This is a genomic window from Pseudomonas sp. SbOxS1, assembly GCF_013416725.1.
Classification (GTDB): Bacteria; Pseudomonadota; Gammaproteobacteria; order Pseudomonadales; family Pseudomonadaceae; genus Aquipseudomonas.
On the sequence record NZ_JAAVXC010000026.1, the window covers coordinates 1 to 56,214 of the forward strand.

Sequence of the window (56,214 nt, forward strand, 5' to 3'; positions counted from 1 at the left end):
ATGATCCCGGTGACCTGGGCCGAATTCGGCGCCCTGCACCCGTTCGCCCCGGCCGAGCAGAGCGCCGGCTACCAGCAACTGACCGATGAACTGGAAGCGATGCTCTGCGCCGCCACCGGTTACGACTCGATCTCGCTGCAGCCGAACGCCGGTTCCCAAGGTGAATACGCCGGCCTGCTGGCGATCCGCGCCTACCACCAGAGCCGTGGCGAAGACCGTCGCGACATCTGCCTGATCCCGTCCTCGGCCCACGGCACCAACCCGGCCACCGCCCAGATGGCCGGCATGCGCGTGGTGGTCACCGCGTGCGACGCCCGCGGCAACGTCGATATCGAAGACCTGCGCGCCAAGGCCATCGAGCACCGCGAACACCTCGCCGCGCTGATGATCACCTACCCGTCGACCCACGGTGTGTTCGAGGAAGGCATCCGCGAAATCTGCGGCATCATCCACGACCACGGCGGCCAGGTGTACATCGACGGCGCCAACATGAACGCCATGGTCGGCCTCTGCGCCCCGGGCAAGTTCGGCGGCGACGTGTCGCACCTGAACCTGCACAAGACCTTCTGCATTCCCCACGGCGGTGGCGGCCCGGGTGTCGGCCCGATCGGCGTCAAGTCGCACCTGGCGCCGTTCCTGCCAGGCCACGCGCACATGGCCCGCAAGGAAGGCGCAGTCTGCGCCGCGCCGTTCGGCAGCGCGAGCATCCTGCCGATCACCTGGATGTACATCCGCATGATGGGCGGCGCCGGTCTCAAGCGCGCTTCGCAGCTGGCGATCCTCAACGCCAACTACATTTCCCGTCGCCTCGAAGAGCACTATCCAGTGCTGTACACCGGCAGCAACGGCCTGGTGGCGCACGAGTGCATCCTCGACCTGCGCCCGCTGAAAGACAGCAGCGGCATCAGCGTCGATGACGTGGCCAAGCGCCTGATCGACTTCGGCTTCCACGCCCCGACCATGTCTTTCCCGGTGGCCGGCACCTTGATGATCGAGCCGACCGAAAGCGAATCCAAGGAAGAGCTGGACCGCTTCTGCGACGCCATGATCCGCATCCGCGAGGAAATCCGCGCGGTGGAAAACGGCACCCTGGACAAGGACGACAACCCGCTGAAAAACGCCCCGCATACCGCGGCGGAATTGGTCGGTGAATGGTCGCATCCGTACAGCCGTGAGCAGGCGGTTTATCCGGTTGCCTCGCTGATCGAAGGCAAGTACTGGCCGCCGGTCGGCCGTGTCGACAACGTCTTCGGCGATCGCAACCTGGTCTGCGCCTGCCCGTCGATCGAAAGCTACGCTTAAACCAATGAGGGCGGCTAATCCCGCCCCCACTTCCACGAACACCGCCCCCCCTGTAGGAGCTGGCTTGCCAGCGAAGACGGAAGACCAGCCGACACAAATGTTGCCTGACACACCGCCTTCGCTGGCAAGCCAGCTCCTACAAAATCGAGTTTCAGCCAGGGTTGATGCTAACCCTCTATAACAAGAAACCGGAGAACAACCATGTCGTTAAGCGTGTTCGACCTGTTCAAGATTGGCATCGGCCCCTCCAGCTCCCACACCGTCGGCCCGATGCGTGCTGCCGCACGTTTCGCCGAAGGTTTGCGCCGTGAAGGGCTGCTCGCAGCGACCGCTTGCGTCAAAGTCGAGCTGTACGGCTCACTCGGCGCCACCGGTAAAGGCCACGGCAGCGACAAGGCTGTGTTGCTCGGCCTGGAAGGCGAACACCCGGACACCGTGGACACCGAAACCGTCGCCTCCCGCCTGCACGACATTCGCGGCAATGGTCGTTTGAACCTGCTCGGCGAGCACAGCATCGCGTTCAATGAGAAAGAACACCTGGCGATGATTCGCAAGCCCTTGGCCTATCACCCCAACGGCATGATCTTTCGCGCCTTCGATGCAGCGGGCCTGCAAATCCGCAGCCGCGAGTACTACTCGGTCGGCGGTGGTTTTGTCGTCGATGAAGACGCCGCCGGCGCCGACCGCATCGTCGAAGACGCTACCCCCCTGACCTTCCCGTTCAAAAGCGCCAAGGACCTGCTTGCTCACTGCGCCACCTACGGCTTGTCCATCAGCCAGGTGATGCTGACCAACGAAAGTGCCTGGCGCCCGGAAGCGGAAACCCGCGCCGGCCTGTTGAAAATCTGGCAGGTGATGCAGGACTGCGTCGCCGCCGGTTGCCGCAACGAAGGCATCCTGCCCGGTGGTTTGAAGGTCAAGCGCCGGGCAGCCGCGCTGCACCGGCAACTGTGCAAGAACCCCGAATCTTCACTGCGCGATCCACTGTCGGTTCTGGACTGGGTCAACCTGTACGCCCTGGCGGTCAACGAAGAAAACGCCAATGGCGGACGCGTGGTGACAGCCCCGACCAACGGCGCGGCCGGGATCATCCCGGCGGTCCTGCATTACTACATGCGCTTCATTCCCGGCGCGAACGATGACGGGGTGGTGCGCTTTCTGCTGACCGCCGCGGCCATTGGCATTCTGTACAAGGAAAACGCTTCGATCTCGGGCGCCGAAGTCGGCTGCCAGGGCGAAGTCGGCGTGGCCTGTTCAATGGCGGCGGGCGCCCTGTGCGAGGTGCTTGGCGGCACCGTGCAGCAAGTGGAAAACGCTGCGGAAATCGGCATGGAACACAACCTCGGGCTGACCTGCGACCCGATTGGCGGCCTGGTGCAAGTACCTTGCATCGAGCGCAACGCCATGGGTTCGGTGAAGGCCATCAATGCCGTGCGCATGGCCATGCGCGGCGACGGGCAGCACTTCGTGTCCCTCGACAAGGTCATCCGCACCATGCGCCAGACCGGCGCCGACATGAAAAGCAAATACAAGGAAACCGCCCGTGGCGGTTTGGCGGTCAACATTATCGAGTGCTGATGCGCGCTCATCTTCACACTTCTCCAGGAGCTGAATATGTCCACCGAACAACTGTTGAAAACGCCGTTGCACGCCCTGCACATCGAACTGGGTGCGCGCATGGTGCCGTTCGCCGGCTATGACATGCCGGTACAGTACCCGCTGGGTGTGATGAAAGAACACCAGCACACCCGCGAGCAGGCTGGCCTGTTCGATGTCTCGCACATGGGCCAGATCCGCCTGACCGGTGCCAATGCCGCCAAGGCCCTGGAAACCCTGGTGCCGGTGGACATCGTCGACTTGCCGGTGGGCATGCAGCGCTACGCAATGTTCACCAACGAGACCGGTGGCATCCTTGACGACCTGATGGTCGCCAACCTGGGCAACGACGAACTGTTCCTGGTGGTCAACGCCGCCTGCAAGGACCAGGACCTGGCACACCTGCGCAAACACATTGGCGAGCAGTGCACCATCGAGCCCCTGTTCGAAGAACGCGCCCTGCTCGCCCTGCAAGGTCCGGCCGCAGTGACCGTACTGGCACGTCTGGCGCCAGAAGTGGCCAAGATGACCTTCATGCAGTTCGCCCCCGTGAAACTGCTGGGCGTGGACTGCTTTGTCAGCCGCTCGGGTTACACCGGTGAAGACGGTTTCGAAATCTCGGTACCGGCCACCAGCGCCGAAGCCCTGGCCCGCGCCCTGCTGGCCGAGCCTGAAGTGGCGGCCATTGGCCTCGGTGCACGCGACTCCCTGCGCCTGGAAGCCGGCCTGTGCCTTTACGGCCATGACATGAACACCGACACCACCCCGATCGAAGCCAGCCTGTTGTGGGCCATCTCCAAGCCACGTCGTGCCGACGGCGCGCGTGCCGGCGGCTTCCCTGGCGCAGAGAGCGTGTTCGCCCAACAACAAGCCGGTGTTACCCGCAAGCGCGTCGGCCTGCTACCGCAGGAACGCACCCCGGTTCGCGAAGGCGCGGAAATCGTCAACGAAGCCGGCGAAATCATCGGCAGCGTTTGCAGCGGCGGCTTCGGACCGACCCTGGGTGGCCCGTTGGCCATGGGTTACCTGGACAGCGCCTACATCGCCATCGATACGCCAGTATGGGCAATTGTTCGTGGGAAAAAGGTGCCTTTGCTTGTAAGCAAAATGCCATTTGTTCCACAACGCTACTATCGCGGCTGATTGACTGTTCCTATAAGTAACGCGGTTGCGCTTACACTGCACTAATGTGTAACGTAACCGCCATAAAATAGTGCATCGTTTGGCTCTAAGCTTCGATTATGAACTTTGCTTATAACGATCGAAAACATTTGAACACCGCCAGCGCATAAGCCCGTGCTAGTTGTCGGGGTGCCAGCAACCTGAGCAAATCCGGGCCTTTCACAGGGCTTGTTTTTTCTCCCATAGTTGGCGTAGAGTTTGTTCACTGTGTTTGCATGGGTCGCTTGGAATCGTGACCTGGGCAGTAGCCTACAAGTTAGCTACATCCCGTTCGACGTCTTCTTACTCTCCTGCAACCAGCCCCAGTACTCTTTCATGAGAAAGAGACTGTCATTAATTTTTTTGCGTCAAAGGAAATAAGAAATGTCCCAACGTCAGAGCGGTACCGTCAAGTGGTTTAACGACGAGAAAGGTTTTGGTTTTATCACTCCTGAAAGCGGTCCGGATCTGTTCGTGCATTTCCGCGCCATCCAGGGCAACGGTTTCAAGAGCCTGAAAGAAGGCCAGAAAGTGACCTTCATCGCTGTGCAGGGCCAGAAAGGCATGCAGGCTGACGAAGTACAAGCAGAAGGTTAATCTTCTGTAACGAAAAAGCCCCTGATGCTGACATCAGGGGCTTTTTTGTGCGCGTAAATCCGTAAAATGGCTTCTTTTTCGCCCAGAGGCTGCCATGTCGAAACACCTGCTCAAACCCCAGGGCGACTTTCCCGCCGTCGGCCTGGGTCGTCGCCTGGCAGCGATGTTCTATGACTTCCTGCTGTGCACCGCCCTGCTGATCGTCACCAGCGGCGTCTACAAGATGATCCAGATGGCGATCATCGGCGAAGAGAAGATGCGCACCCTCACCGAAGCGGGCGCGCTGGACGGCGATCCACTGCTTTCCACGGTGCTGCTGTTCGTGTTGTTCGGCTTCTTCGCCAAGTTCTGGACCTACTCGGGCCAGACCCTGGGCATGCAGGTCTGGTGCGTACGCGTACAGAACGCCGATGGCTCGTCCATCAGCCTGTGGCAGGCGCTGTTGCGCTTTGTGGTCTCGATCGCGTCCTTGCTGTGCGTGGGCCTGGGGTTCTTCTGGTCGCTGTTCGACAAGCAGAAGCGCAGCTGGCATGACATCTACTCCAATACCCAGTTGGTTCGAATCCCCAAGAAGACCAAATAATTCCGCCATCCACAAACCACTGTAGGAGCGGGCTTGCCCGCGAAAGCGGCGTAACAGTCAACAATGATAGTGACTGACACACCACCTTCGCGGGCAAGCCCGCTCCTACAGGTTTTTTTGTTGAATGAGAGGCTTTAGGCGTTACCGGCCAACTTCATCCGCGCAGCCTGGGTGAAATCCAGCATGCGCTTGAGCGGCCGAATCGCCTGCGGAATCAACGCGGGATCAACAAAGATCTCGTTCGTACCCTCCTTCAAGCTCTTGAGCGTGCGCTCAAGGGTGTTCATCGCCATCCAGGGGCAATGCGCGCAGCTGCGGCATGCCGCGCCGTTACCGGCCGTAGGCGCTTCGATAAAGACCTTGTCCGGGCACAGCTGCTGCATCTTGTAGAAGATGCCGCGGTCGGTAGCGACGATCAGGGTCTTGTTCGGCAGGCTCTGTGCCGCCGCGATCAACTGGCTGGTGGAGCCAACGGCATCCGCCAGTTCGATCACCGAGGTCGGCGACTCCGGGTGCACCAGGATCGCTGCATCCGGATACAGCGCCTTCATGTCTTCGAGCTGCTTGGACTTGAATTCTTCGTGAACGATGCAGGCACCGTCCCACAGCAGCATGTCGGCACCGGTCTGACGCTGAATGTAGGTACCCAGGTGCTTGTCCGGCCCCCAGATGATGGTTTCACCGTTATCCATCAGGCTTTCGACGATTTCCAGCGCGCAGCTCGACGTCACCACCCAGTCCGCGCGGGCTTTGACCGCCGCCGAGGTATTGGCGTAAACCACCACCGTACGCTCCGGATGCTGGTCACAGAACGCGGAGAACTCATCGACGGGGCACCCAAGGTCCAGCGAGCACGTCGCTTCCAGGGTCGGCATCAGGATGCGTTTTTCCGGGTTGAGGATCTTGGCCGTCTCGCCCATGAATTTCACACCGGCAACCACCACCGTCTTCGCCGGATGGGCATTGCCGAAGCGGGCCATCTCCAGCGAGTCGGAGACACAGCCTCCGGTCTCTTCGGCCAGGGCCTGAATCACCGGATCGCAATAGAAGTGCGCCACCAGCACCGCGTCCTGAGCCTTGAGCTCGGCAGCGATGGCGGCACGATAATAAGCTTCCTCATCGGCAGTCAGCGGCTTGGGCTGCTTGGCGTCGAGGTGGGCTTGAACCAGAAGGCGTTCGGAAATCTGCGTCATGTTCGCAAGACCTGCAGGCGCATTCGCGCGAAAGTCGAGTATACACCCGGCTCCGGACCCATCAGGGTACCGCCGGGAAAGTGAGTATTGATCAGGCACGGACAGCGTTGAAGCTGCGCAAGGCTACAGAATATCGGGAGGATGCAAAAGATGATTCTGACCTGCGCCCTGCTGCGCAGCCCATCAATGGGGCGGTGTTAAATCGAAGGCAAAAAAAAACCCGGAAATCCTCACTTGCGTGGGCCTTCCGGATTTTCTAAACCGCCAAAAATGGTGGGTCGTGTGGGATTCGAACCTACGACCAATTGGTTAAAAGCCAACTGCTCTACCAACTGAGCTAACGACCCGCTGTGTGGTGGCGCGTATAATACTGATTTTTAAGGACTATTCAACACCTATTTTAAAATAATTCAAAAATAAGGTGTTGGGTCGCTGATTCCGGCCGCCGCAAAGCCTTCTGCACGCAGTCGGCAGCTGTCGCACTTGCCGCAGGCACGGCCGTCATCGTCGGCCTGATAGCAGGAAACGGTCAGGCCGTAGTTCACGCCAAGCTTTACACCTGCCTGGACAATCTGTGCCTTGCTGAGGTTTTGCAGCGGTGCCTGAATGCGAAAGCCATTGCCTTCCACGCCAGCCTTGGTCGCCAGATTGGCCATGCGCTCGAACGACTCGATGAACTCGGGACGGCAATCCGGGTAACCGGAGTAATCCACCGCATTGACGCCGATGAAGATGTCCCGTGCGCCGAGCACCTCTGCCCAGCCCAAAGCCAGGGACAGGAACACCGTGTTACGTGCAGGCACGTAAGTCACCGGAATGCCCTCGCCCAACTCTTCCGGGATATCGATGCTGCTGTCAGTCAACGCCGAGCCACCCATGCCGTTCAGGTTGAGACCGATGACCTTGTGCTCGACCACACCCAGGTCGTGGGCGACGCGTTCGGCGGCGTACAGCTCAGCGTGAGAGCGCTGGCCATAGTCGAAGCTCATGGTGTAGCAGCTGTAGCCTTCGGCACGCGCCATGGCAACGACGGTTGCCGAATCAAGGCCGCCGGACAACAGGATGACCGCGCGTTTTTCAGCAGTGTTCAGTGGTTCAGTCATTTCAGCGCCCCGGCTCGTCGTTCCAAAGATATTTATGCAGCTGCAATTGCAAACGCACTGGCAGGTTGTCCGCCACCACCCAGTCCGCCAGATCACGAGCATTGAGATCGTGGTGGCTGGGCGAGAACAGGACTTCACCGGCGCGCTGGTCCAGACCGTACTGGATCAGCTTGGACACGGACCAGTCGTAGTCTTCCCGCGAGCAGATGACAAACTTCACCTGATCGTTGGGCGTCAGCAGCTCGATGTTTTCGTAGCGGTTGCGGTGCGCTTCCTTCGAACCCGGGGTTTTCAGGTCGACAACGCGACTGACCCGGGAATCTACCGCCGAGATATCGATAGAGCCACTGGTTTCCAGTGACACTTCGTAACCGGCATCGCACAAGCGCTTGAGCAATGGAATGGCATTGGGCTGGGCCAGGGGCTCGCCACCGGTGACACAGACGTAACGCGGCCGAAAGCCGGCTACCTGCTCGAGGATATCGTCGAGGGTGCGAATCGTCCCACCGGTGAATGCGTAGGCGCTGTCGCAGTATTGGCAACGCAGAGGGCAACCGGTCAGGCGCACAAATACAGTGGGCAGGCCAGCAGTCCGCGTTTCACCCTGCAACGAGTAAAAAACTTCGGTAATTCTCAATGTGTCTTGCATAGTCGCCACGGGCGTAACAGCTAAACAGGCTGTCCGCCTCCGTCAGGCACTTCAAGGAACCCCGGCAATGCGCAGGCTCCAAAAAGCGTGTTTCATAAAATGGGCGTGAATTCTAACGAAAAAACCCGCGACAAGCGCGGGTTTCTTCAAAGCGGGTCAAGCAGCCCTTACATTTTCTGCAGGTCACGCTGGGCCAACTGAGCGGCGGAAGTGCCCGGATACTGGGCCACCACCTGTTGCAGAATGCCTTTTACCTTGTCGGGATGACCCAGGCGGCGCTCTACATCAGCGAGCTTGTACAGCGAGTCAGGCACTTTGGCGTGCTTGGGGTACAGTTGCGAAACCTTGGCAAATGCCTGACCTGCACCTTGCAGATCGCCTTTGGCCAGGTTCACTTCGCCCAACCAGTACTGGGCATTGCCCGCGTACTGGCTGTTCGGGTATTTGCGCAGGAAAGCGGCAAAAGCCTGGCTGGCCTTGTCGAAATCCTTGGCCTTGATCAGGTCGAAGGCAGCATCGTAATAGAGCTTTTCCTTCGCCGGATCCGCCGGCTCGCTACCCGCGGCGGGTGCTTGAGCGGCAGCCGCTCCTGCACCTGCAGCTGCGCCAGCTGCTGCACCGGGGGCATTCAAATCACCACCGGTGGAAGAATTTTCAGGCGTCGCGGCAGGTGCAACACCGCTACCTATGCGCCGATCAAGATCCTGGTATCGCTCCAGGCTTTCCTGCTTCATGCGCGCTACATCATTTTGCAGAACCTCGATCGCACCTTGCTGGCGCTCGATCTGTTGCTGCATGGATTGCAGTTGGTTGAACAGCTCGCCCTGTGCCGAGACAGGGGCCGAAACCCCTCCCCCGGCATAGGCGCCGTTCGTACCGTAACCTGCAGGCGGATAACTGGTCCCGCTATTGTTATAGCCGGAGTCGTTTTCGACCACAGGAACCGCAGCCCACGCCGCAAGCGGCGCAAGGCTGAGAGCCAGAACAGTTACAGCACGACGGCACGTTCGCATGACGAATTACTTACGCAGTTCGACGCGACGGTTTTGAGCCCAGGACTGCTCGTCGTTGCCGGTAGCAACTGGACGCTCTTCGCCGTAGGAAACCAGTTCCAGCTGAGCTGGGGAAACACCTTGCAGTACCAGGTAGCGCTGAACGGCTTTCGCACGACGCTCGCCCAGTGCCATGTTGTACTCACGAGTACCACGTTCGTCGGTGTTGCCTTCCAGAACAACGCGAGCGCCGTTTGCTTTCAGGTCTTTGGCGTGAACGTCCAGAGCGCGCATGGCTTCTGGCTTCAGGTCCGAACTGTCGTATTCGAAGTAGAAAGTGGTGATAGCGCGCAGTGCAGCTTCTTCGCTCAGGGAGCCGTCAACTGCACCAGTGTTTGCGCCGTAACCAGCGTTTGGATCTACCGCGCCTTCACCGGCATTGTCGCCGCCTTTGGACGAGCAACCTACAGCTACAGCCATGGCCAGTGCCAGCGCAGCAAATTTACCAAACTTCAGCATTTCCATCGTGAAACTCCTAATGAACCCCAGTGTGTTAAGTACAACGTATAGCGCCGCGTCAGTTCAGGTAAGGGGACCAGGAAGGTTCTCTGACTTCGCCTTGAGCGGTAGGAAGCGGGAGCCTTACGCGTCCATTGATAGACACGAGCATCAAGACTCCCCGGCCCTGCTGGCGGGTGGCGTAGATTACCATGGTGCCGTTGGGCGCGACAGTGGGCGACTCGTCCAGAGTGCTATCAGTGAGGATTTTTACGCTACCGCGTTGCAAATCCTGGGCCGCCACCTTGAAATTGGTGAAACCTTCCTGACGATGGATCATCACCAGGGTCTTTTCATCGGCCGACAGTTTTGGGTTGGCGTTGTAGTTACCCACGAAAGTCACGCGCTCCGCACCACCGCCACCCGCACTGGTCTTGTAGATCTGTGGTTTGCCGCCACGGTCGGACGTGAAGTAGATGGTCGAACCATCCTTGCCCCAGAACGGTTCGGTGTTGATGCCCTGACCGTTGGTGACGCGGCTGATCTGGCGCGAACCCAGGTTCATCACGTAGATGTCCGGGTTACCGTCTTTCGACAATACGAATGCCAGGCGATTGCCATCCGGCGACCAGGCTGGCGCGCCGTTCAGGCCTTCGAAGTTGGTGATCTGCTCACGGCGACCGGTGTCGATGTTCTGCATGAAAATGCGCGGACGCTTCTGCTCGAACGAGACGTAGGCGATACGCTTGCCATCGGGAGCGAAACGCGGCGACAGGATCGGCTCGCGCGATTGCAGCAGGGTCACGGCACGGGCACCGTCATAGTCCGAACGTTGCAGCGTGTAACGCGTGTTCTTTTCAGAGAAGCGCTCGGCCGTCACGTACAGCAGGCGCGTCGAGAACGCACCCTTGATGCCGGTGAGTTTTTCGAACGACTGGTCGGCGATGTAGTGCGACATGTCGCGCAACTGATCGACGCTGCCCGACACGCTGCCGGTGAGCACTTGTTGCTCGGTGGCGACGTTGAACAGGGCGTATTGAACCTGCAGGCGACCGCCCGCTGGCGCAATGCTGCCAACCATGACGTACTGGGCGCCCAGCGCCTTGAAGTCACGGAAGATGATTTCGCTCGCCTGGCTTGGCTGGCTGATCATGTTCTGCTTTGGAATCGGCGAGTAGTAACCCGAGTTGCGCAGGTCGTTACCGATAATTTCCGCCATGTCGTCCGGCAGCACGCTGCCGCCCTGGTTGCCGAACGGCACGACGGCGATCGGGGTAGCCCGATCGGTGCCGCTGGTGACCAGAATGTTTTTCTCATCTGCCATCGCGATCCCTGCCATGCAGCAGATCACGACGAGCATTCCTCGAAGGAGGTTTCTCACGGGGCTAGATCCTCAGGTGTGAATGTCATCTTGAATGAACGATACGGAGCAAAATCGCTCGGCTTCATTCCCTGCATTTCTGTCAAACGTCCAATATTCTTCACTGCCGCTACGGCTGAAGCGTCAAACGGACCGTCGCCACTGGACTTGAGCACCTTGACCGAAGTCACCGTACCGTCCGGCAACATGCCGATTTGCAACTGAACCGTCATGCCTTTGCGGGCCGAAGGTGGACGAGCCCAGCCTTCCGCTGCACGCAATCGAATCAGGTCATCGAAGCTGCCGGCGACTTCGTCACCCTGCTCATCGGCCAAGGCCTGCTGACGCTGCGGCGTGTCGGAAAGCAAATCTGCCAAGGCCTGGGCCTTCTTGTCTTCGGCGGATTTACGCGCCGCATCCTGCGATTTCTTCTTCGCAGCATCGGCAGCAGCTTTCTTCTTCGCTTCTTCGGCGACTTTCTTCTTCGCCTCTTCAGCTTCAGCTTTCTTCTTGGCGTCTTCGGCGGCTTTCTTCTTCGCGTCTTCGACGATCTTTTTCTTCGCTTCTTCAGCGGCCGCTTTCTTGGCCTCTTCTTCAGCAGCCTTCTTGGCTTCTTCTTCCGCTTTCTTCTTGGCTATATCAGCCAATTGTTTCTCTTCTGCCTTCTTGGCTTCGGCGGTCTTCTTCGCTTCATCGGCTTTCTTGGCTTCGTCGGCCTTCTTGGCCTCGTCAGCCTTTTTCGCCTCTTCCGCTTTCTTCGACTCGTCGGCCTTCTTGGCTTCCTCGGCCTTTTGAGCCGCTTCTTCTTTCTTTTGTTCCGCAGCCTTCACCGCTTCCTGCTCGACCTTCTTCTGTTCCAGCTGCTCGACTTCGGTCTGGCGCGCGGCGGATTTCTTCGCCTCACCCGCAATCTTCTGATTGGTCTGGGTGGTTGCCTGACTTTTCGATTTCAGCTGGTACAGGGTCGCCTGGACAATCGGCTTGGCCGGCGGCAACTCCGGAGTGAAGGCAAAACTGACGAACAGCATGCCGAACACCAGCACGTGCAAGCCAATCGCCCAGACACTAGGCCAGAAGTAGCTTTCCGAGGCGGACGGCTCTCGCTGTTGCTGCATCAGGGCGCCTCGGTAATCAAGCCAACATTACCGACGCCGGCCTTCTGCAACCCGCCCATCGCGCCCATGACAGACCCGTAGTCGACGCTCTTGTCGCCACGAATGAAGACTTGGGTACGCTTGCCGCCTTCGTTGCCGACGCGAATGATCTTGGTCACCGCGTCAGTCATCTGTGGCAGGGTCATGGCGCGGTCTTGTTGCTTCTCTGTGTCGACTTCGCTGCCAAGGTTCCAGTAGTAGGTCTTGTCAGCCTTGATCGAAATGGTCAGGACCTGGGTGTTGTTGTCCTGCGGCAAGGCTTCGCTGGAAACCTTCGGCAGATCAACTTTCACGCCCTGATTGAGCATTGGCGCGGTCACCATGAAGATGACCAGCAGCACCAACATCACGTCGATGTAGGGCACCACGTTCATCTCGGCGACCGGCTTGCGCTTTTTGCGAGCTCGAGCGATTAAAGCCATTGGAAATTACCTGCTTATTCTTCGCTGGTGTGCACTTTGCGGTGCAGGATCGCCTGGAATTCGTCGGCGAAGGTGTAGTAACGGCCCAGCAAGGTTTCGCTGCGGGCAGCAAAACGGTTGTAAGCGATAACGGCTGGAATGGCGGCGAACAGACCGATCGCGGTGGCGATCAGGGCTTCGGCGATACCGGGTGCCACGGTGGCCAGTGTGGCTTGCTGGGCAGTCGCCAGGCCACGGAAGGAGTTCATGATGCCCCAGACGGTACCGAACAGACCGATGTACGGGCTCACGGAGCCGACGGTGGCAAGGAACGGCAGGCTCTGCTCGAGCTTTTCTTCTTCGCGGGAAATGGCAACGCGCATGGCACGGGCCACGCCTTCCATGACCGCTTCCGGGTCAACGCCTGGCTGCTGGCGCAGACGGGAGAATTCCTTGAAGCCGGCACGGAAGATCTGCTCGACACCGGAATCCGGGTCCGGGTTGCTACCCGCCTGACGGTAGAGTTTGGACAGGTCGATACCCGACCAGAAGCGCTCTTCGAAGCTCTCCAGGGCGCGTCGACCGGCGCGCAGCAGGTTGCTGCGCTGAAAGATCATGATCCATGAGGTCACCGATGCGGCTACCAGGGTCAGCATTACCAGTTGCACCACGATACTGGCATTGCTGACCAGGCTCCACATGGAGGAATGGTCGACGACGTTAGCTTCCACGCTTTATCTCCTGCTTTGAGTGTGTACCCGCGCCGCTCACGGCGGCAAAGGCCGCTCGCAGAGCTTCGGGAATGGCCCGGGGTTTTAAACTTTCAGTGCGCACACAGGCCACCAGAAACTGCCCTTCACAGAGCAGTACATCATCCATGGCCCGCCTGACCTGCTGCTTGAAGCGCAAGCTGGCACGGTTCAATTCGACTACTTCAGCGCTTACCAGCAGCTCGTCATCCAGTCGCGCCGGCGCGTGATAACGCGCTTCGCTGGAATGCACGACGAACAACAGGTCCTCTCCGGCCAGCTGCGATTGGGCAAAGCCCAGCTCTCGTAGCCGCTCGGTTCGAGCCCGTTCCATAAACTTGAGGTAATTGACGTAATACACGATGCCGCCCGCATCGGTGTCCTCGTAATAAACGCGACAACGATGTGCGAAAGGCTCAAGCCCGTTTTGCGCGCGCATACTCTAGTGCTTACTCCTCGGGTTGCCAATCCGGCCAGGCAACTGTTTTTCAATGTTCTGCGGCTTTCGCGCAAAAGTACGGTGCTGGGACCACACTTTGCCCGAAAAAATCAGCTCGCAATGTTAATTAATCGTCCACGGCATCAAGGAACTCGTCTACCACGGGCATTTCGCCCAATCGTGACGGAATGTTTAAGCCGAAGTGCAGGTACGCATGCCGGGTCACCACCCGCCCCCGCGGTGTACGCATGATGTAGCCCTGCTGAATCAGGTAGGGTTCCAGCACGTCTTCAATGGTGTGACGCTCTTCGCTGATGGCCGCCGCCAGGCTGTCCACCCCGACCGGCCCGCCATCGAACTTCTCGATCATGGTCAGCAACAGGCGTCGATCCTGGTGATCGAAGCCACGTTCATCGACGTCCAGCAGGTTCAGGGCCAGGTCGGCGATCGGCTTGGTGATATGGCCCTTGGCACGCACTTGCGCAAAGTCCCGTACCCGGCGCAGCAAGCGGTTGGCGATCCGCGGCGTACCGCGGGCCCGCCGGGCGATTTCGAAGGCGCCTTCCGGGTCCAGTGGCAAGCCGAGGATGCTCGCCGAACGGCTGACAATCGTCGACAGGTCGGCGTTGCTGTAGAACTCCAGGCGCTGGACGATGCCGAAACGGTCGCGCAACGGGTTGGTCAGCATCCCCGCACGCGTGGTCGCACCGACCAGGGTGAACGGCGGCAGATCAAGCTTGATCGACCGCGCGGCCGGCCCTTCGCCGATCATGATGTCGAGCTGGAAGTCCTCCATGGCCGGGTACAGCACTTCCTCGACAATCGGCGACAAGCGATGGATTTCATCGATGAACAGTACGTCGTGGGGCTCGAGGTTGGTCAGCAGCGCCGCCAGGTCGCCCGGGCGCTCAAGGACCGGCCCCGATGTGCTCTTGATCGACACGCCCATTTCCTGGGCAATGATATTGGCCAGGGTAGTCTTGCCCAGACCCGGCGGGCCGAAGATCAAGGTGTGGTCCAGGGACTCGCTACGCCCGCGGGCAGCCTGGATGAACAGCTCCATTTGCTCGCGAACGGTCGGCTGGCCAATGTACTCGGCCAGGCTGACGGGGCGAATCGCCCGGTCCTGGATTTCCTCGCGATCACGGGGGGCACCCGTGGCGGCGATCAGACGATCAGCTTCAATCACTTAGATCATTCCCTTCAGGGCACGACGAATCAGGTCTTCGCTGCTCAAGCCTTTCTCCTTGATCGCGGAAATCGCCTTGCTGGCTTCCTGCGGCTTGTAGCCCAGGGAGATCAGCGCGCTGACCGCGTCGTTTTCGGCGGTATTGACCGGCGCAGGGGCATCCGGCTGGTTGGGTACCAAGGCAAACATGGCCGGTACGGTTTCCCAGGCCTTGAAGCGATCCTTGAGCTCCACCAGCAGGCGTTCGGCGGTTTTCTTGCCCACGCCCGGCACCTTGGTCAGGGCCGAGGTGTCCTGGGACTGCACGCAACGCACCAGCTCGTCGACTTCCAGGCTCGACATCAAGGCCAGGGCCAGTTTCGGCCCTACACCATTGAGACGGATCAACTCGCGAAAAAAGTCTCGCTCACGCTTGCCGACGAAGCCATAGAGTAACTGCGCGTCTTCGCGTACGACCAGATGGGTGTGCAGCGTCAGCGGTTCACCGACCGGCGGCAGGCGATACAGCGTGGTCATGGGCACTTCAAGCTCATACCCCAGGCCATTTACATCCAGAATCAGGTGCGGCGGCTGTTTCTCAGCCAGTGTGCCGCGCAAGCGTCCAATCACGTTACAGATCCTTGAGCGTTGGCCAGCCCTGGGCCAGCGACTGACAGAACAAGGGTTTTGCGCCGACAACCCAGGCGCATGCCCCTCATTCCAGAAAAATGATTGCTGATGCTATCAGAGACGCAGGCGCCCGCCACGACTGCGTGCCGCACCCAGGCCATGGGGCAACAGGCTGGAGCGGGTGTGCGCATGGCAAATGGCAATGGCCAGGGCATCGGAGGCGTCGATTTGCGGCTTGCTGGTCAGCTTCAGCATGTGCATGACCATCATCTGGACCTGCTCTTTATTGGCCGCGCCGGTGCCGACCACCGCCTGCTTGACCTGGGTGGCCGTGTATTCGGCGATTTCCAGGTTTTCTTCCGCACCAGCGACGATGGCTGCTCCTCGGGCCTGCCCCAGCTTCAGGGCGGAATCGGCATTACGGGCCATGAACACTTTTTCGATGCCCATGGTCACGGGGCCGTAGGTCTGGATGATTTCCCGTACGCCGCGATAGACGATCTGCAGACGCTCATGCAGCTCGCCGGCACCGGTACGGATGCAACCGGAGGCCACGTACTCACAGCCGCGACCGGTATCGCGCACCACGCCATAACCGGTAATGCGCGAACCGGGGTCGATACCAAGAATTAAAGTCATAACGCCTGCAACGCTGTTGCGAATATCCAAATGAACTGTAGGAGCTGGCTTGCCAGCGAAGGGGCCCCTAAGACTTGCACAAGTTCAAGGGCCTCTTCGCTGGCAAGCCAGCTCCTACAATGAGGGCGTAGCAATCAGGTTAGCTGTGCGGCCACAGACTCCGGGATATCCGCGTTGGAGTAGACGTTCTGCACGTCATCCAGGTCTTCGAGCATATCGATCAGCTTGAGGACTTTTTCCGCCCCTTCCAGGTCCAGTTCGGCACTGGTGGTCGGCAGCATGACGATTTCTGCGTCATCGCCCTTGAAACCGGCCGCTTCAAGCGCGTTACGCACGGCATAGAACCCGGCAAACGAGGTGAAGACATCGATGGAACCGTCTTCGTTGGTCACCACGTCATCAGCATCGGCTTCCATGGCCGCTTCCATCAGCGCGTCTTCGTCAACGCCCTGAGCGAAGGAAATCTGCCCCTTGCGCTCGAACAGATAGGCCACCGAACCGTCGGTGCCGAGGTTGCCGCCGCACTTGCTGAACGCGTGACGAACCGCAGCCGCGGTGCGATTGCGGTTGTCGGTCATGCACTCGACCATCACCGCCACGCCACCCGGGCCGTAGCCTTCGTAGGTCAGCTCGACCATATCGTCGGTATCGGCAGCACCGGCACCACGGGCTACCGCCCGGTCGATGATGTCGCGACTCATGTTCGCCCCAAGGGCCTTGTCCAGCGCCAGGCGCAGGCGCGGGTTGGAGCCTGGATCGCCACCACCTTGACGGGCCGCGACGGTCAGCTCACGAATCCACTTGGTGAATATCTTGCCCTTTTTGGCATCCTGACGTTCTTTGCGGTGCTTGATGTTCGCCCACTTGGAATGACCTGCCATAACTCGCTCCGAATTCTCTTTGACACATTGCCCGCCACGCTGCATCGCGCCGGCCGACAAACAAAAAATCTTGAGGTGCTCTACGTATACAGAAAGGGCGCATCCGAAGATGCGCCCTTCAGGTGAGCCTTACTCTGCCTTGGGCGTTTCGCGCAGACGAATGTGCAGTTCGCGCAATGCCTTGGCATCGACCTGACCCGGCGCCTGAGTCATGACGTCCGCCGCGCTCTGGGTTTTCGGGAAGGCGATCACTTCACGGATCGACTGGGCGCCGGTCATCAACATCACCAGACGATCCAGACCGAAGGCCAGGCCACCGTGCGGCGGCGCGCCGTATTTCAGGGCGTCGAGCAGGAAGCCGAACTTCTCTTCCTGTTCCGCTTCGTTGATACCCAGCAGACGGAACACCGACTGTTGCATCTCTTTACGGTGGATACGGATCGAACCGCCACCCAGCTCGGTACCGTTCAATACCATGTCGTAGGCACGGGACAGGGCGCCAGCCGGGTTGGCTTCCAGCTCTGCCGGGGTGCATTTCGGCGCGGTGAACGGGTGGTGCAACGCGGTGAAGCTGCCGTCGTCGTTCTCTTCGAACATCGGGAAGTCGACGACCCACATCGGCGCCCACTTGCAGGTCAGCAGGTCCAGGTCGTGGCCGAGCTTGATCCGCAGCGCGCCCAGGGCTTCGCTGACGATCTTGGCTTTATCGGCACCGAAGAACACGATATCGCCATCGACCGCACCGACGCGATCGAGGATCACGTTGAGGTTGGCTTCAGGAATGTTCTTCACGATTGGCGATTGCAGGCCTTCGACGCCTTTGGCGCGCTCGTTGACCTTGATGTACGCCAGGCCCTTGGCACCGTAGATACCGACAAACTTGGTGTAATCGTCGATCTGCTTACGCGGCATGCTTGCCCCGCCTGGAACGCGCAGAGCGGCAATGCGGCATTTAGGGTCGTTGGCCGGGCCGCTGAACACCTTGAAATCGACTTCCTTGAGCTGGTCGGCAACGTCCACCAGTTCCAGCGGGTTACGCAGGTCTGGCTTGTCGGAACCGTAGCGGCGCATGGCTTCTTCGAAAGTCATGTGCGGGAATTCGCCGAATTCCAGACCCAGCACTTCCTTGAACAGGTTGCGGATCATTTGTTCGGTCAGGCCCATGATCTCTTTTTCATCGAGGAAGCTGGTCTCGATGTCGATCTGGGTGAATTCCGGCTGGCGGTCGGCACGCAGGTCTTCGTCACGGAAGCACTTGGCGATCTGGTAGTAGCGGTCGAAGCCGGCCACCATCAGCAATTGCTTGAACAGCTGCGGCGATTGCGGCAGGGCGAAGAACGAACCGGCGTGGGTACGGCTTGGCACCAGGTAATCACGCGCGCCTTCAGGGGTGGCGCGAGTCAGGATCGGCGTTTCGACGTCGAGGAAGCCGTTCTCGTCGAGGAAGCGGCGGATGCTGGTGGTCATGCGCGAACGCAGACGCAGCTTCTCGGCCATTTCCGGACGACGCAGATCCAGGAAGCGATAGCGCAGGCGGGTTTCTTCGCCGACGTCGGAGAACTCGTTCAGCGGGAACGGCGGGGTTTCCGACTCGTTCAGCACTTCCAGCTCATAGCCCAGGATTTCGATCATGCCCGACGCCATGTTGGCGTTGGTGGCACCGGCCGGACGCAGGCGAACCTTGCCGGTGATCTTCACGACGTACTCGCTGCGCACGCGATCGGCAGCGGCGAAGGATTCAGCGCGGTCCGGGTCGAACACCACCTGGGCCAGACCGTCACGATCACGGATATCGAGGAAAATCACCCCACCGTGGTCACGGCGACGGTGGACCCATCCGCAAAGGGTAACTTCCTGGCCTTCCAGGCTTTCGTTCAGTTGGCCGCAATAATGGCTGCGCATCATGGTAGTGGTTTCACTTCTCGTAATTCGACATTCGGTTGCAGACCTTGCGTCGATCCGCTGACGGATGACGCAAGAGCTCGCGCGTGTGGTTCAACTCAGGTCCCGGACCCTAGTCAGCTTTGTCGCCGCCGGCCAGGTTCTTCTTGGAACCGGTCTTGAAATCGGTCTCGTACCAGCCGGTGCCGCTGAGGCGGAAGCCTGGCATGGACAGCATCTTCTTAAGCTCTGGCGCCTGGCATGCAGGGCAGTCGACCAACGGTGCATCGCTGATCTTTTGAATGGCTTCCAACTGATGACCACAGGAAGCACATTGGTAATCGTACATCGGCATGGGGGTTGTCTCGGCGATCAGATTGCTACCGCGCACGCTGGGTTTTGCGGCAAAGAGCGGGATTATATCCATTAAATGCAGCCTGTGCAGCCGTAAGACTGCACAGATCGACACACTGCCCTTTGATTCATCGGGTTCAAGCCACCACCTGGCAACGCCCCTCCTTGAGACTGTGGACAACACAGACCACCCGCACCAACCCGCTGAAATTTCTCACCCCGCCATGGCGCAAATGCACCTGGCGATCGACATGGGACAGCAACGCGCTGACCGAACAGCTATTGACCCTGGCCATGTCGGCTAAAATATCCCAGTACACCTGCTCAAGCCGCAAACAGGTGGCAAAACCATTCAATCGCACCGATCGGGACAACGGCCGGGCCAGCCCCATATCGAACTCGCTGACGAATGGATCGACCCTTATGTCCCTGGCCAGCCCACCCCGCCCCTCATCGCTCCTGCCTTCATATTCCATATCGCTGACACTCCTTTGCCATTTGCGGTTTCTATAAAAGCCATTTGAATGCTTATAAAAACGCCAGGGCAAAGTTATAGCCAGATGACTTTATGACCATCCGCGTAGGATAAGCCAACAACGGAGGGCAGATCAGGGAGAGCGTCCTAGTCCGGTACTTTTCCCACAGCAACAAGCGAAGATTCGCTCAAGCAACAGGTCGCCTTTCTGAAGCAAAGGAGCGCGCGAACAACAGTGCCATCCACGCGCCAGCATCTTATTGATCCAGCAGAGCGCGCAGCATCCACGCGGTTTTCTCGTGGACCTGCATGCGTTGGGTCAGCAGGTCAGCCGTAGGCTCGTCACTGACCTTATCGAGCAACGGGAAAATCCCCCGGGCGGTGCGCGTGACAGCCTCCTGCCCCGCCACCAACTGCCTGATCATGTCTTCGGCAGCCGGCACACCTTCTTCTTCCTTGATGGAGGACAGGCGCGCATAAACAGAATAGGCGCCGGGCGCCGGGAATCCGAGCGCGCGAATTCGCTCGGCTATCGAATCGACCGCCAAGGCCAACTCGTTGTATTGCTCCTCGAACATCAAATGCAGGGTGCGGAACATCGGGCCGGTGACGTTCCAATGGAAGTTATGGGTTTTCAGGTAGAGCACGTAGGTGTCCGACAGCAGGCGCGAAAGTCCGTCGACGATGGACTTGCGATCCTCTTCACTGATACCGATATCGATTGCCATGTTTTTTCCCCTAAAGGTGATGAAGTTCATCCAACAGGTGCAGGACCACTCTAGCAAGCCTGCAGCCAGGCTGCAGCCCGGGCGCCCCGCCGGGCGCTCGCAAGACCGCTGGACTCCTTGATTTGAGTAGGCTGCAGCTTTGCTGTTAAATAGGCAGCGTGTCGTCAGTGCCTATTTTTTCGGGCGCTGCGCATAGGCTGATACCGGGCACGTGTCCAACGCCTCTATTTATTCCGAAGCGAACCGTGCGCCATCAGCTCTTCCTTGTGAGCTGTCTTAACGTGAGTTAATCAAAATGTTGAAAATCGTCCACCTGCTGATAGGCGCAGCGGCCTTGCTGCTGTCCTTCATCCCTAGCCTGCGATCCGAAGCCCTGCCTTACCTGCAACAACCCGATGCCCTGTACCTGGCCTTTTTCGGCCTGCTCAACCTGACGCTTGCCCCGGTTATCCCTTACTGGAACAAAGGCCCGCGCCATCAATTGCAGAATCTGGTCAGCGCACTTCTGGTGCTGGCTGTCGTCCTGCAAACCCTGACACTGATCGCGCCAATGCCGGTCATTGCCGGCCAGCCTGCCGTGCTGTTCAGCCTGGTTGCAGCCCTGGTCGCTGTTGCCCTGCACCTGGCCATCAGCTTTTACAAATCGTCACCGGCCGCCGCCTCGCCTAGCTACGACATGAGCAACCGCGATACCGGGACCGTCAAGTGGTTCAACACCTCCAAAGGCTTCGGCTTTATTTCCCGAGACTCCGGCGACGATATTTTCGTGCACTTCCGGGCCATTCGCGGCGAAGGCCATCGCGTCCTGGTCGAAGGCCAGCGCGTCGAGTTCTCCGTCATGAATCGTGACAAAGGCCTGCAAGCCGAAGACGTCATCGCCGCCCTGCCGCGACGCTGATCAAAGGCAATAAAAAAACCGCGAACATGTTCGCGGTTTTTTTTGCCTGCACTTCTTCTACTAGTAATGCGGTGGCGGCGCTTCTTCTTCGAAAGACTCGAACTGGCCGACCATTTCCTCTTGCCGCTTGAGCAGCGCGGCCATTTGCAGCTGCAGGCGCTCGACGACCCGCTGCTGCACCACCAGGACATCGTTCAACGCCTGGATGGTGTCATCCTGAAACGCCAGTCGGCTTTCAAGATCGGTTACGCGCTCTTCGAGGCTCATGGCTCAACCCTCCACAAACTTGAAATCATCGGTCAACACCAGGCGCAGCCGTTCGCGAATTGCCGCGACCTGCTCTGCAGTGTACGGCTTGGCCGGATGCTTGCCCCAGACCGGTGCTGGCCAGGCCGCGTCTTCATGCTTACGTACGATCACATGCATGTGCAACTGACTGACCACGTTGCCCAGGGCAGCGACGTTCAGCTTGTCGGCATCGAACGAGTCCTTGAGCAACTCTGCCAACGAGGTCGTTTCCTGCCATAGCTGCTGCTGATCGGCGCCACTTAACTGAAATATCTCGCTGATATCGTCCCTGCGTGGCACGAGGATGAACCACGGATAGTTCGAATCATTGGACAGCAGCAACCGACAAAGCGGGAAATCGCCGATCGGTAGGGTGTCTTGTTGAAGTCGTGGATCTAAAGCGAACACTGCGCATACTCCCGCCAGGTCATCATTTTTCAGCTTAGCGCCCATCCAGAAAGGTCGTACGCCAGGCCACTGAACGGCAGCATACCCTGCAAGCTTCACAGCAAACCACTGCCGACGCCGCTCGAGGATCTACAAATGGCACCAGCGCGCCCCGAGATGAGACAGCTCCTGCGAAAACGCACCAATACCGAACCAATGCACGGTAAAAAACGCCGAAATGACCAGAAAACCACGGCCTGTTCACGCTACGCAAAAACGCCCGACTGTTTGAATTCAGTACAGCTATTGAAATTTTTTGCACCAAAACCGCACAGTACGTCTACGCTGAGTGCTTCGCATATCCGCCAATTACTCACTGGCGGGGTGAACCGGTAACGCTTTTGTATGTCACGCGACCAAACAGGAGGCTGAAACACGATGCCAGCCACGGCGTCAAGCCCAAAGTAAAGAAGCATGAACCCCCCGGTTTCATGAGGTTTTTACCGCATCAGGCAGCCAGACAGAAAAAAACATCGATGGAGTTCTGGTTTGTGCACGCTTGTTGCATTGATACCCACATCGTCTATAAGGCACCGCGGGAAGCGGGCAGCCTTAAGACCAAGAAAAACAGTGGCAGGTAAGCCCGATGGAGATTCAAACGTTTCACCAGGGACTCTTTTTATCGATGCGCCAGCCCAAAAAAACAGCATTAAAGTTGTCAGTCCGGTTGCATCGGGGCTGTAAATTTGCGACATCTAGCTAGCCGTTTACGACAGGGTCGTAAAGAAGCTGAAAGGATAGATGCGCAAGTATCGCCAACATTGTCGGCGTGATATAAGTTTGCGCCGACACAAAAAGAAAGAGCCGCCCAGATAATAAAACAGGTGGGACGGCAGTACTCTTCTAAAAACCAAAGGAGCAAATCACGATGCGCGTGATGAAGTGGAGCATGATCGCACTGGCTGTTGCAGCTGGTACCTCGCAGTTCGCAGTGGCGTCGTCCCAGGACGAGTCCAAGGGTTTCATCGACGATTCGAGCCTGAAACTCAAAACCCGTTTTGAGTACATGAACCGCGATTACAAAAACGGTGCAAGCAACCCATCCAGCGGCACCGCCGGCTATCGTCAGGACTCCGGTCTGAGCCAGTTGCTCACTTACGAGTCGGGCTTCACTCAAGGTACTGTTGGTTTCGGCCTCGACGCCATGGCAATGGGCGCAGTCAAACTGGACGGCGGTTCGGGCAAGCGTGGTAACGGCCTGTTCGCTAACGACAGCGATGGCAACCCGGAAAAATCCCAGGGCAAGGTTGGCGGTGCAGTGAAACTGCGTCTGTCCGACACCGTCCTGAAATACGGCCAGCAATTCGTTGCCAGCCCGGTTTTCGCCACTGACGACAGCCGTATGCTGCCAGAAGTTGCCACCGGCACCCTGCTGACTTCCAAGGAAATCAAAGGCCTGGAAGTGAGCGCTGGTCGCTTCACCGCGCTGAGCAAGCAAACCGGCATGGCCCGTGACAGCATCGGCGGCCTGCCAGATGAAGACGGTTTCCACTCCAAAGGCCTGAGCGACGGCATCAACATCTTCGGTGCCAGCTACGCCTTCACCGACAACTTCACCGGCGCCATCGCTGCATCGGATGCTGAAGAGTACTTCAAGAAGTACTACGTCAACCTGAACCTGACCGTGCCGATCAATGACGATCAGTCGTTGAACTTCGACCTGAACGGTTACAAAACCTCGGGCGACAAACGCGGCGACCTGGTTGACGCCATCGGCGACGGCACCCTGGGCGTGGACAACAAACTGTGGTCCCTGGCAGCTGCCTATAGCCTGGGCGCGCACAAGTTCACCCTGGCTTACCAGCAGTCGAGCGGCGACAACGCTTACTACTACGGCGTTGACGGCAACAGCACCATCTTCGTATCCAACTCCATTCAGATCTCCGACTTCGTGGGCCGCGAGGAGAAATCCTACCAAGCTCGCTACGACCTGAACATGGCGTCCTACGGCGTTCCTGGCCTGAGCTTCATGACCCGTTACGTAATGGGTGACAACATCAAGACCAACGGTCTGGGTGAAGGTAAGGAAAACGAGTGGAACCTGGAGTCCAAGTACGTCGTACAGGAAGGTCCGGCAAAAGACCTGTCGTTCCGTGCACGTTTCGCCAACTACCGCTCGAACGGCGCGTACAGCGGCTACTCGTCTGACGTATACGACACCCGCCTGATCATCGAGTACCCACTGAGCATCCTGTAATCAGGGTGTAGGTCGGCAACTCTGTAGATCAAAAGAAAACCGCCCACCTCTTCAGGTGGGCGGTTTTTTTATGCCTGCCATATGGCAAACACTTCGGCAAGCAACTTGCGCGCATAACGTTAATACTTTTTTTCAACTCTCGATCAATAGTCACAAAAAAACCCAAGAGACTATTCACCTCTTGGGTTTATGTAACAACTAACAAACAGGCTTACTGCACTGCCGCTTCCTGAACCACGCGAACTACACGTTGAGGAAATGGAATGTCAATACCCGCCGTTTTCAATCGATCACGGGACTGTTCGTTAAACATGAACATCACGTCCCAGTAATCCGCTGTCTTCACCCAGACACGCAGGGAAACAGTGATCGAACTGTCACCCAAGGTCGAAATGACTGCCTGCGGCGCCGGGTCGACCAATACGCGCGGATCCTTGGCCAGCTCCAACAATACTTCACGGGCCTTTTGCAAGTCCGCTTCGTAATCGACACCCACATCGAACACCACCTTGCGGGTCGGTTGACGGTTGGTGTTGGTGATGATGCCGTTCGACAGGTTGCCGTTAGGCACGATGATGGTTTTGTTGTCGCCGGTGCGCAGCACCGTGTGGAAAATCTGGATGCTGTCGACAGTACCCGCCACACCCTGGGCTTCGATCCAGTCACCGATACGGAACGGACGGAACAACAGAATCAGCACGCCGCCGGCGAAGTTCGCCAGGCTGCCCTGCAAGGCCAGGCCGATGGCCAGGCCTGCCGCACCGATCGCCGCCACGAACGACGTGGTTTCCACACCGATCATCGACGCCACGCTGACGACCAGCAGGATCTTGAGAATGATGTTCGCCAGGCTGCTGATAAAGCCTTGCAGCGCCAGGTCGGCGTTACGCAGGGCGATCAGGCCACCGAGCTTGTGCGTGACCTTGTTGATCAACCACCAGCCGATAGCCAGGGTGATGACCGCCAACAGCACACGGCTGCCATATTCCATGATCATCGGGATCCAGGATTGGGACACCCTGACCAGGTTGTCTACTTCAGCATTTAAGTCCATCTGCTTTCTCCTGCATTTTTCCGGCTACCCGGCACGCGAAAAATAAAGCGGCAGAAAGACCAACCCTGTCCGGATCGATCGTTTCTGCCGTTGCTTGGGCCTCGGACGCCGAAAACGCCGAGAGGTTCCCGCTTTGTACGTTAATCGCGGAAGTTGTTGAACTGCAGCGGCATGCCGAATTCCTTGGCGCGCAGCACTGCAATGGCTTCCTGCAGGTCGTCACGTTTCTTGCCAGTGATGCGTACTTGCTCACCCTGGATGGCGGCCTGCACCTTGAGCTTGGCATCCTTGACGTGAGCGACGATTTTCTTCGCCAGCTCTTTGTCGATGCCTTCCTTGAGGACGGCTTCCTGCTTCATCAGCTTGCCCGATGCGAACGCGTCCTTGACCTCAAGGCACTGCACATCGATCTTGCGCTTGACCAGGGCCAGCTTGAGGATCTCGATCATCGCCTCGAGCTGGAAATCCGCTTCAGCGGTCAGGTTGACGGTCAGGTCCTTTTCCTTGAACTCGAAGCTGCCTTTGCCTTTCAGGTCATAACGACGATCGAGCTCCTTGACGGCGTTCTCGACCGCGTTGGTGACTTCGTGTTTGTCCAGTTCGGATACCACGTCGAACGACGGCATGTAATCTCTCCAATAAATAGGGCGCGCTCGATCACGATGGAGCACGCCTGGCTTGCGGTTAAAATCCGCGCTGATTATAACGGGTCTTTCCGATCATTCACTGCGAGCCTCCCATGCGCGCCTTAAACAGAGCAAAAAGCTGATGTCCACCACCTGGCATGTTCTCGGCGCCGGCAGCCTCGGCACGTTGTGGGCCACGCGCCTGGCGCGGGCCGCCGTGCCGGTGCGGCTGATCGTGCGCGATTCCACGCGACTGCAGGCCTATCAGGCGGCTGGCGGTCTGACGCTGGTCGAACACGGTGCAGAGCTGCGTTTTCCGGTACCCGCCGAAACACCCGACAGCCAAGCACCCATCCATCGCCTGTTGGTTGCCTGCAAGGCCTACGACGCGGAACAGGCCGTGGCACAGCTCGCGCCCCGACTGGCACCCGACGCCGAGGTGATCCTGCTGCAGAACGGCCTGGGCAGCCAGGACGCCGTGGCGGCACAGGTGCCGCAGGCGCGCTGCATTTATGCGTCAAGCACTGAAGGCGCCTTTCGCGACGGTGACTGGCGTGTCGTCTTTGCCGGGCACGGGTTTACCTGGCTGGGAGATGCCAGCCACCCCGTCGCACCGATCTGGCTGGACGACCTCGACGCTGCAGGCATTCCCCATGAGTGGAGCACCGACATCCTCACCCGGTTGTGGCGCAAACTGGCGCTCAACTGTGCGATCAATCCGTTGACGGTGCTGCACGATTGCCGCAATGGCGGGCTGCAGGCGCACCACTGTGAGGTCGCCACCCTGTGCGGTGAACTGATCGAGCTGCTTGAGCGTTGCGGCCAGCCGGCTGCTGCGGAAAACCTGCAACAGGAGGTTGAACGGGTGATCCACGCCACCGCTGCCAACTATTCCTCGATGTACCAGGACGTCAACAACCGGCGCCGCACCGAAATCAGTTACCTGTTGGGTCATGCCTGTAAAGTCGCCGCACGGCATCAACTGAACCTGCCGCACCTCAATCAGCTTGAGTCGAGGTTGATCTCGCGCCTGCACAGCCTTGGATTGCCCAGCGACTGAGCAGCGGCTACGCTGGCCACTTGTTCCTCTGCAGCGATAAACCTGATGCCATTGCGCCAGCGTCTTGAAAACCTCCCTGTCGGCCAGAAACTGCTGGCCGCCCTGTTGGTGCTGTTGACCACTGTACTGCTGGTTGCCAACCTGACCTTTATCAGCGCCGCCTACTACATTTCCCAGGAAAGCATGGCGCCCCAGGCCCTGCAGACCATCGGCCGACTGGTCTCCAACCCGAGCCTGGTGTCCGAGGCACTGGAGTCGCCGCAAAGCGCCCAACGCCTGCTCGATGAGCTCGACAGCTATTCACCGCTGCGCGCTGCCGCACTGTATGACGGCAAGGGCGAGCGCCTGGCGCAGCTGCAACATGGTGATCACCTGAGCCTGCCCAAGCGCTACCGGCACATCGAATCCTGGCAAGTCACCGAATTTCGCAGCAACCAGGTCATCACCCTGCCCCGCCCCGGCACCGCTCCCGGCCACCTTTTGTTGGTGGCGAGCAGCGAGCTGCCCATGGCGTTCTATACCGGGACCCTGACTGCCAGCCTGGGGATCCTGATTTTCAGCGTGCTGCTGTGGCTGGTCATCGCGCGGCAGATCAAACGCCTGATTACCCGGCCGATTCATCAGCTGGAGGAACTGTCCCGGCAAGTGACCCGGGAAGAGAACTACGCCCTGCGCGCCTCCCGGGGCAATCACGATGAAATCGGCAGCCTGGCTGAAGCGTTCAACACCATGCTCTCGCGGATCGAAGCCCGGGAGCAGCAACTCAAGCGCGCCCGTGATGACTCCCAGGCCGCGTATGCCCAGGCCCAGGGCCTGGCCGAAGAAACCCGTCACACCAATCGCAAGCTGGAACTCGAAGTCCAGGTGCGGAGCAAGATCGAGAAAAAGCTCACGGGCTTTCAGAATTACCTCAACAGCATCATCGACTCCATGCCATCGGCGCTGATCGCCCTCGACGAACAGCTTTACGTAACGCAGTGGAACCAGGAAGCCAGCGCCCTTTCCGGGACGCGCCTGGACGAAGCCTTGAACCAGCCGATCTTCCTCGCCTTCGAACCACTCAAGCCCTTTCTGCCGCAGCTCAAGCAAACCGTGGAGCAGCACACGGTGGCCAAGATCGAGCGCGTGACCTGGGTCAAGGACGATGAACCCCGCCACTACGCCCTGACCTTCTATCCGCTGATGGGCGGCGCCGGGCGCGGCGTGGTGATCCGCATCGACGACATCACCCAGCGCCTGTCCCTTGAAGAAATGATGGTGCAGTCGGAGAAAATGCTCTCCGTCGGTGGCCTCGCCGCGGGCATGGCCCACGAAATCAACAACCCCCTCGGCGCGATCCTGCACAACGTGCAGAATATCCGCCGCCGGCTGTCCCCCGATCTGCCCAAGAACCTGGAACAGGCCGAGCAGATCGGCATCGAGCTGTCGACCGTCAACCAATACCTGCAAGCGCGTGAAGTGCCACAACTGCTTGATGGCATCCAGCAGGCCGGCGCCCGGGCGGCGAAGATCGTTACGCACATGCTCAGTTTCAGTCGCCGCAGCACCCGCCAGATGGCCCCGTGCGATCTGCCTGCGCTGATCGACCAGGCCGTGGAAATCGCCGGGAACGACTTCGACCTGGCGATCGGTTTCGACTTCAAGGGCCAGGCAATCATTCGCCAGTTCGACCCGGCCCTGGGGCCGGTACCCGGCACCGCCAACGAACTGGAACAGGTGCTGCTCAACCTGCTGAAAAACGCCGCGCAAGCCATTCACCAGCGTGAAGACGACAGCGAACCAGGGCGGATAATTCTGCGTACCAGGCTCAATCCGCCGTGGGCGGAGATCCAGGTCGAAGACAACGGCATCGGCATGAGCGAAAGCGTGCGCAAGCGTACCTTCGAACCGTTTTTCACCACCAAGGAAATCGGTCAGGGTACCGGCCTTGGCCTGTCGGTCTCATACTTCATCATTACCAACAACCACAAGGGCCAGATGGAAGTGCAATCGACCCTGGGCCAAGGCACCTGCTTTACCCTGCGCCTGCCATTGGCGAGCACCCCGCTCGTCTCTCAAGAACTCAACCAGCTATCGAGGTAACCATGGGCTTTCGCCTGTCGAAGATTTACACACGTACCGGCGACAAGGGCGAAACCGGCCTGGGCGACGGGCGCCGTGTGCCCAAGGACCATCCGCGGATTGAGGCCATTGGCGAAGTGGATACGCTGAACAGTCAGGTCGGCGTTTTACTGGCAGGACTGGCGGCAGAAAGTGCCCGGAATTCGGGTTTGAATGAGGTGATCAAGGTATTGGCACCGTGTCAGCACAGGCTGTTCGACCTGGGCGGTGAACTGGCGATGCCGGAGTATCAGGCGTTGAATGCCGCAGAGATTGAACGCCTGGAAGCGGCAATCGATGTGTGGAATGAAGAGCTGGGGCCGCTGGAGAATTTCATTCTGCCGGGCGGTTCGGCGTTGATTGCCCAGGCCCATGTCTGCCGTAGCCTGGCCCGCAGTGCGGAGCGCCGGTGTCAGCATTTGAATGCTGTGGAGCCGTTGGCCGGGGTGGGGTTGGCTTATATCAATCGGCTGTCGGATTTGTTGTTTGTGGTGGCGAGGTTGATTGCCCGGCGTCAGGGTGTTGCCGAGATTTTGTGGCAGCCGGCGGCGAAACCAGAGGCTTAGTCAGCGCATTCACTGGCCCCATCGCGAGCAGGCTCGCTCCCACAGTTGATTTTTAGTGTTCACAAATATTGTGTTCACAGAAATCCATTGTGGGAGCGAGCCTGCTCGCGATTAGGCCAGCAGCCTCACCGCAGAATCATGCCTCAGGCCAGAACGCCCGAATCCCCGCCACACCTTGGGCACCAGCAGCCCAAGCCTTCTGAACTTCCGCAGGACCAACCCCACCCAGCAGGAACACCGGCCTGCTGAAACCCTCGATCAAGGTCGACGCCTGCTCCCAACCCAGCGGCTCAGCCCCCGGATGCGTCAAGGTCGGCTGCACCGGCGACAAGGTCACGAAGTCCACGCCCATCTCTTCGGCCAACGCCAGTTCCTCGGCGTTATGGCAAGACGCCGCCAACCAGCGCGATGCCGGCAACGGCCGACCGGCAGCCGCGTACTTGCGCAACTGTGCCGAGGTGATGTGCCAACCAGCGGAAGGAAAATCCCCCAGCCACTCGAAAGGCCCCTTGATCATCAACTGCGCCTTGCCGGCACACAGACCCACTGCGTCCACCGCCAGATCGCGGTACTTGGGGTCGTAACCGTTTGGCGCGCGCAGCTGGATCAGCTTGATGCCGCCCGCGATGGCTTTCTGGATCCCTCGCAACAGGGCTGGGGTTTCCAGGTCTTCAGGCGTGATCAGGTACTGCTCGGGCAAACGCGCGGCCGCCACGATTGGCCGGTTGGCCTCGGGGAACTCGTAACCCGACAGCTCACGCGCCGTCACCCAGGCCAATGGCTGGCCTTCGGCGCCGTGAGGCTCGCCGGTAAACGTCGAGACTTCCCAGACATCCAGCAAAACCTGCTTGTCCGGGTAGTCGTGGCGGACCTTGATCAACGGGCGCGCCGCGCCGACCACGATACCCAGCTCTTCCTGCAGCTCACGGGCCAAGGCGCTTTCGACCGACTCGTCGGCCTCGACCTTGCCACCGGGAAACTCCCAGAGACCGCCCTGGTGCTGAGTGTCGGCACGGCGGGCGATAAGGATCTTGCCACTGCTGTCACGGATGACGGCAGCCGCTACGTGTACTCGTTTCACCGCTCGATCTCCTCCAGGCCGGCCTTCTGCCAGGCCTTGAACGCGGGCCATTGGTAGAGGGTTTCAACATAGGCTTCGTCGGCTGCCGACAGCTTGACCTGATAGGTCCGCAGGCGCACGGCGATGGGTGCGAAAAACACATCGGCAAGGCTTATGTGACCGAAAAGGTACGGGCCAGGCTCGGCCGCGACAGCGCGGCATTCAGCCCACAACGCCGACATGCGCTCGATGTCTGCCTGCACATCCGCCGGGAGTGGCGACAGCGGCGCGTCATGGCTCAGATCGAATGGCATGTTGCCGCGCATGGCGAAGAATCCGCTGTGCATTTGCGCGCACGCCGAACGCGCCTGGGCACGGGCAGCGATGTCTTTAGGCCACAGGCCCGCTTGGGGGAACTGTTCCGCCAGGTACTCGGCAATCGCCAGGGAGTCGGCGATGGTGCCGTGCCCGGTCTTGAGCAATGGGACTTTGCCGGTTGGCGAATGCTTGAGCAGACGCTCGCGGGTGTCCGGCTGGTTCAGCTTGATCAGTTCTTCGGTGTAGGAGGCGCCGGTCAGATCGAGGGCCAGGGCGCCGCGCAGGGACCAGGAGGAAAGCAGTTTGTCGCCGATGATCAGGTGCAGGCTCATGTTCAAGAGTCCTCAAGCATAAAGGAATCCTGTAGGAGCTGGCTTGCCAGCGAAAACGGTAGCGGCCTCGGCACATCTATCACGGCAGAGGACGCCTTCGCCGGCAAGCCGGCTCCTACAGGTTTTGCACCGTTACGTACGGTACTCGGCGTTGATCTTCACGTACTCGTGGGACAGGTCGGTGGTCCAGATGGTTTCGCTGCAATTGCCGCGACCCAGTTCGATACGGATGGTGATTTCTTCCTGCTGCATCACCGCCGCGCCCTGGGCTTCGGTGTAGGTTGCAGCGCGGGCGCCACGGCTGGCGATGCACACTTCACCGAGGAACACATCGATCTTGCTCACGTCCAGGTCCGGTACGCCGGCACGGCCGACAGCCGCGAGGATGCGGCCCCAGTTCGGGTCGGAAGCGAACAGTGCAGTCTTGATCAATGGCGAGTGGGCCACGGTGTAGCCGACGTCCAGGCACTCCTGGTGGTTGCCGCCGCCGTTGACTTCAACGGTAACGAATTTGGTCGCGCCTTCGCCATCGCGCACGATCGCCTGGGCCACTTCCATGCATACTTCGAACACCGCTTGCTTGAGCTTGGCGAACAACTCGCCTTCGGCACGGGTGATTTCCGGCAGCGCCGCCTGACCGGTGGCGATCAGCATGCAGCAGTCGTTGGTCGAGGTGTCGCCGTCGATGGTGATGCGGTTGAAGGACTTGTTGGCGCCGTCCAGCATCAGGTTTTGCAGCACATCGCGGGCAACCTTGGCGTCGGTGGCGATATAACCCAGCATGGTCGCCATGTTCGGGCGAATCATGCCCGCGCCTTTGCTGATACCGGTGACGGTGATGGTCACGCCGTCGTGCTGGAACTGGCGGCTGGCACCCTTTGGCAGGGTGTCGGTGGTCATGATGCCGGTGGCGGCAGCTTCCCAGTTGTTCTCTGACAGATCGTCGAGGGCGGCTTGCAGTGCGCCTTCGATTTTCTCGACCGGCAGTGGCTCGCCGATCACGCCAGTGGAGTACGGCAGCACCAGGCTGGCATCGACACCGGTCAACTCCGCCAGCTTGGCGCAAGTACGCTCGGCCGCGGCCAGGCCTGGTTCACCGGTACCGGCGTTGGCATTGCCGGTATTGGTCAGCAGGTAACGCACAGGACCTTGCACGCGTTGCTTGGCCAGGATCACCGGGGCGGCGCAAAAGGCGTTCAAGGTGAACACACCCGCCACCGTCGAGCCTTCGGCACAACGCATGACCACAACATCCTTGCGCCCCGGGCGCTTGATACCGGCCGAGGCGATACCGAGTTCAAAACCGGCAACCGGGTGCAACGTTGGCAAAGGACCAAGACCAACAGCCATGAATGCGCTCCTTTATAGATAGATGATGTCTGCACCGCTTCAGCAAAAGCGGTGGTAAAAATGGCAAAACGCCGCGACGGCATGAGCCGGTCGCGGCGCGGGTATTTCAGCGTATGAAACGGGGGTTACTGGATCTGCCCGTGGCAATGCTTGAACTTCTTGCCCGAACCGCAGTAGCACAGCTCGTTGCGGCCCAGCTTCTGCTCGTTGCGAACCGGGGCGGTGGCGAGGGCCACATCGACCTCTTCACCCAACGGCTCCGGTTGCTCAAGGCCAGGGGCTTCTTCATGCAGGAACTGCATGCGCGCCGCCAGTGCCTCGGCTTCCTGGCGCAGGCGCGCCTCTTCCTCGGCCGGATCTTCGCGACGCACCTGAACGTGCGACAACACACGGATCGAGTCGCGCTTGATCGAATCCAGCAGCTCGGAGAACAGCGTGAACGACTCGCGCTTGTACTCTTGCTTCGGGTTCTTCTGTGCATAACCACGCAGGTGGATACCGTGACGCAGGTGGTCCATGGTCGACAGGTGGTCTTTCCACAGGTCATCCAGCACGCGCAGGACGATTTGCTTCTCGAAGGTGCGCAACGCTTCGGCGCCCGCCTGGTCTTCTTTCTCGTTGTACGCGGCGATCAGCTCCTGCATCAGCTTCTCGCGCAGGGTTTCCTCGTACAGGTGATCGTCTTCGTCGAGCCACTGCTGGATCGGCAGCTTCACGCCGAAATCGCTTTCCAGGGCCGCTTCCAGACCCGCCACGTCCCACTGCTCTGGCAGCGATTGCGGTGGAATGTGCGCGCTGACGGTCGCGTTGAGTACGTCCTGACGGAAATCAGCGATGGTTTCGCCGATGTTGTCAGCGGCCAGCAACGTGTTACGCATGTGATAGATCACTTTACGCTGTTCGTTGTTGACGTCGTCGAACTCGAGCAGTTGCTTGCGAATATCGAAGTTGCGGCCTTCAACCTTGCGCTGGGCCTTTTCGATGGCGTTGGTCACCATGCGGTGCTCGATCGCTTCGCCAGGCTGCATGCCCAGGGCCTTCATGAAGTTCTTCACCCGGTCAGAGGCGAAGATGCGCATCAGGCTGTCTTCCAGCGACAGGTAGAAACGGCTGGAACCGGCGTCGCCCTGGCGACCGGCACGACCACGCAACTGGTTGTCGATACGGCGCGATTCGTGACGCTCGGACGCGATCACCTGCAAACCGCCCGACTCGAGCACTTGCTGGTGACGTTTCTGCCAGTCGGCCTTGATCTGGGCAATCTGCTCAGGGGTCGGGTTTTCCAGCGAGGCCACTTCTACTTCCCAGTTGCCGCCCAACAGGATGTCGGTACCGCGACCGGCCATGTTGGTGGCGATGGTCAGTGCACCCGGGCGACCGGCCTGGGCGATGATCTCGGCTTCTTTTTCGTGGAACTTGGCGTTCAGGACCTTGTGCTCGATGCCTTCCTTGTTCAGCAGGTCGGACATGCGCTCGGAGGTCTCGATGGTCGCCGTACCTACCAGTACCGGACGGCCCGCGGCCATGCTTTCCTTGATGTCAGTGACAATTGCCGCGTATTTCTCGTCGGCGGTCAGGAACACCAGGTCGTTGTAGTCTTTACGGGCCAGCGGCTTGTTCGTCGGAATGACGATGACCTGCAGGCCATAGATCTGATGGAACTCGAACGCTTCGGTGTCGGCCGTACCGGTCATGCCGGACAGTTTGTTGTACAGACGGAAGTAGTTCTGGAACGTGGTCGACGCCAGGGTCTGGCTTTCGGCCTGGATGTTCAGGTTTTCCTTGGCTTCGATGGCCTGGTGCAGGCCTTCGGACAAGCGACGACCCGGCATGGTACGACCGGTGTGTTCGTCGACCAGCACGACCTGACCGTCCTGCACGATGTATTCAACGTTGCGATGGAACAGCTTGTGCGCGCGCAGACCGGCATAAACGTGAGTCAGCAGGGCCAGGTTGTGTGCCGAGTACAGGCTCTCGCCTTCAGCCAGCAGGCCGAGACGGGTCAGCGCGTCTTCGACGAACTGGTGACCGGCTTCGTTGAGTTCGACCTGGCGGGTCTTCTCGTCGACGGTGTAGTGGCCGGCCTTGGTGACTTCGCCTTCGACTTCTTCGACGTGCAATTCCAGCTGCGGGATCAGTTTGTTGATCTCGATGTACAGCTTGGAGCTGTCCTCGGCCTGACCGGAAATGATCAGCGGGGTACGGGCTTCGTCGATGAGGATGGAGTCGACTTCGTCGATCACGGCAAAATTGAGTTCGCGCTGGAATTTTTCTTCCATGCTGAACGCCATGTTGTCGCGCAGGTAGTCGAAACCGAATTCGTTGTTGGTGCCGTAGGTGATGTCGGCGGCATAGGCCAGGCGCTTCTCTTCCGGCGGCTGGAATGGCGTGACCACGCCGACCGTCAGTCCGAGGAATTCGTAGAGCGGACGCATCCAGTTGGCGTCACGACGGGCCAGGTAGTCGTTCACCGTCACAACGTGCACGCCCTTGCCGGACAATGCGTTGAGGTAAACGCCCAGTGTTGCCACCAGGGTCTTGCCTTCACCGGTACGCATCTCGGCGATCTTGCCTTCATGCAAGGTCATGCCGCCGATCAGCTGAACGTCGAAGTGGCGCATGCCCATGACGCGCTTGCCGGCTTCACGGGCGACCGCGAAGGCTTCCGGCAACAGCTTGTCGAGGGTTTCCCCTTTGGCGAAGCGGGCCTTGAACTCATCCGTCTTGGCACGCAATTGATCGTCCGAAAGGGCCACCATTTGCTCTTCGAAGGCATTGACGAATTGCACCGTCTTGAGCATGCGTTTGACTTCACGCTCATTCTTGCTTCCAAAAAGTTTCTTTAACAAAGGCGCAAACATATCGGCAGGATCTTCCACACTAAAGGGATGGAGGGCGGCCCCGTGAGTCGCCCGAGCAGCCCTCATGGCCGCATGCGAACGAGCATTCTACCCGGAAACGGTGGTGAGGAAAGTGGCGTTATTCCACGATGCTGGCACAGCGTTGTAACGGGGCTCACTTAAAATAAGGGCAAATAGCTGAACTTCAAGCCATTCACGGCAGAAGTTACTTGTTGATTTAATGGGTAAAGCGCGCGCAAAGCAATGGGTCGGGCGCATCCGGTGCTTTCTGCTACCATGGCGGCTCTGTTACTTCAGGTGTCTGATCATGGCATTTCGCCCTCTTACGGCCAGAGCACCCGCCGTTCTGCTTCGCGAAGCCAAGCCGCTCAAGGCCATACTCGGTCACGCTCAACGCCTGGGTCATTTGCAGCGTTTGCTCGAAAGCCAGTTGCAGCCCGCCGCGCGCGCGCATTGCCACGTGGCGTCCTGGCGCGAAGGCAGTTTGTTGCTGATTGTCACCGACGGTCATTGGGCCACCCGCCTGCGCTACCAGCAAAAACGCCTGCAACGGCAACTGCAGATGTTCGACGAGTTCGCCAACCTCACGCGAATCCTGTTCAAGGTGCAACCTCCTACCGTTCAGCAAGGCGCGGCGGGGCATACCATGGATTTATCCAATGATGCGGCCGCGACCATCCAGGCCACGGCCGACGGGATCAGCGATCCGAATCTGCGGGCGGCGCTGGAGCGCCTGGCGGCGCACGCCAAGTCCAAGGCCTGATTCCCGTACTTGTAGGAGCGAGCGGGCGGCGATCCGACTTGCCCGCGAACCAGACGCTGCAGTACATCTGTCACACCGCGTTTTCGTTCTTCGCGGGCAAGCCTCGCTCCTACAGAAATTACGTCCATCCGAATGTTTTTAGCGGCGTTTGCTGCCGCCCAGCAAGGACCCCATCAACCCGCGCACCAATTGCCGTCCCAGCTGGTTGGCCGCCTGTCGCATCGCCGACTTCAGTGCCTGGCCCGCCGCCGTGCCGAGAAACTCTCCGGCCTGCTCGGTGAAGCTCGGCTCCTGCGCCGCCGGTTTTGCCGGCGCCGCTTCAGGCTCGGGAGCCAGTCCCTTGCGCCCCATCAGCACTTCATAGGCCGATTCGCGATCGATCGGTTTGTCATACCGCCCCTTGCACGGCGAACCGGCTATCAGCAGCGTGCGCTCCGTTTCGCTCAACGGGCCGATGCGTGATTGCGGTGGAGCCACCAACACGCGCTGGACCATTTCCGGTGTGCCTTTTTCCTGCAAGGTACCTACCAGCGCCTCGCCAATGCCCAGCTCGGTCAGCACCGACAGGGCGTCGAACGCCGGGTTCGGTCGGAAGCCGTCGGCCACCGCCCGCAGGGATTTCTGCTCTTTGGCGGTGAACGCGCGCAAGCCGTGCTGGATGCGCAGGCCCAGCTGTGCCAGCACATCGTCGGGCAAGTCGCCCGGTGACTGGGTGACGAAATACACACCCACGCCCTTGGAGCGAATCAGTCGCACCACTTGTTCCAGTCGATCCTGCAGCGCCTTGGGCGTGCCGGCGAACAACAGATGCGCCTCGTCGAAAAACAGCGCCAGCAGCGGTTTGTCCGCATCGCCGCGTTCAGGCAGTTGCTCGAACAGTTCGGCCAGCAGCCACAACAGGAAAGTCGCGTAGACCTTCGGCGCCTCATGCACCAGACGACTGGCATCAAGCAGGTGAATGCGCCCGCGGCCATCGGCGGTCGGTTGCAGGATGTCCTCCAGTTGCAGCGCCGGTTCGCCAAACAGCGCTTCCGCGCCCTGCTGTTCGAGGGTTGCCAGGCGTCGTAGCAAGGCCTGACTGGAGCCGGTGGTCATCAGCGCCGCGTCATCACCCAGCAGTTCGGGGTTGTCCTTGAGGTGATTGAGCAGTGCCTTGAGGTCCTTCAGATCCAGCAGCAACAGGCCTTCGCGATCGGCCACCTTGAACGCGGCATACAGCGCCGACTGCTGGCTGTCGGTCAATTCCAGCAGGCTGCCCAGGAGTAACGGCCCCATTTCGCTCAATGTCGTGCGCAACGGATGACCGGACTGACCGTGAATATCCCACAAGGTCACCGGATACGCCGCAGGCTTGTAGTTGAGCCACGGCATGCCGGCAATCCGCTCGGCGACCTTGCCCTGGGGGTTGCCGGCAGCGCCCAGGCCGCACAGGTCACCCTTGATGTCGGCAGCAAACACCGCCACCCCGGCATCGCTGAAGGCTTCGGCCAGACGTTGCAACGTGACGGTCTTGCCGGTCCCGGTAGCGCCCGCGATCAATCCGTGGCGGTTCGCCAGGCGCATGGCCTGGGCGATCGGCTGCCCCGCGAGATCGGCGCCGATAACAAGTTGCAATGAATCAGGCATTTGGTCACCCATGGTTAATCTTTGGTCCTACACGGCCGATAGAAATATCGACAAAGCAGACAGACACAAATTTGTCGGACATTTCCCTTAAGGAGCGTCGGAAATATCTCTTGCTTTCAACATTGCCCATCGTGCGTTCCTTTATAAAAGCACGCACTGGGCATTAAGACCTTAGCGGAACCCCAAGCCATGAACAAAAATCTGCGTTTCAGCCATAAAATCCTGCTTGCCGCCGCCCTCATCGTCATTGCCACTTTCGCCTCATTCACCCTGTATAACGACTATTTACAGCGCAATGCCATCCGCGAAGACCTGGACAACTATCTCAACGAGATGGGCGACGTCACCGCCAACAACATCCAGACCTGGCTGACCGGCCGTATCCTGCTGATCGAGAACCTCTCGCAAAACATTGCCATCAACCCGGAACAGGCCAACGTCGCCGCCCTGCTGGAACAGAAAGCCCTGACGTCGACGTTCATGGCGTCCTACCTGGGCGACGCTACCGGACACTTCACCATTCGTCCGGATGCGAAGATGCCAGACGGTTTCGACCCACGGGTTCGCCCTTGGTACAAGGGTGCGCAAAACAGCAGCACGCCGACCCTGACCGAACCCTATGTCGACGCAGCGACCGGGCAAACGATCATTTCCCTGGCCATGGCCTCGACGAAAGCCGGGCAAGGCGTTGGCGTGGTGGGCGGCGACCTCAGCCTGCAAACCTTGATCGACACCCTCAGCGCCCGGGATTTCGACGGCATGGGCTATGCCTTCCTGGTCAGCGCCGACGGCAAGATCCTGGTCCACCCGGACAAAGCCCTGGTCATGAAATCCCTGGGCGAGGCGTATCCGCAAAATACCCCGCGCATCAGCCGCGACTTCAGTGAGATCGTGGTCGACGGCAAGACCCGCATCGTCACCTTTACCCCGATCAAAGGCCTGCCGTCGGTCAATTGGTACATAGGCCTGTCGGTGGACAAGGACAAAGCCTTCTCGATGCTCAGCGAGTTCCGCGCCTCGGCAGTGATTGCCACGGTGATCGCCGTCGCCATCATCATCGCCCTGCTGGGCATGTTGATCCGCCTGCTGATTCAGCCACTGCACGTCATGACCCGGGCCATGGCCGACATCGCCGACGGTGAAGGCGACCTGACCAAGCGCCTGGTGATCCAGAACAACGACGAGTTCGGCAGCCTCGGCACCGCGTTCAACCGTTTCGTGGAGCGTATCCACGGTTCCATCCGTGAAGTGTCCTCGGCCACGGGCCAGGTCAACGAAGTGGCATTGCGCGTGGTCGCCGCCTCGAACTCGTCGATGTACAACTCCGACCAGCAAGCGTCGCGCACCAGCAGCGTGGCAGCGGCGATCAACCAACTCGGTGCCGCCGCACAGGAGATCGCCCGCAATGCCGCGCAAGCGTCGAGCCAGGCCAGCGATGCCCGCAGCCTGGCCGAAGATGGCCAGCAAGTGGTGGACCGCAGCATTGCCGCCATGAATCAACTGTCGAACATGCTCAGCGCCTCGAGCAGCAACATCGAATCGCTCAACAGCAAAACCGTGAACATCGGACAGATTCTTGAGGTGATCACCAGCATTTCCCAGCAGACCAACCTTCTGGCGCTCAACGCCGCCATCGAAGCGGCGCGGGCCGGTGAAGCCGGGCGTGGATTTGCCGTGGTAGCCGATGAAGTGCGCAACCTGGCACACCGCACCCAGGAATCGGCGCAGCAGGTACAGACCATGATCGAAGAGCTGCAGGTCGGCGCCCGCGAGTCGGTCAGCACCATGAGCGACAGTCAGCGCCACAGTCAGGACAGCGTGGAAATCGCCAACCTGGCCGGCGAGCGCCTGAGCAGCGTGACGCAACGCATCGGCGAAATCGATGGCATGAACCAGTCGGTGGCAACCGCCACCGAGGAACAGACCGCGGTGGTCGAGTCGATCAACGTCGACATCACCGAAATCAACACCCTGAACCAGGAAGGTGTGGAAAACCTGCAATCGACATTGCGCGCCTGTACGGACCTTGAGCAACAGGCGGCGCGGTTGAAGCAGCTGGTGGGCAGCTTCCGCATCTAGCCTTTTTTATCCGGCCTTCGCGGGCGGCACTTGCCCGCGAAGACGAAATACCCAGACACCAATCACTCAAACACCACCCCCCCCTCCAAACCCCAACCGAACATCTATTCTTCATATAGGTCAATCAAGGAGAACAACGGACCGGAGGGATGTTCATCGTGCATATCGCTGACATAACCATGTTCTACGCCCCTGCCAGCGGTGGCGTGCGCACTTATCTGGATGCCAAGCATCATCGCCTGTGCACCAGGCCCGGTATTCGCCACAGCCTGCTGATACCGGGGGCCGTTCTCAGCGAACAGGATGGCATCTACACGGTTCCGGCTCCTGCCCTGCCCTTCGGCAAAGGTTATCGCTTCCCTCTGCGCCTGGCGCCCTGGCGCAATGTCCTGCAGGATCTGCAACCGGAGCTGATCGAAGTCGGCGACCCCTACCTCACCGCCTGGGCGGCTTTGGACGCCCGTCGCCAACTGGATGTGCCGGTCATCGGCTTTTATCACTCCGACCTGCCACTGCTGGCTAGCAATCGAATGGGCAACTGGGTCACCCCAAACGTCGAGGCCTATGTCAGCAAGCTCTACGGCAACTTCGACCGGGTACTGGCGCCGAGCCGGGTCATGGCCGACAAACTGATTGGCCTTGGGGTGAAGAACGTTTTCGTGCAGCCACTGGGGGTCGATCTCCAGGTGTTTCATCCCGATGCACGGGATACCGGCCTTCGGGCTGAACTGGGCCTCGACGAAAACACGCATCTATTGATCTTCGCCGGACGCGGTTCCAAAGAGAAGAACCTGCCGGTGCTACTCGAATGCATGAAGCGTTTGGGCCGACGCTATCACCTGCTGCTGGTCGGTTCGTCGATGCCGACCACTGTGCCGGGCAACGTCACGGTCATCGACGGGTTCTGCCCTGCCCCCCAGGTCGCCCGCCTGATGGCCAGTGCCGACGCCTTGCTGCATGCCGGCGACCAGGAAACCTTTGGCCTGGTGACCCTCGAAGCCATGGCCTGCGGCATCCCGGTGGTGGCAGTGGCCGCTGGCGCCTTCGAGGAAATCATCACCGATCAATGTGGCCTGTTGTGTACCCCCAACGATTCGTTGGCCATGGCCAACGCCGTGCGCGAACTGTTCAGCCGGGGCAGCGCAGCCCTCGGCCAGCAAGCCCGACGCCATGTCGAGCGGTATTACGCCTGGGACGCGGTGGTCAACAGCCTGCTCGGCCACTATCACGCCGTCCTCGGCAGCCAATGGCCGCGAGCCGCCAATGCTTGAACCCACGGATGCCCCCGGCCTGCTGCTGGTACTGCACGATGTCGCGCCACCCACCTGGGCCGATTACCAGCCCTTTGTCGAGGCCGTCGACGCGCTTGGCAGCGTGCCAATCACCTGGCTGGTAGTGCCCGATTTCCACAAACACTACAACCTGCGAGCCCATCCGCAATTTCGTCGTCAGCTCAGCGCACGGCTCGAGCGTGGCGATGAACTGGTGCTGCACGGTTATTTTCACTGCGATGACGCGCCGAAGGCGAGGACTCCCCGCGACTGGTTCATGCGCCGGATCTACACCCACGAAGGCGAGTTCTACAGCTTGTCTCGCGAGGCCGCCCTCACCCGCCTGCACGCCGGCATTGAATTGTTCCAGCGCTACGATTGGCCGTTGCAGGGTTTCGTCGCGCCGGCCTGGTTGATGAGCGAAGGCACGCGCCAGGCCTTGCGCCAATTACCGCTGAATTACACCAGCGACGCCCGACATCTTTATCGCCTCCCCGAATTCACGGCTATCGATGCACCCGCATTGGTCTGGAGTGCGCGCAGTGCCTGGCGACGTGGTTTATCGAAGGTGGTCAGCCAGCAACTTGAACAGCGCTGGCGAACGGCGCCGGTGCTTCGATTGGGCCTGCACCCGGTGGACATGCGCCATGAGTTCTCGCGCACATACTGGCTGCAAACCCTCAAGCGCCTGCTCGATGAGGGCCGCGTGCCCATGACCAAGTCCCATTGGCTGGCGTTACACAACGAGCGCATGGGGCGTGCGGCATGAGTCGCTCGATTTTGCTGTGCATCGGCCTGCTCGCCGCAGTGCTCATTCCCTGGCTGCTGGGTGGCAGCGAAACCTGGTCGCGGCTCAAAGACTTTCCATTGAGCAGCTTGATGGTCATGTTCGGCATGATCTTGCTGTGTTGGGTAGTCAATACCCTGCGATTGCGCCTGTTGCTGGGGGATCAGCGCAACAAGGTCAGCCCGATCAAGAGCCTGGGCGTGGTGATGGCCGCCGAATTTGCCTATTGCGCCACGCCGGGTGGCAGCGGCGGGCCACTGACCATCATGGCTTTGCTGGCGCGCAATGGCGTGCGACCGGCCCGGGGCAGTGCCGTGTTTGCCATGGACCAACTGAGCGATCTGTTGTTTTTCCTCTGCGCATTGACCGGGATTCTGATTTACGCGCTATTCCAGCATCTCAGCCAGCACATGGCGTGGTTGCTGATCGTCAGCGCCCTCTCGATGTTCGGTGGCTTGGTCAGTTGCGTGCTGGTGGCGCGTTATCACCGCCTGGTGATCCGTCTGGGAGGCCGACTACTGGCACGCCTCAACGTCGAGCCCTCGACCCGCATGCGTTGGGCACGCAAACTCCTGCACTTCCTGGCGGCGTTTACCGACACCCTCAAGTTGCCCCCGCAGACGCTGATCACAGTGTTCGGCTTGACGTGCGTGCATTGGATCTTGCGTTACAGCGTCCTGTACCTGGCGCTGCGCGGGCTCGGCGCCGACTTGCAGTGGGCCTGGAGCTTTCTGATCCAGATGGTTTCATTGAGTGCGGGGCAGTTCAGCCTGTTGCCAGGCGGCGCGGGGGCGGCTGAATTGACTTCAGCGGCATTGTTGGCGCCCATGGTGGGTAAATCCACGGCGGCGGCCGCCATTCTGATCTGGCGGGCAGTGACCTATTACTTCTATTTGCTGGTGGGTGGGCCGGTGTTTTTGCTGATGCTGGGCCGGCCATTGCTCAAGAAGCTTATGAAGAATGTGTACCTGTAGGAGCCCGGCTTGCCGGCGAAGGCGCCTTCAAGCATCGCGCTGGTCATTCGGGCGCCTTCGCTGGCGAGCCAGCTCCTACAGGGGCGGAACTTTCTTGCTGCAACTCTTCCCACAACTCGGCAGCCCCCGGAAACTCCGTGCCGTCGTCAGGGCTCAGTTCATCGGGATCGTAACGGCTCAAACAACCCTCGCCCAAGGTGGCGGGCGCCTTGGAGGTGGCTTTGTCCAGCGGATCGGCCATGGTGATTTCCTCGGTGCAGAAACGGCGAAGGGCCTGCAGCGATTGAACGCCCAGGCCCTTCGAATTTCAACCGTGCCGTGCAGCGATCAGAACACCACGGTTTTGTTGCCGTGTACCAGCACCCGGTCTTCCAGGTGGTAACGCAGACCACGGGCCAATACCATTTTCTCGACATCACGGCCGAAGCGCACCATGTCTTCGATGCTGTCGCTGTGGCTGACGCGCACCACGTCCTGCTCGATGATCGGGCCGGCGTCCAGTTCTTCGGTCACATAGTGGCAAGTAGCGCCGATCAGCTTCACCCCACGCAGGGAAGCCTGGTGGTACGGCTTGGCGCCGACGAACGACGGCAGGAAGCTGTGGTGGATGTTGATGACCTTGTGCGCATATTCACGGCACAGCTCAGGCGGCAGAATCTGCATGTAGCGGGCCAGTACGACCACTTCGGCATCATGCTGCTTGACCAGGCGCGAGACCTCGGCGAATGCCGGCTCCTTGTCCTGGGGATTGACCGGAACGTGGTAGTAGGGAATGCCGTGCCATTCGACCATGCTGCGCAAGTCGTCGTGGTTGGAAATCACGCAGGCGATTTCACAATCCAGTTCATCGCTGTGCCAGCGATGCAGCAGGTCGGCGAGGCAGTGAGACTCGCGGCTGGCCATCAGCACTACGCGCTTCTTCTGCTCGGTATCGGTGATACGCCAGTCCATCGAGAACTCTTCGGCAATCGGCGCAAAGGCTTCGCGCAAGGCGTCGATCCCGAAAGGCAGCGAATCGGCACGAATTTCGTGACGCATGAAGAACCAGCCACTGAGATTGTCCGAGTGGTGGCTCGCTTCAGTGATCCAGCCGTTATGTGACGCCAGAAAGTTACTGACTTTGGCAACGATGCCGACGCGGTCCGGGCAAGAAATCACCAGCCGAAAAGTGCGCATGAGGGGGAAACTCCAGAACTTCGCAAAGGCGGCCATTCTAGCGATTGCGAAGCAAAACTGCAGTATTGATGACGCGCCGCCTTCCCCGATGGCCTGCGCCAAAGGTTCACGCAGCACCAGAGTGACGCCCGGCACACCGTACTTGGCGATTGACCAGCACTGGTTTGTAAATATCTGTAGCACAGGCTGCGCATTATTTAAGTGCGTATCCAATGTGTGCTGAATTCACTGGAATTTAATTAAATAAACTCAGGTTTAATGTTTACTTGATGAAACAGCCTGACTATTATTGCCGCACTGTCATCTGCCATCCAGCGCCCTACATAAGGTAGTAATCATGTCCTTGATCAACGAATATCGCGCCACCGAAGAAGCTATCAAAGAGCTGCAAGCACGTTTGAAGAATCTGTCCCAAGACGACAAACTGCAGACCGAGCTGGAATTCGAAGGCAAACTGCGCACCCTGATGGGCGAATATTCCAAGTCCCTGCGCGACATCATCGCGCTGCTGGATCCAGAAGCCAAAACCAAGGCACCACGTGGCGGCGCAGTAAAAACTACTGGCACCAAGCGTGCTCGCAAAGTTAAACAATACAAAAACCCGCACAACGGCGAAGTCATCGAAACCAAAGGTGGCAACCACAAAACTCTGAAAGAGTGGAAAGCCAAGTGGGGCGGCGACGTGGTTGAAGGCTGGGCTACCCTGCTGGGCTAAGCTTGCGCGCCTGTCGCGGATCGATTGCGACAAAAAAAACGCCAGCCAACGCTGGCGTTTTTTTATGCCCGGAGTTTAGCCCCGGGGCATTTTCGCTTTCAAAGATTCAAACGTTTGCGTAGACCCTGAACATATCCCTGCCAATCATCGAGTACCGCCTGCTGCGACGATGTCGCTGTAAGGGCCAACTGGGCTGCGGCCTCTGCAAAACTATCCAGGGTATTGGGCGCGCCCCATTCAGGCACTGACAGACGTTTCTGACAAAATATTCGCCAGCGTTCTTGCTCATCGGGACTCAAGGTATCGGGAAAGTTACGTGCTCGATATCGAAACAATAGCTCTGGCAAACGTTCGTCATCGAATGGCCATTGTTCATGTGCCAATTGCTGCGGGTCGACTGTTCTGACTTGTTCGCATAGACGTCGATCACGGTCGCCGATAAATCCGTCGTATAACTGTTGCTCAGGATCCTCGCTCGAGGAGAAATCTTCCCGGGCATAAATCGCCAGAACTTTAGCTTGCCAATCTTGCTGCGCGTCACTTAGCCGCAGTGCGCGTTGCTGATAGAGCGTTACATCCATTCCCAGGCGCAGCCGATCTTCAGGACGAAGAACCGATAACGGCGCCACCACGGGGCACTTATTGATGTGAATAAGCTTGAGCGGTACTGGCAACTCACCCTCTGCCAGGTCTTCGCGGCGGGTATACAAGCGCTGGCGCAAGGTTTCGGCATCGAGATCGAGCAGGATCTGCGGATCAAGGTGCAGGTCGCAGACAATCAAGGCGTTCTTGTTGCGTGGGTGCCAGGCCAAGGGCAACACCACACCGACATAGTTGCGCGCCGCAGAAAAGCGCCCCGACACATGCACCATGGGTTGCAGCAAGCGCACTTGGTCCAGAACTTTTTGCTTACTGCGAAGCTGAAACAACCAGTCATACAACTTCGGCTGTTTTTCCCGGATCAGGCGCGCCAGGGCGATCGTGGCGCGAACGTCCGACAGCGCTTCGTGGGCGTTGCCATGATCGAGGCCGTTGGCGGCCGTCAGGCGTTCGAGCTTGAGCGTCACCCGCCCCTCATCGTCTGTCGGCCAGACAAGGCCGTCGGGGCGCAAGGCATAAGCCGCGCGCACGACATCGATCAGGTCCCAGCGACTGTTACCGCCCTGCCATTCCCGTGCATAAGGGTCGAAAAAATTGCGGTACAGGCTGTAGCGGGTCATCTCATCGTCGAAGCGCAACGTGTTGTATCCGGCGCCGCAAGTACCCGGCGCCGCCAGTTGGGCATGGACCCGGGTCATGAAATCCGCTTCGCTCAACCCGTCCTCGGCCAATCGCGCGGGTGTGATGCCGGTAATTGCGCAGGCTGCGGGATGCGGCAGGATGTCGTCACTGGGCCGGCAAAAGAGGTTGACCGGCTCGTCGATTTCATTGAGCTCGAAGTCTGTACGCAACCCCGCCATTTGCAGCGGGCGGTCGCAACGGGGATTGATACCCGTCGTTTCGTAGTCGTACCAGAAGATGGTGGTCACGGGCTATTCCTGAACTGAAGATTGGCGAAGTCTAGGCGTTCCCGTCCCGCTCCGGCCAGCAATCGTGCCATTGAATCATCCCTGGTCACGCAATGTGCAATACATACTTATGCCGTTTTTCCCGGCAAGGCTGCTAGCATCCGCTGAAGAGACAAACCGATCAGGCCACGCCATCAGGTTGCCCATGCTCGACGCCACAGCACTGCCACGGAAAGCGACGCTGCCCCCACCACTGGACACGCGGTATCAGGTCGAAACGCCCGAAGGCATAGACTTGCCACTGCGCCCGGCCGGGATGATGGTGCGCGCACTGGCGTTTTCCATCGACCTGGCGTTGCGCGGTTTGATCCTGGGCCTGCTGTTCATTGCCCTGGCGATGCTCGGAAAACTCGGTGCCGGGCTGAGTTCGATCCTGCTCTTCGGCGTGAGCTGGTGGTACATGGTGCTGTTCGAAGTCTTCAACCAGGGGCGTTCGCCGGGCAAACATTGGATGGGCCTGCGGGTCATTCAGGACGATGGCACGCCCGTTGGCTGGTCCTCGTCACTGTTGCGCAACCTGCTGCGATTTGTCGACATGTTGCCGTTCGGCTACTTTCTCGGCGCCATCAGTTGCCTGCAACACCCCAACTTCAAGCGCCTCGGTGACTTGGCCGCCGGCACGCTGGTGGTGTACCGCGAGCAGCCGCTCACCCGTCCGCAACTGCCTCCCTCGCAACCCCGTCGCCCGCCTTTTGCCCTGACATTGAGCGAGCAACGCGCCATCCTCGGGTTTGCCGAACGCCAGGCTGGATTGTCCGACGCCAGGGTCAACGAGCTCGCCTCGATCCTCGTGCGCCCCTTGCAGGTTCCGCCTCCCCACGCCGTGGCCGAACTCAACGGCATCGCCCGCGGCTTGTTGGGGCCACCATGAAACAAAGCCTTTTTGAACATCGGCACATGGCCGAATGGGAGCAGTTTTCCCTCATGCTGGACAGGCTGGAGCGGGACAACAAAGCCAATGGAGCCGGCAGTTTCCCGGCCGATTATCGGCGCATCTGCCAACACCTGGCGCTCGCCCGCGAGCGCGGTTACAGCAGCTTCCTGATCGACTCGTTGCAGCAACAGGTGTTGCGCGGACATCAGCAGCTTTATCGACATCGTAGTCAGCTGGGCGCCCAGGCGCTGGGTTTCATCCTGGCCGGCTTCCCCCGGCTGGTACGCGAACAATGGCGCTTCGTGCTCGCCGCGAGCCTGATGTTTTTCGGCAGCCTGATCGCGTTTGCAGGGCTGGTGTATCTGTTTCCGGACCTGGTCTACAACCTGATTCCAGCCGACCAGGTCAGCGACATGCAAAGCATGTACGACCCCGATGCCGGTCACCTGGGGCGCTCGATGGAGCGGGCAGCCAGTGAAGACTGGGCGATGTTCGGCTACTACATCATGCACAACATCGGGATCGCCTTTCAGACTTACGCCAGCGGACTGCTGTTTGGCCTGGGCAGCGCGTTTTTCCTGGTCTTCAACGGTTTGATGATCGGCGCGGTGGCCGGACACCTGACGCATATCGGCTACGGGCAAAGCTTCTGGTCTTTCGTGGTCGGTCACGGTGCCTTTGAGTTGACCGCCATTGCCCTGGCCGGTGCCGCAGGCCTGCAACTGGGTTGGGCGCTGATTGCACCGGGACGCCTGCCCCGTGCCGAAGCCTTGCGCCTGGCGGCTCGCAAGAGCGTGCTGCTGATTTGCGGCGTCATGTTGTTCCTGCTGATTGCGGCATTCATCGAAGCCTACTGGTCGTCGATGACGACCCCGGCGCCCCTGACCAAATACCTGGTCGGTGCTGCGCTCTGGGTGCTGGTGGCGACTTACCTGCTGTTCGCCGGACGGACACGCCATGCGCCTGAGTGACACCACAGTGGTCATTCGCCCAAGACCGACCTGGGAAGCCATGGACCTCGGCGTGCTGTTGAGCCAGCGCCACCGACGCCTGCTGATGAGCAGTTGGGCGCTTGTCACCTTGCCGGTTTTCGCCCTGCTCACCTGGTTGCTGTGGGATTCGCCGACCCTGGCCGTGTTCATCTTCTGGTGGCTGAAACCGGCCTTCGAGCGCTTGCCGTTGTACATCCTTTCCAAAGCCATTTTTGGCGAAACGCCCACCCTCAAGCAGGCGCTTCACCAGTGGCCCCGGTTGCTCAAGCCGCAACTGCTGGCCAGCCTGACCTGGCGACGCCTGAGCCTGAGTCGCAGCTTCGTGTTGCCGGTGTTGCAGCTCGAAGGCCTGAGCGGTGATGCGCGCCAACAGCGATTGCAGGTGCTGTTGCAGCGTGACGCCAGCGCGGCACGCTGGCTGACCGTGATTGGTGCGCATCTGGAAGGCGCGTTATGGATCGGCTTGATGGTCCTGTTTTACCTGTTGTTGCCACAACAGGTCGCCCTCGACTGGAGCTGGCAGTCGCTGATCAGTGCCGCGACGCAGGAGTGGCACTGGCTGGAACACCTGTCCAACGGCTTCTACGTCCTGGTGCTGGTGGTTTGGGAGCCGGTCTACGTAGCCGCAGGCTTCAGCCTGTACCTGAACCGGCGCACCGCGCTCGAAGCCTGGGATATCGAGCTGGTGTTTCGCCGCCTGTCCCAGCGTTTGAGCGGCGCCACCCTCGCCCTGTTACTGGCAGTCACCTTGCTGATGCCGATCGCACCCACCGTCTGGGCGACCCCTGCGACGCCCGACAGCCCGCGCTTGCTGGAGCAACCACTGACCAGCCAGGCATCCCGGGACAGCATCAAGGCCATTCTCGATCAGCCACCGTTCAAGAACCGGGAAACCGTCACCCGTTATCGATTTGGCGAAAACCAGGCCCCGGACGAACGCGCGGACGAAGACAACACACCTCAATGGCTAAAGGCGTTGCTCCAGATGTTTGACAACCAGCACTTCGGCGCATTGGCCACGCTGATCGAAATCACGCTGTGGGCAGCCGTGATCACCGCCATCGGGGTCTTGATCTGGTACTACCGTGAGTGGCTGCAGGCGTTCGTCAGCCGTCGCCCGCGCCCCGCCGAAAGAACCCCGCACCCGCCTACCCCGCAGGCCTTCGGCCTGGACCTCAGCCGCGAGACCCTGCCCCCTGACATCGCTGCCAGTGCCGAACGCCTCTGGCAGAGCAACCCGCGTGCAGCGCTTGGCTTACTCTATCGCGCCCTGCTCAGCCGCCTGTTGCATGACTTCGACATGCCACTCAAGGCCGCCGACACCGAAGGCCAGGTACTGGAACGCATCGAGCAATTGCAGCAACCGGCACTGTTGGCCTTCAGCAAAGACCTGACCACGCACTGGCAAAACATGGCCTACGGGCATCTGCTGCCACCCGCGCAGGTGCAACGCGAACTGTGCGACGCCTGGCGTGGCGTATTTGGCCCGGAAGTCACCCATTGAACCGGCGCACCTGGCCGATCGTCTGCGCGGTGAGCGCTGCGCTGCTCGGCGCGTTGATGACTTGGCTGTACCTCAAGGCAACGCCCTATCCGGCCGAAATCGACCACGGCCCGGCGCCTGAAGCCCTGGCCAATCCCTACCTGGCCGCCGAGCTTTTTCTGCGCAAGCAGGGCCTGAGTGTCAGCCATGCCAACCGCCTCGACGTCCTGCCAACCCTGGCACCAGAGCATCACAGCCTGTTGATGTTCGGCGACCGCTACAACATGACGCCCCGGCAGATCGATCAGGTGCTGAACTGGACCCGGGCCGGCGGGCGCCTGATGTTCGTTGCCCAGTCGCTGTGGGATGAAAAGACCGGGCAAAGCAATGACCTGTTGCTGGATCGGGTGCAACTGCAACAATCGCTGAGCAAAGACCTCAAGGACCCGCCGCCCGGCACCCGGGATGATCCCTACCCGCAACTGACCAAGCTCTATCTGGAAGATGAAGACGCACCGGCCTACGCCAGCTTCGATACCGCGTTCCATCTCGAAGACCCGAAAAACCTCGCCCAGGCCTGGGCCAACAGTGCCAAGGCCACCCATATGATGCAACTGGAGCACGGGCTCGGCTCGATCATCGTGGTGACCGACGCCGACCTGTGGAAAACCCCGGCCATCGATCAATACGACAATGCCTGGCTGCTCTGGTACCTGACCGCCGATACCGGTGTGACCCTGCTGTTCGACACCGAGCACGACAGCCTGCTGACACTGCTGCTGCGCCATTTCCCCCAGGCGCTGGTCGCCTTGATCGCCCTGATCGGCCTGGGTTGCTGGCACTTCGGTGTGCGCCATGGCCCACTGCTGGAACCGCAGGGTAAAGCTCGCCGCCAATTGCAGGAACACCTGCGCGCCAGCGCCGATTTCATGTTGCGGCACGATGGCCAGCACAGCCTGCTGCAGGCCTTGCAGCAAGACATACTGCGCCGCGTGAGACATCGTCATCCTGGCTATGAACAACTGGATGTCGCCGAACAATGGCAGGTACTCGCCCGCCTGAGCGGCCAGCCCGCAGATGCGATCAGCCAAGCCATGGGCCCGCGGCTGAAGCAGCGGCTTTCCAGAGCTGAATTCAGCCGCCAGGTCGCCCGCCTGCAAACCTTGAGGAATGCGTTATGAGTCAACCGATCGAGCCCGATGCAATCAACCACGCCACCCGGCAACGCCAGCGTGCCTGCCAGTTGGCCCAGGCGGTGCGCCATGAATTGCAAAAAGCCGTGATCGGCCAGGACAGGGTCATCGATGACGTCCTCACCGCCCTGCTTGCCGGCGGCCACGTATTGCTCGAAGGCGTGCCGGGGCTGGGCAAGACGTTGCTGGTCAGGGCATTGGCACGCTGTTTCGGCGGCGAATTCGCGCGTATCCAGTTCACGCCGGACCTGATGCCCAGCGACGTCACCGGCCATGCGGTGTACGACTTGCAGACCGAGCAATTCAAACTGCGCAAGGGCCCCTTGTTCACCAACCTGTTGCTCGCCGACGAGATCAACCGCGCCCCGGCAAAAACCCAGGCCGCACTGCTCGAAGCCATGCAGGAACGCCAGGTCACCCTCGAAGGACGCGCCCTGCCCATCGCGCAGCCGTTCATGGTGCTCGCCACGCAAAACCCCATCGAACAGGAAGGCACGTACCCGTTACCGGAAGCAGAACTCGATCGCTTCATGCTCAAGGTGCGCATGGACTACCCCGACGCCGAACAGGAGTTGGACATGGTGCGCCAGGTCAGCCGCTCGACCCGGGCCGACATGCTCGATGTGCAACCGCTGCGCACGGTGCTGCAAGCCAAGGAGGTACTGGTGTTGCAGCGCATCGTCAGTGATTTGCCGCTGGACGACCAGGTCCTCGACTACGCCGTACGCCTGGCCCGCACTACCCGCAGCTGGCCCGGCCTGACCCTCGGCGCCGGGCCTCGTGCATCCATTGCGCTGGTGCGCTGCGCCAGGGCGCGAGCCTTGTTACGCGGCGGCGAGTTTGTGATCCCGGACGATATAAAAGGCTGCGCCCTGGCCGTGTTGCGCCATCGCGTGCGCATTGCGCCAGAACTGGATATCGAAGGGCTGGATGTCGATCAGGTGCTGCGGCAACTGCTCGATCAAGTGCCGGCACCACGGCTGTGAAACCCTCGCGCCTGCTGCTGGCCTGGCTCGCAATCCTGCTGGCCATCGGCCTCATTCTGGGCACATTGCGCGCATTGGACATCGCCGTTCCTTCAACACTGTTCTCGATCAACTGGGGCCTGCTCCTGGCACTCCTGGTCCTGGCAATTCTCGACGCCATCCGCCTCAACCGCCTGCCCTCGCCCCGCGTACAACGACAACTGCCCGGCAGCCTGGCCCTCGGTCGCTGGAGCTCCGTGCGACTGCAAGTCGCGCACGACTTTCCCCTGCCGCTGAACATCCAGGTCTACGACCACGTGCCCGACGGGTTGAGCTTCGAGAACCTTCCTCTATCGGTCGAACTTCAACCCGGCCAGCACAGCGACGTCGACTATCGCCTGCGTCCGCTCAAGCGCGGCCACTTCAGCTTCGAGCACTGCGAAACCAGCCTGCCCAGCCCATTGGGTCTATGGCACGGCAAACGCCTGCTGAGCGTGATCGACAACACCCGCGTCTACCCCGACTTCGCCCGCCTCTACGGCGGCCAGCTGCTGGCGGTGGACAACTGGCTCAGCCAACTCGGCGTGCGCCAGCGCCAACGACGCGGCCTGGGCCTGGAGTTTCATCAGCTACGGGAATTTCGCGAAGGCGACAGCCTTCGCCAGATCGACTGGAAAGCCACCGCCCGCCAACGCACGCCCATTGCCCGGGAGTACCAGGACGAGCGTGACCAACAGATCATCTTGATGCTCGACTGCGGTCGACGCATGCGCAGCCAGGACGATGAACTGGCGCACTTCGATCACGCGCTCAATGCCTGTCTGTTGCTGAGCTACGTGGCGTTGCGTCAGGGTGATGCAGTGGGCCTGAGCACCTTTGCCAGCGACCAACCGCGTTATCTCGCGCCTGTGAAAGGTGCCGGGCAACTCAACGTATTGCTCAATACGGTCTACGACCTGAACAGCACTCAACGCAGCGCCGATTATCAAGCGGCTACCACCCAACTACTGTCTCGACAGAAACGGCGGGCGCTGGTGCTGCTGGTGACCAACCTGCGCGATGAAGACGATGAAGAACTGCTGACGGCCGTCAAGCGCTTGAGCCAGCAGCATCAGGTGTTGGTCGCAAGCTTGCGTGAAAACGTCCTCGATACGACGCGCACATTACTGGTGCAAACCTTGTCGGAAGCGCTGGCCTATTGTGGGAGCGTCGAATATCTGAATTCGCGCGCAGCACTCCATGAGCGCTTGATCGCCCACGGAGTACCGGTAGTGGATAGTCAGCCTGAGGCATTGGGCCCCGCGTTGGTCACGCGTTACTTGAGCTGGAAAAAAGCAGGGACGATTTAGAGCCCCCCTCCAAGCGCAACGTTTGCTGCATCAGGCCGAAGCCGGCAACGGCTGAAAGCTGAAGTACTGCCTCAACGCCTCCACCAGTTGCCCATACTCAGGTGGCGCCCGTTGCAGGCTGAACCCGGCGTCATAGAAATGAGGGGTTGCGTCTTCATGGCACCACAGGCAACACGCCCGCAGGTCGATGACCTGCATGCACCCGCCGCTCGCGGGGATTTTCAGACGCAAATCGAAATCCGCGCCGATCATCATCGGCAGCTGACTGATGAGCATCAGCCCGTCTTCAGAGACGTTGCCCAGATAGCCAATAGGTTTGTCGGTAATGCGGTTGAACACTTTCAGAAAATACGGCAGTTGATGCCGCTCGATCCGGCGGTCAGTGAACATGCTGAATTCGCTTTGCCAGGCCCTTAAGCAGAGCCGCACTAATGCTTCGGAACGGGCCTGCCTCTTGTTGAATCAGGCATGGGCGCGCTCTCCCCGATCCTGGTGCGGCAGTCCATGAACCGCTGCCGCTTACTCCTGCCGATCACAGGTGTTACCTCGGTTTGGAGACAAGGCTCCGAACCGGTTTATTCGACTATAGCTCACCGTCGCCGGTGAGCCAGCCATTGAATGAGAAACGTAATCAGAAGCGAGTTGGACGCACCGCCGCCGAACTGCGCAGCGGGTAGTGACCCAGCGCTTGCAGGGTTTCCAGACGCGCCTGGGCGCGATAGGCATATTCGCTTTGCGGATACGAAGCGATAATGAACTGGTAGGTTTGCGCCGCATCGACAAACAGTTTCTGCCGCTCCAGGCACAAGCCGCGCAGCATCGATACTTCCGGCCACACATAAGGCCGTGCGCGGCTGGCGCGTTCCACTTTGGACAGTTCGAGCGTCACCTGCTCGCAATTGCCACGGTCATAGGCGCTGTAGGCCAGGTTCAAATGGTGGTTCATCGACCAACGGGTGCAGCCCACGACACTGAGGGCAAGGACGGCTATGAGCACGAATCGCATGGGAGTTCTCCTGACTTGAGCTCTGTATCGACCCGTGGGCGAAAATCTTCAGGTGGTCATTAACCAAAAGTGTTCATTCAAAGAAACAAACCAATAAGTAGTGCACATGAACAATGACTACACCCCAAGAGCATAGTAGCCTCACTCAGCGCTTGAACTCAGGAGTCTTTGCATGTCCGTCCGTCGTACCAAAATCGTCGCCACCCTTGGCCCGGCCAGTAACTCGCCGGAAGTTCTCGAACAGCTGATCCTGGCTGGCCTGGACGTCGCCCGCCTGAACTTCTCCCACGGCACCCCCGACGAGCACAAGGCTCGCGCGAAGCTGGTGCGTGACCTCGCTGCCAAGCATGGCCGCTTCGTCGCCCTGCTGGGTGACCTGCAAGGCCCGAAAATCCGTATCGCCAAATTCGCCAACAAGAAGATCGAGCTGAAGATCGGTGATCAATTCACCTTCTCCACCAGCCATCCCCTGACCGAAGGCAACCAGCAAGTGGTCGGCATCGACTACCCGGACCTGGTCAAGGACTGCGGTGTAGGCGACGAGCTGCTGCTCGACGACGGCCGCGTGGTGATGCGCGTCGATACCGCCACCGCCACCGAACTGAACTGCACCGTGACCATCGGCGGCCCGCTGTCGGACCATAAAGGCATCAACCGTCGTGGCGGTGGCCTGACGGCACCGGCCCTGACCGAGAAAGACAAGGCCGACATCAAGCTCGCTGCCGAAATGCAGGTCGACTACCTCGCCGTGTCCTTCCCGCGCGACGCCGCCGACATGGAATACGCCCGTCAACTGCGCGACGAAGCCGGCGGTACCGCCTGGCTGGTGGCGAAGATCGAACGTGCCGAAGCCGTGGCCGACGACGAAACCCTCGATGGCCTGATCAATGCCTCCGACGCCGTGATGGTGGCCCGTGGTGACCTGGGCGTGGAAATCGGCGACGCCGAACTGGTGGGCATCCAGAAGAAAATCATTCTGCACGCACGCCGCCACAACAAGGCCGTGATCGTGGCGACCCAGATGATGGAGTCGATGATCCAGAACCCGATGCCGACTCGCGCCGAAGTGTCCGACGTAGCCAACGCCGTGCTCGACTACACCGACGCCGTGATGCTCTCGGCCGAAAGTGCCGCCGGTCTGTACCCGCTGGAAGCCGTGCAAGCCATGGCGCGCATCTGCATCGGCGCTGAAAAGCACCCGACCAGCAAGACCTCCAGCCACCGCATCGGTAAAGAGTTCCAGCGCTGCGACGAGAGCATCGCGCTGGCGACCATGTACACCGCCAACCACTTCCCGGGCGTAAAAGCGATCATCGCCCTGACCGAAAGCGGCTACACCCCGCTGATCATGTCGCGCATCCGTTCCTCGGTGCCGATCTACGCGTTCACTCCGCACCGTGAAGCCCAGGCCCGTGCTGCAATGTTCCGTGGCGTGTACACCATTCCGTTCGATCCAGCTTCGCTGGCACCGAACGAAGTCAGCCAGAAGGCGATCGACGAGCTGGTCAAGCGCGGCGTCGTGGAGAAAGGCGACTGGGTCATCCTGACCAAGGGCGACAGCTACCACACCACCGGCGGCACCAACGGCATGAAGATTCTGCACGTTGGCGATCCGATGGTCTGAGACCTTCGCCAGTAAATAGGCCTCCCAGTTTGCGCTGGGGGGCCTTTTTTATGACCAGAATTCATGATCTCGACGACAC

54 protein-coding genes, 1 tRNA gene and 1 pseudogene are annotated in these 56,214 nt (G+C 59.9%); 23 read left to right on the forward strand and 33 right to left on the reverse strand.

Features of this window, described 5'->3' with window-relative positions:
- The 5 genes and pseudogenes from HFK74_RS20950 to HFK74_RS20970 form a co-directional block, all read left to right on the forward strand.
- A pseudogene (locus HFK74_RS20950) lies at window positions 1-1,302 on the forward strand (beta-eliminating lyase-related protein); the annotation flags it as partial.
- Between the two features lie 201 nt (window positions 1,303-1,503).
- Window positions 1,504-2,880: an L-serine ammonia-lyase gene (locus HFK74_RS20955; protein ID WP_180205171.1), complete on the forward strand. Its 1,377-nt coding sequence runs from the start codon at window positions 1,504-1,506 to the stop codon at window positions 2,878-2,880.
- Window positions 2,881-2,916: 36 nt separating this feature from the next.
- Window positions 2,917-4,041: a glycine cleavage system aminomethyltransferase GcvT gene (gcvT, locus tag HFK74_RS20960; protein ID WP_180205172.1), complete on the forward strand. Its 1,125-nt coding sequence runs from the start codon at window positions 2,917-2,919 to the stop codon at window positions 4,039-4,041.
- Window positions 4,042-4,443: 402 nt separating this feature from the next.
- Complete coding sequence (locus HFK74_RS20965; protein ID WP_007931076.1) at window positions 4,444-4,656, forward strand: cold-shock protein; 213 nt, start codon at window positions 4,444-4,446, stop codon at window positions 4,654-4,656.
- A 94-nt stretch (window positions 4,657-4,750) separates the two neighbouring features.
- Window positions 4,751-5,239: an RDD family protein gene (locus tag HFK74_RS20970; RefSeq protein WP_180205173.1), complete on the forward strand. Its 489-nt coding sequence runs from the start codon at window positions 4,751-4,753 to the stop codon at window positions 5,237-5,239.
- Window positions 5,240-5,373: 134 nt separating this feature from the next.
- Here the strand turns inward: HFK74_RS20970 and nadA are convergent, their stop codons facing one another.
- From nadA to HFK74_RS21065, 19 genes are all read right to left on the reverse strand, one after another.
- Window positions 5,374-6,432 (reverse strand): quinolinate synthase NadA, encoded by a 1,059-nt coding sequence (nadA, locus tag HFK74_RS20975; RefSeq protein ID WP_008054654.1) that lies wholly within the window; start codon window positions 6,430-6,432, stop codon window positions 5,374-5,376.
- Between the two features lie 271 nt (window positions 6,433-6,703).
- A tRNA-Lys gene (locus tag HFK74_RS20980) sits at window positions 6,704-6,779 on the reverse strand.
- Window positions 6,780-6,842: 63 nt separating this feature from the next.
- Window positions 6,843-7,535: a 7-cyano-7-deazaguanine synthase QueC gene (gene queC / locus HFK74_RS20985; RefSeq protein ID WP_180205174.1), complete on the reverse strand. Its 693-nt coding sequence runs from the start codon at window positions 7,533-7,535 to the stop codon at window positions 6,843-6,845.
- Window position 7,536: 1 nt separating this feature from the next.
- A complete protein-coding gene (gene queE, locus HFK74_RS20990) occupies window positions 7,537-8,184 on the reverse strand; it encodes a 7-carboxy-7-deazaguanine synthase QueE (RefSeq protein WP_007995628.1) in 648 nt (215 codons plus the stop codon).
- A gap of 167 nt (window positions 8,185-8,351) precedes the next feature.
- Window positions 8,352-9,197, reverse strand: a complete 846-nt coding sequence (ybgF, locus tag HFK74_RS20995; RefSeq protein WP_180205175.1) for a tol-pal system protein YbgF — start codon at window positions 9,195-9,197, stop codon at window positions 8,352-8,354.
- Window positions 9,198-9,203: 6 nt separating this feature from the next.
- Entirely contained in the window at window positions 9,204-9,701 is a 498-nt protein-coding gene (gene pal / locus HFK74_RS21000) for a peptidoglycan-associated lipoprotein Pal (RefSeq protein WP_003178634.1), read from the reverse strand.
- A gap of 52 nt (window positions 9,702-9,753) precedes the next feature.
- Window positions 9,754-11,034 (reverse strand): Tol-Pal system beta propeller repeat protein TolB, encoded by a 1,281-nt coding sequence (tolB, locus tag HFK74_RS21005; RefSeq protein WP_180205385.1) that lies wholly within the window; start codon window positions 11,032-11,034, stop codon window positions 9,754-9,756.
- 17 nt (window positions 11,035-11,051) lie between these two features.
- Window positions 11,052-12,149 (reverse strand): cell envelope integrity protein TolA, encoded by a 1,098-nt coding sequence (gene tolA, locus HFK74_RS21010; protein ID WP_180205176.1) that lies wholly within the window; start codon window positions 12,147-12,149, stop codon window positions 11,052-11,054.
- On the reverse strand, window positions 12,149-12,601 hold the full coding sequence (gene tolR, locus HFK74_RS21015) for a protein TolR (RefSeq protein ID WP_162276380.1): 453 nt from the start codon (window positions 12,599-12,601) through the stop codon (window positions 12,149-12,151). The genes tolA and tolR overlap by 1 nt, the downstream gene beginning before the upstream one ends.
- Window positions 12,602-12,624: 23 nt before the next feature.
- Complete coding sequence (gene tolQ, locus HFK74_RS21020) at window positions 12,625-13,320, reverse strand: protein TolQ (protein WP_007995636.1); 696 nt, start codon at window positions 13,318-13,320, stop codon at window positions 12,625-12,627.
- The gene (gene ybgC, locus HFK74_RS21025; RefSeq protein WP_180205177.1) at window positions 13,310-13,777 is read right to left on the reverse strand and encodes a tol-pal system-associated acyl-CoA thioesterase; all 468 of its coding nucleotides are present in this window, start codon (window positions 13,775-13,777) and stop codon (window positions 13,310-13,312) included. Before ybgC ends, tolQ begins: the two co-directional genes overlap by 11 nt.
- A gap of 127 nt (window positions 13,778-13,904) precedes the next feature.
- The gene (gene ruvB, locus HFK74_RS21030; protein WP_180205178.1) at window positions 13,905-14,966 is read right to left on the reverse strand and encodes a Holliday junction branch migration DNA helicase RuvB; all 1,062 of its coding nucleotides are present in this window, start codon (window positions 14,964-14,966) and stop codon (window positions 13,905-13,907) included.
- Window positions 14,967-15,575, reverse strand: a complete 609-nt coding sequence (ruvA, locus tag HFK74_RS21035) for a Holliday junction branch migration protein RuvA (RefSeq protein ID WP_180205179.1) — start codon at window positions 15,573-15,575, stop codon at window positions 14,967-14,969.
- A 114-nt stretch (window positions 15,576-15,689) separates the two neighbouring features.
- Window positions 15,690-16,214, reverse strand: coding sequence for a crossover junction endodeoxyribonuclease RuvC (ruvC, locus tag HFK74_RS21040; protein WP_020798460.1), 525 nt, complete (start codon window positions 16,212-16,214; stop codon window positions 15,690-15,692).
- A gap of 134 nt (window positions 16,215-16,348) precedes the next feature.
- The gene (locus HFK74_RS21045; protein WP_180205180.1) at window positions 16,349-17,095 is read right to left on the reverse strand and encodes a YebC/PmpR family DNA-binding transcriptional regulator; all 747 of its coding nucleotides are present in this window, start codon (window positions 17,093-17,095) and stop codon (window positions 16,349-16,351) included.
- Window positions 17,096-17,224: 129 nt separating this feature from the next.
- Complete coding sequence (gene aspS / locus HFK74_RS21050; protein ID WP_008065465.1) at window positions 17,225-19,000, reverse strand: aspartate--tRNA ligase; 1,776 nt, start codon at window positions 18,998-19,000, stop codon at window positions 17,225-17,227.
- A gap of 109 nt (window positions 19,001-19,109) precedes the next feature.
- Window positions 19,110-19,331: an FmdB family zinc ribbon protein gene (locus tag HFK74_RS21055; protein WP_007977333.1), complete on the reverse strand. Its 222-nt coding sequence runs from the start codon at window positions 19,329-19,331 to the stop codon at window positions 19,110-19,112.
- Between the two features lie 136 nt (window positions 19,332-19,467).
- Window positions 19,468-19,806: a ribbon-helix-helix domain-containing protein gene (locus tag HFK74_RS21060; protein ID WP_180205181.1), complete on the reverse strand. Its 339-nt coding sequence runs from the start codon at window positions 19,804-19,806 to the stop codon at window positions 19,468-19,470.
- Window positions 19,807-20,062: 256 nt separating this feature from the next.
- Window positions 20,063-20,533 (reverse strand): Dps family protein, encoded by a 471-nt coding sequence (locus HFK74_RS21065; RefSeq protein WP_180205182.1) that lies wholly within the window; start codon window positions 20,531-20,533, stop codon window positions 20,063-20,065.
- Between the two features lie 295 nt (window positions 20,534-20,828).
- Here HFK74_RS21065 and HFK74_RS33430 point away from each other — a divergent pair, with 295 nt between their 5' ends.
- The gene (locus HFK74_RS33430) at window positions 20,829-21,431 is read left to right on the forward strand and encodes a cold-shock protein (protein ID WP_180205183.1); all 603 of its coding nucleotides are present in this window, start codon (window positions 20,829-20,831) and stop codon (window positions 21,429-21,431) included.
- Between the two features lie 60 nt (window positions 21,432-21,491).
- On the opposite strand, the gene HFK74_RS21075 is transcribed toward HFK74_RS33430, so the two are convergent.
- Together HFK74_RS21075 and HFK74_RS21080 are read right to left on the reverse strand one after the other, a co-directional pair.
- Entirely contained in the window at window positions 21,492-21,698 is a 207-nt protein-coding gene (locus tag HFK74_RS21075; protein WP_075121323.1) for a SlyX family protein, read from the reverse strand.
- A 3-nt stretch (window positions 21,699-21,701) separates the two neighbouring features.
- Window positions 21,702-22,127: an HIT domain-containing protein gene (locus HFK74_RS21080; protein ID WP_180205386.1), complete on the reverse strand. Its 426-nt coding sequence runs from the start codon at window positions 22,125-22,127 to the stop codon at window positions 21,702-21,704.
- Window positions 22,128-23,034: 907 nt separating this feature from the next.
- On the opposite strand from HFK74_RS21080, the gene HFK74_RS21085 reads away from it, so the two are divergent.
- Window positions 23,035-24,363: an OprD family porin gene (locus tag HFK74_RS21085; RefSeq protein ID WP_180205184.1), complete on the forward strand. Its 1,329-nt coding sequence runs from the start codon at window positions 23,035-23,037 to the stop codon at window positions 24,361-24,363.
- Between the two features lie 211 nt (window positions 24,364-24,574).
- On the opposite strand, the gene HFK74_RS21090 is transcribed toward HFK74_RS21085, so the two are convergent.
- Window positions 24,575-25,417, reverse strand: coding sequence for a mechanosensitive ion channel family protein (locus tag HFK74_RS21090; protein ID WP_180205185.1), 843 nt, complete (start codon window positions 25,415-25,417; stop codon window positions 24,575-24,577).
- A 140-nt stretch (window positions 25,418-25,557) separates the two neighbouring features.
- Entirely contained in the window at window positions 25,558-26,043 is a 486-nt protein-coding gene (locus HFK74_RS21095; RefSeq protein ID WP_007977344.1) for a YajQ family cyclic di-GMP-binding protein, read from the reverse strand.
- Between the two features lie 142 nt (window positions 26,044-26,185).
- Between HFK74_RS21095 and HFK74_RS21100 the strand changes: the two genes are divergently transcribed.
- The 3 genes from HFK74_RS21100 to HFK74_RS21110 are packed head-to-tail and all read left to right on the forward strand — an operon-like array spanning window position 26,186 to window position 29,769.
- Entirely contained in the window at window positions 26,186-27,103 is a 918-nt protein-coding gene (locus HFK74_RS21100) for a putative 2-dehydropantoate 2-reductase (RefSeq protein WP_180205186.1), read from the forward strand.
- A gap of 45 nt (window positions 27,104-27,148) precedes the next feature.
- Window positions 27,149-29,185, forward strand: coding sequence for an ATP-binding protein (locus HFK74_RS21105; RefSeq protein ID WP_180205187.1), 2,037 nt, complete (start codon window positions 27,149-27,151; stop codon window positions 29,183-29,185).
- Window positions 29,186-29,187: 2 nt separating this feature from the next.
- The gene (locus tag HFK74_RS21110; protein ID WP_180205188.1) at window positions 29,188-29,769 is read left to right on the forward strand and encodes a cob(I)yrinic acid a,c-diamide adenosyltransferase; all 582 of its coding nucleotides are present in this window, start codon (window positions 29,188-29,190) and stop codon (window positions 29,767-29,769) included.
- Between the two features lie 136 nt (window positions 29,770-29,905).
- Here the strand turns inward: HFK74_RS21110 and HFK74_RS21115 are convergent, their stop codons facing one another.
- From HFK74_RS21115 to secA, 4 genes are all read right to left on the reverse strand, one after another.
- The gene (locus tag HFK74_RS21115; RefSeq protein WP_180205189.1) at window positions 29,906-30,850 is read right to left on the reverse strand and encodes a Nudix family hydrolase; all 945 of its coding nucleotides are present in this window, start codon (window positions 30,848-30,850) and stop codon (window positions 29,906-29,908) included.
- A complete protein-coding gene (locus HFK74_RS21120; RefSeq protein WP_180205190.1) occupies window positions 30,847-31,479 on the reverse strand; it encodes a glutathione S-transferase family protein in 633 nt (210 codons plus the stop codon). The genes HFK74_RS21115 and HFK74_RS21120 overlap by 4 nt, the downstream gene beginning before the upstream one ends.
- A gap of 132 nt (window positions 31,480-31,611) precedes the next feature.
- Window positions 31,612-32,829, reverse strand: coding sequence for a bifunctional glutamate N-acetyltransferase/amino-acid acetyltransferase ArgJ (gene argJ / locus HFK74_RS21125; protein WP_180205191.1), 1,218 nt, complete (start codon window positions 32,827-32,829; stop codon window positions 31,612-31,614).
- Between the two features lie 125 nt (window positions 32,830-32,954).
- Window positions 32,955-35,690: a preprotein translocase subunit SecA gene (gene secA / locus HFK74_RS21130; RefSeq protein ID WP_180205192.1), complete on the reverse strand. Its 2,736-nt coding sequence runs from the start codon at window positions 35,688-35,690 to the stop codon at window positions 32,955-32,957.
- Between the two features lie 307 nt (window positions 35,691-35,997).
- On the opposite strand from secA, the gene HFK74_RS21135 reads away from it, so the two are divergent.
- Window positions 35,998-36,453, forward strand: a complete 456-nt coding sequence (locus tag HFK74_RS21135; protein WP_180205193.1) for a DUF721 domain-containing protein — start codon at window positions 35,998-36,000, stop codon at window positions 36,451-36,453.
- A gap of 138 nt (window positions 36,454-36,591) precedes the next feature.
- On the opposite strand, the gene HFK74_RS21140 is transcribed toward HFK74_RS21135, so the two are convergent.
- Window positions 36,592-38,079, reverse strand: a complete 1,488-nt coding sequence (locus HFK74_RS21140) for a helicase HerA-like domain-containing protein (RefSeq protein ID WP_180205194.1) — start codon at window positions 38,077-38,079, stop codon at window positions 36,592-36,594.
- Window positions 38,080-38,268: 189 nt separating this feature from the next.
- Here HFK74_RS21140 and HFK74_RS21145 point away from each other — a divergent pair, with 189 nt between their 5' ends.
- The 4 genes from HFK74_RS21145 to HFK74_RS21160 all read left to right on the forward strand — a co-directional run bounded on the left by HFK74_RS21145 (window position 38,269) and on the right by HFK74_RS21160 (window position 43,190).
- Window positions 38,269-40,158 (forward strand): methyl-accepting chemotaxis protein, encoded by a 1,890-nt coding sequence (locus HFK74_RS21145; protein WP_180205195.1) that lies wholly within the window; start codon window positions 38,269-38,271, stop codon window positions 40,156-40,158.
- A gap of 149 nt (window positions 40,159-40,307) precedes the next feature.
- Window positions 40,308-41,429, forward strand: coding sequence for a glycosyltransferase family 1 protein (locus tag HFK74_RS21150; protein WP_180205196.1), 1,122 nt, complete (start codon window positions 40,308-40,310; stop codon window positions 41,427-41,429).
- Window positions 41,422-42,198 carry a DUF2334 domain-containing protein gene (locus HFK74_RS21155; protein ID WP_180205197.1) on the forward strand — a complete coding sequence of 259 codons (777 nt, stop codon included), beginning with the start codon at window positions 41,422-41,424 and terminating at the stop codon, window positions 42,196-42,198. The genes HFK74_RS21150 and HFK74_RS21155 overlap by 8 nt, the downstream gene beginning before the upstream one ends.
- Window positions 42,195-43,190, forward strand: coding sequence for a lysylphosphatidylglycerol synthase transmembrane domain-containing protein (locus HFK74_RS21160; protein ID WP_180205198.1), 996 nt, complete (start codon window positions 42,195-42,197; stop codon window positions 43,188-43,190). Before HFK74_RS21155 ends, HFK74_RS21160 begins: the two co-directional genes overlap by 4 nt.
- A 43-nt stretch (window positions 43,191-43,233) precedes the next feature.
- Here HFK74_RS21160 and HFK74_RS21165 read toward each other — a convergent pair whose 3' ends face one another.
- Window positions 43,234-43,431: a hypothetical protein gene (locus HFK74_RS21165; RefSeq protein ID WP_180205199.1), complete on the reverse strand. Its 198-nt coding sequence runs from the start codon at window positions 43,429-43,431 to the stop codon at window positions 43,234-43,236.
- 86 nt (window positions 43,432-43,517) lie between these two features.
- Window positions 43,518-44,366, reverse strand: a complete 849-nt coding sequence (purU, locus tag HFK74_RS21170) for a formyltetrahydrofolate deformylase (protein ID WP_008058682.1) — start codon at window positions 44,364-44,366, stop codon at window positions 43,518-43,520.
- Window positions 44,367-44,703: 337 nt separating this feature from the next.
- On the opposite strand from purU, the gene mvaT reads away from it, so the two are divergent.
- Window positions 44,704-45,081: a histone-like nucleoid-structuring protein MvaT gene (gene mvaT / locus HFK74_RS21175; protein ID WP_008058684.1), complete on the forward strand. Its 378-nt coding sequence runs from the start codon at window positions 44,704-44,706 to the stop codon at window positions 45,079-45,081.
- A 98-nt stretch (window positions 45,082-45,179) separates the two neighbouring features.
- Here mvaT and sbcB read toward each other — a convergent pair whose 3' ends face one another.
- Window positions 45,180-46,610 carry an exodeoxyribonuclease I gene (gene sbcB, locus HFK74_RS21180; RefSeq protein WP_180205200.1) on the reverse strand — a complete coding sequence of 477 codons (1,431 nt, stop codon included), beginning with the start codon at window positions 46,608-46,610 and terminating at the stop codon, window positions 45,180-45,182.
- A gap of 184 nt (window positions 46,611-46,794) precedes the next feature.
- On the opposite strand from sbcB, the gene HFK74_RS21185 reads away from it, so the two are divergent.
- The 6 genes from HFK74_RS21185 to HFK74_RS21210 are packed head-to-tail and all read left to right on the forward strand — an operon-like array spanning window position 46,795 to window position 53,505.
- Window positions 46,795-47,520, forward strand: a complete 726-nt coding sequence (locus HFK74_RS21185) for an RDD family protein (RefSeq protein ID WP_180205201.1) — start codon at window positions 46,795-46,797, stop codon at window positions 47,518-47,520.
- Window positions 47,517-48,494: a stage II sporulation protein M gene (locus HFK74_RS21190; RefSeq protein WP_180205202.1), complete on the forward strand. Its 978-nt coding sequence runs from the start codon at window positions 47,517-47,519 to the stop codon at window positions 48,492-48,494. Before HFK74_RS21185 ends, HFK74_RS21190 begins: the two co-directional genes overlap by 4 nt.
- Complete coding sequence (locus HFK74_RS21195) at window positions 48,481-50,019, forward strand: DUF4129 domain-containing protein (protein ID WP_180205203.1); 1,539 nt, start codon at window positions 48,481-48,483, stop codon at window positions 50,017-50,019. The genes HFK74_RS21190 and HFK74_RS21195 overlap by 14 nt, the downstream gene beginning before the upstream one ends.
- Window positions 50,020-50,075: 56 nt before the next feature.
- Window positions 50,076-51,179: a DUF4350 domain-containing protein gene (locus HFK74_RS21200; protein ID WP_180205387.1), complete on the forward strand. Its 1,104-nt coding sequence runs from the start codon at window positions 50,076-50,078 to the stop codon at window positions 51,177-51,179.
- Entirely contained in the window at window positions 51,176-52,177 is a 1,002-nt protein-coding gene (locus tag HFK74_RS21205; RefSeq protein WP_180205204.1) for a MoxR family ATPase, read from the forward strand. The genes HFK74_RS21200 and HFK74_RS21205 overlap by 4 nt, the downstream gene beginning before the upstream one ends.
- A complete protein-coding gene (locus HFK74_RS21210) occupies window positions 52,174-53,505 on the forward strand; it encodes a DUF58 domain-containing protein (protein WP_180205205.1) in 1,332 nt (443 codons plus the stop codon). Before HFK74_RS21205 ends, HFK74_RS21210 begins: the two co-directional genes overlap by 4 nt.
- Before the next feature lie 30 nt (window positions 53,506-53,535).
- Here HFK74_RS21210 and HFK74_RS21215 read toward each other — a convergent pair whose 3' ends face one another.
- Window positions 53,536-53,895 (reverse strand): PilZ domain-containing protein, encoded by a 360-nt coding sequence (locus tag HFK74_RS21215; protein ID WP_008058694.1) that lies wholly within the window; start codon window positions 53,893-53,895, stop codon window positions 53,536-53,538.
- A 241-nt stretch (window positions 53,896-54,136) separates the two neighbouring features.
- Window positions 54,137-54,511, reverse strand: coding sequence for a tol-pal system YbgF family protein (locus tag HFK74_RS21220; RefSeq protein WP_046818835.1), 375 nt, complete (start codon window positions 54,509-54,511; stop codon window positions 54,137-54,139).
- Window positions 54,512-54,683: 172 nt separating this feature from the next.
- Between HFK74_RS21220 and pyk the strand changes: the two genes are divergently transcribed.
- Window positions 54,684-56,135 carry a pyruvate kinase gene (gene pyk / locus HFK74_RS21225; protein ID WP_008058696.1) on the forward strand — a complete coding sequence of 484 codons (1,452 nt, stop codon included), beginning with the start codon at window positions 54,684-54,686 and terminating at the stop codon, window positions 56,133-56,135.
- Window positions 56,136-56,214 lie beyond the last annotated feature (79 nt).

What these genes read in the sequence shown, in the direction of transcription:
- HFK74_RS21185 (WP_180205201.1), top strand. Translation starts at nt 46,795, where the DNA reads ATGCTCGACGCCACAGCACTGCCACGGAAAGCGACGCTGCCCCCACCA.
- queE (WP_007995628.1), bottom strand. Translation starts at nt 8,184, where the DNA reads ATGCAAGACACATTGAGAATTACCGAAGTTTTTTACTCGTTGCAGGGT.
- HFK74_RS21045 (WP_180205180.1), bottom strand. Translation starts at nt 17,095, where the DNA reads ATGGCAGGTCATTCCAAGTGGGCGAACATCAAGCACCGCAAAGAACGT.
- tolA (WP_180205176.1), bottom strand. Translation starts at nt 12,149, where the DNA reads ATGCAGCAACAGCGAGAGCCGTCCGCCTCGGAAAGCTACTTCTGGCCT.
- HFK74_RS21055 (WP_007977333.1), bottom strand. Translation starts at nt 19,331, where the DNA reads ATGCCGATGTACGATTACCAATGTGCTTCCTGTGGTCATCAGTTGGAA.
- HFK74_RS21120 (WP_180205190.1), bottom strand. Translation starts at nt 31,479, where the DNA reads ATGAGCCTGCACCTGATCATCGGCGACAAACTGCTTTCCTCCTGGTCC.
- HFK74_RS21060 (WP_180205181.1), bottom strand. Translation starts at nt 19,806, where the DNA reads ATGGAATATGAAGGCAGGAGCGATGAGGGGCGGGGTGGGCTGGCCAGG.
- HFK74_RS21145 (WP_180205195.1), top strand. Translation starts at nt 38,269, where the DNA reads ATGAACAAAAATCTGCGTTTCAGCCATAAAATCCTGCTTGCCGCCGCC.
- HFK74_RS20970 (WP_180205173.1), top strand. Translation starts at nt 4,751, where the DNA reads ATGTCGAAACACCTGCTCAAACCCCAGGGCGACTTTCCCGCCGTCGGC.
- ybgC (WP_180205177.1), bottom strand. Translation starts at nt 13,777, where the DNA reads ATGCGCGCGCAAAACGGGCTTGAGCCTTTCGCACATCGTTGTCGCGTT.
- secA (WP_180205192.1), bottom strand. Translation starts at nt 35,690, where the DNA reads ATGTTTGCGCCTTTGTTAAAGAAACTTTTTGGAAGCAAGAATGAGCGT.
- HFK74_RS21065 (WP_180205182.1), bottom strand. Translation starts at nt 20,533, where the DNA reads ATGGCAATCGATATCGGTATCAGTGAAGAGGATCGCAAGTCCATCGTC.
- HFK74_RS21205 (WP_180205204.1), top strand. Translation starts at nt 51,176, where the DNA reads ATGAGTCAACCGATCGAGCCCGATGCAATCAACCACGCCACCCGGCAA.
- HFK74_RS21155 (WP_180205197.1), top strand. Translation starts at nt 41,422, where the DNA reads ATGCTTGAACCCACGGATGCCCCCGGCCTGCTGCTGGTACTGCACGAT.
- HFK74_RS21195 (WP_180205203.1), top strand. Translation starts at nt 48,481, where the DNA reads ATGCGCCTGAGTGACACCACAGTGGTCATTCGCCCAAGACCGACCTGG.
- HFK74_RS21135 (WP_180205193.1), top strand. Translation starts at nt 35,998, where the DNA reads ATGGCATTTCGCCCTCTTACGGCCAGAGCACCCGCCGTTCTGCTTCGC.
- gcvT (WP_180205172.1), top strand. Translation starts at nt 2,917, where the DNA reads ATGTCCACCGAACAACTGTTGAAAACGCCGTTGCACGCCCTGCACATC.
- HFK74_RS33430 (WP_180205183.1), top strand. Translation starts at nt 20,829, where the DNA reads ATGTTGAAAATCGTCCACCTGCTGATAGGCGCAGCGGCCTTGCTGCTG.
- HFK74_RS20965 (WP_007931076.1), top strand. Translation starts at nt 4,444, where the DNA reads ATGTCCCAACGTCAGAGCGGTACCGTCAAGTGGTTTAACGACGAGAAA.
- pal (WP_003178634.1), bottom strand. Translation starts at nt 9,701, where the DNA reads ATGGAAATGCTGAAGTTTGGTAAATTTGCTGCGCTGGCACTGGCCATG.
- HFK74_RS21140 (WP_180205194.1), bottom strand. Translation starts at nt 38,079, where the DNA reads ATGCCTGATTCATTGCAACTTGTTATCGGCGCCGATCTCGCGGGGCAG.
- HFK74_RS21190 (WP_180205202.1), top strand. Translation starts at nt 47,517, where the DNA reads ATGAAACAAAGCCTTTTTGAACATCGGCACATGGCCGAATGGGAGCAG.
- aspS (WP_008065465.1), bottom strand. Translation starts at nt 19,000, where the DNA reads ATGATGCGCAGCCATTATTGCGGCCAACTGAACGAAAGCCTGGAAGGC.
- purU (WP_008058682.1), bottom strand. Translation starts at nt 44,366, where the DNA reads ATGCGCACTTTTCGGCTGGTGATTTCTTGCCCGGACCGCGTCGGCATC.
- ybgF (WP_180205175.1), bottom strand. Translation starts at nt 9,197, where the DNA reads ATGCGAACGTGCCGTCGTGCTGTAACTGTTCTGGCTCTCAGCCTTGCG.
- nadA (WP_008054654.1), bottom strand. Translation starts at nt 6,432, where the DNA reads ATGACGCAGATTTCCGAACGCCTTCTGGTTCAAGCCCACCTCGACGCC.
- HFK74_RS21085 (WP_180205184.1), top strand. Translation starts at nt 23,035, where the DNA reads ATGCGCGTGATGAAGTGGAGCATGATCGCACTGGCTGTTGCAGCTGGT.
- HFK74_RS21095 (WP_007977344.1), bottom strand. Translation starts at nt 26,043, where the DNA reads ATGCCGTCGTTCGACGTGGTATCCGAACTGGACAAACACGAAGTCACC.
- HFK74_RS21100 (WP_180205186.1), top strand. Translation starts at nt 26,186, where the DNA reads ATGTCCACCACCTGGCATGTTCTCGGCGCCGGCAGCCTCGGCACGTTG.
- ruvC (WP_020798460.1), bottom strand. Translation starts at nt 16,214, where the DNA reads ATGACTTTAATTCTTGGTATCGACCCCGGTTCGCGCATTACCGGTTAT.
- HFK74_RS21200 (WP_180205387.1), top strand. Translation starts at nt 50,076, where the DNA reads ATGACTTGGCTGTACCTCAAGGCAACGCCCTATCCGGCCGAAATCGAC.
- HFK74_RS20955 (WP_180205171.1), top strand. Translation starts at nt 1,504, where the DNA reads ATGTCGTTAAGCGTGTTCGACCTGTTCAAGATTGGCATCGGCCCCTCC.
- tolB (WP_180205385.1), bottom strand. Translation starts at nt 11,034, where the DNA reads ATGCTCGTCGTGATCTGCTGCATGGCAGGGATCGCGATGGCAGATGAG.
- queC (WP_180205174.1), bottom strand. Translation starts at nt 7,535, where the DNA reads ATGACTGAACCACTGAACACTGCTGAAAAACGCGCGGTCATCCTGTTG.
- argJ (WP_180205191.1), bottom strand. Translation starts at nt 32,829, where the DNA reads ATGGCTGTTGGTCTTGGTCCTTTGCCAACGTTGCACCCGGTTGCCGGT.
- mvaT (WP_008058684.1), top strand. Translation starts at nt 44,704, where the DNA reads ATGTCCTTGATCAACGAATATCGCGCCACCGAAGAAGCTATCAAAGAG.
- HFK74_RS21150 (WP_180205196.1), top strand. Translation starts at nt 40,308, where the DNA reads ATGTTCATCGTGCATATCGCTGACATAACCATGTTCTACGCCCCTGCC.
- HFK74_RS21090 (WP_180205185.1), bottom strand. Translation starts at nt 25,417, where the DNA reads ATGGACTTAAATGCTGAAGTAGACAACCTGGTCAGGGTGTCCCAATCC.
- HFK74_RS21105 (WP_180205187.1), top strand. Translation starts at nt 27,149, where the DNA reads ATGCCATTGCGCCAGCGTCTTGAAAACCTCCCTGTCGGCCAGAAACTG.
- HFK74_RS21160 (WP_180205198.1), top strand. Translation starts at nt 42,195, where the DNA reads ATGAGTCGCTCGATTTTGCTGTGCATCGGCCTGCTCGCCGCAGTGCTC.
- HFK74_RS21215 (WP_008058694.1), bottom strand. Translation starts at nt 53,895, where the DNA reads ATGTTCACTGACCGCCGGATCGAGCGGCATCAACTGCCGTATTTTCTG.
- HFK74_RS21220 (WP_046818835.1), bottom strand. Translation starts at nt 54,511, where the DNA reads ATGCGATTCGTGCTCATAGCCGTCCTTGCCCTCAGTGTCGTGGGCTGC.
- HFK74_RS21075 (WP_075121323.1), bottom strand. Translation starts at nt 21,698, where the DNA reads ATGAGCCTCGAAGAGCGCGTAACCGATCTTGAAAGCCGACTGGCGTTT.
- HFK74_RS21165 (WP_180205199.1), bottom strand. Translation starts at nt 43,431, where the DNA reads ATGGCCGATCCGCTGGACAAAGCCACCTCCAAGGCGCCCGCCACCTTG.
- pyk (WP_008058696.1), top strand. Translation starts at nt 54,684, where the DNA reads ATGTCCGTCCGTCGTACCAAAATCGTCGCCACCCTTGGCCCGGCCAGT.
- HFK74_RS21110 (WP_180205188.1), top strand. Translation starts at nt 29,188, where the DNA reads ATGGGCTTTCGCCTGTCGAAGATTTACACACGTACCGGCGACAAGGGC.